Annotated in this window: 39 protein-coding genes and 1 other RNA gene (1 of these 40 running past the window's edge); 7 read left to right on the forward strand and 33 right to left on the reverse strand. The window is 72.2% G+C overall.

The genetic code is table 11. The annotated features are described in order from the left end of the window. Positions 1-31: 31 nt before the first annotated feature. The 14 genes from ABD366_RS02075 to ABD366_RS02140 all read right to left on the reverse strand — a co-directional run bounded on the left by ABD366_RS02075 (position 32) and on the right by ABD366_RS02140 (position 17,387). Positions 32-313 carry an HU family DNA-binding protein gene (locus tag ABD366_RS02075; protein WP_016645140.1) on the reverse strand — a complete coding sequence of 94 codons (282 nt, stop codon included), beginning with the start codon at positions 311-313 and terminating at the stop codon, positions 32-34. A 327-nt stretch (positions 314-640) separates the two neighbouring features. Next, entirely contained in the window at positions 641-2,074 is a 1,434-nt protein-coding gene (locus tag ABD366_RS02080; protein WP_324774154.1) for an NAD-dependent malic enzyme, read from the reverse strand. Positions 2,075-2,457: 383 nt separating this feature from the next. Then, positions 2,458-4,833 (reverse strand): HelD family protein, encoded by a 2,376-nt coding sequence (locus tag ABD366_RS02085; protein WP_324774156.1) that lies wholly within the window; start codon positions 4,831-4,833, stop codon positions 2,458-2,460. Positions 4,834-4,924: 91 nt separating this feature from the next. Further along, positions 4,925-5,734 (reverse strand): anti-sigma factor family protein, encoded by an 810-nt coding sequence (locus tag ABD366_RS02090; protein ID WP_324774158.1) that lies wholly within the window; start codon positions 5,732-5,734, stop codon positions 4,925-4,927. Next, complete coding sequence (locus ABD366_RS02095) at positions 5,731-6,306, reverse strand: sigma-70 family RNA polymerase sigma factor (protein ID WP_324774160.1); 576 nt, start codon at positions 6,304-6,306, stop codon at positions 5,731-5,733. Before ABD366_RS02095 ends, ABD366_RS02090 begins: the two co-directional genes overlap by 4 nt. Positions 6,307-6,424: 118 nt before the next feature. Further along, positions 6,425-7,024, reverse strand: coding sequence for a CGNR zinc finger domain-containing protein (locus ABD366_RS02100; protein WP_344440961.1), 600 nt, complete (start codon positions 7,022-7,024; stop codon positions 6,425-6,427). Between the two features lie 53 nt (positions 7,025-7,077). Beyond that, entirely contained in the window at positions 7,078-7,611 is a 534-nt protein-coding gene (locus ABD366_RS02105; protein WP_324767365.1) for a GNAT family N-acetyltransferase, read from the reverse strand. Positions 7,612-7,696: 85 nt separating this feature from the next. Continuing rightward, the gene (locus ABD366_RS02110) at positions 7,697-8,863 is read right to left on the reverse strand and encodes a uroporphyrinogen-III synthase (protein ID WP_324767368.1); all 1,167 of its coding nucleotides are present in this window, start codon (positions 8,861-8,863) and stop codon (positions 7,697-7,699) included. 143 nt (positions 8,864-9,006) lie between these two features. Then, on the reverse strand, positions 9,007-10,368 hold the full coding sequence (locus tag ABD366_RS02115; protein WP_324767364.1) for a nitrate/nitrite transporter: 1,362 nt from the start codon (positions 10,366-10,368) through the stop codon (positions 9,007-9,009). Positions 10,369-10,548: 180 nt separating this feature from the next. Further along, positions 10,549-11,583, reverse strand: coding sequence for a hypothetical protein (locus tag ABD366_RS02120; protein ID WP_324767362.1), 1,035 nt, complete (start codon positions 11,581-11,583; stop codon positions 10,549-10,551). A 129-nt stretch (positions 11,584-11,712) separates the two neighbouring features. Continuing rightward, entirely contained in the window at positions 11,713-13,086 is a 1,374-nt protein-coding gene (locus tag ABD366_RS02125; RefSeq protein ID WP_324767360.1) for an acyltransferase family protein, read from the reverse strand. After that, on the reverse strand, positions 13,083-15,269 hold the full coding sequence (locus ABD366_RS02130; RefSeq protein ID WP_324767359.1) for a bifunctional polysaccharide deacetylase/glycosyltransferase family 2 protein: 2,187 nt from the start codon (positions 15,267-15,269) through the stop codon (positions 13,083-13,085). Before ABD366_RS02130 ends, ABD366_RS02125 begins: the two co-directional genes overlap by 4 nt. Further along, complete coding sequence (locus tag ABD366_RS02135; protein ID WP_324767358.1) at positions 15,270-16,136, reverse strand: hypothetical protein; 867 nt, start codon at positions 16,134-16,136, stop codon at positions 15,270-15,272. It lies immediately after the preceding gene. A gap of 246 nt (positions 16,137-16,382) precedes the next feature. Beyond that, entirely contained in the window at positions 16,383-17,387 is a 1,005-nt protein-coding gene (locus ABD366_RS02140; RefSeq protein ID WP_324767357.1) for a LysR family transcriptional regulator, read from the reverse strand. Between the two features lie 83 nt (positions 17,388-17,470). Here ABD366_RS02140 and ABD366_RS02145 point away from each other — a divergent pair, with 83 nt between their 5' ends. Then, positions 17,471-18,784, forward strand: coding sequence for an MFS transporter (locus ABD366_RS02145; protein WP_324767356.1), 1,314 nt, complete (start codon positions 17,471-17,473; stop codon positions 18,782-18,784). Between the two features lie 4 nt (positions 18,785-18,788). Here ABD366_RS02145 and dacB read toward each other — a convergent pair whose 3' ends face one another. The 7 genes from dacB to ftsE all read right to left on the reverse strand — a co-directional run bounded on the left by dacB (position 18,789) and on the right by ftsE (position 25,542). Next, positions 18,789-20,402: a D-alanyl-D-alanine carboxypeptidase/D-alanyl-D-alanine endopeptidase gene (dacB, locus tag ABD366_RS02150; RefSeq protein ID WP_324767355.1), complete on the reverse strand. Its 1,614-nt coding sequence runs from the start codon at positions 20,400-20,402 to the stop codon at positions 18,789-18,791. Positions 20,403-20,431: 29 nt separating this feature from the next. Beyond that, positions 20,432-21,409, reverse strand: a complete 978-nt coding sequence (locus ABD366_RS02155; RefSeq protein ID WP_324767353.1) for an extracellular catalytic domain type 1 short-chain-length polyhydroxyalkanoate depolymerase — start codon at positions 21,407-21,409, stop codon at positions 20,432-20,434. Positions 21,410-21,512: 103 nt separating this feature from the next. Next, positions 21,513-21,900: a transfer-messenger RNA gene (ssrA, locus tag ABD366_RS02160) on the reverse strand. Positions 21,901-22,039: 139 nt separating this feature from the next. Beyond that, entirely contained in the window at positions 22,040-22,591 is a 552-nt protein-coding gene (gene smpB / locus ABD366_RS02165) for an SsrA-binding protein SmpB (protein WP_324767367.1), read from the reverse strand. A gap of 19 nt (positions 22,592-22,610) precedes the next feature. Continuing rightward, positions 22,611-23,783, reverse strand: coding sequence for a S41 family peptidase (locus tag ABD366_RS02170; protein ID WP_324767352.1), 1,173 nt, complete (start codon positions 23,781-23,783; stop codon positions 22,611-22,613). A 78-nt stretch (positions 23,784-23,861) separates the two neighbouring features. After that, positions 23,862-24,779 (reverse strand): permease-like cell division protein FtsX, encoded by a 918-nt coding sequence (ftsX, locus tag ABD366_RS02175; RefSeq protein ID WP_324767350.1) that lies wholly within the window; start codon positions 24,777-24,779, stop codon positions 23,862-23,864. Positions 24,780-24,852: 73 nt separating this feature from the next. Continuing rightward, entirely contained in the window at positions 24,853-25,542 is a 690-nt protein-coding gene (gene ftsE, locus ABD366_RS02180; protein ID WP_324767349.1) for a cell division ATP-binding protein FtsE, read from the reverse strand. A gap of 357 nt (positions 25,543-25,899) precedes the next feature. On the opposite strand from ftsE, the gene ABD366_RS02185 reads away from it, so the two are divergent. Continuing rightward, entirely contained in the window at positions 25,900-26,088 is a 189-nt protein-coding gene (locus ABD366_RS02185) for a hypothetical protein (protein WP_324767348.1), read from the forward strand. A 108-nt stretch (positions 26,089-26,196) separates the two neighbouring features. On the opposite strand, the gene ABD366_RS02190 is transcribed toward ABD366_RS02185, so the two are convergent. From ABD366_RS02190 to ABD366_RS02205, 4 genes are all read right to left on the reverse strand, one after another. Continuing rightward, positions 26,197-27,012 carry a hypothetical protein gene (locus tag ABD366_RS02190; protein WP_324767347.1) on the reverse strand — a complete coding sequence of 272 codons (816 nt, stop codon included), beginning with the start codon at positions 27,010-27,012 and terminating at the stop codon, positions 26,197-26,199. Positions 27,013-27,357: 345 nt separating this feature from the next. Then, a complete protein-coding gene (prfB, locus tag ABD366_RS02195; RefSeq protein ID WP_324767345.1) occupies positions 27,358-28,464 on the reverse strand; it encodes a peptide chain release factor 2 in 1,107 nt (368 codons plus the stop codon). A gap of 286 nt (positions 28,465-28,750) precedes the next feature. Next, positions 28,751-30,007: a protein kinase domain-containing protein gene (locus ABD366_RS02200; RefSeq protein ID WP_344440968.1), complete on the reverse strand. Its 1,257-nt coding sequence runs from the start codon at positions 30,005-30,007 to the stop codon at positions 28,751-28,753. A 132-nt stretch (positions 30,008-30,139) separates the two neighbouring features. After that, on the reverse strand, positions 30,140-31,837 hold the full coding sequence (locus tag ABD366_RS02205; RefSeq protein WP_324770501.1) for a serine/threonine-protein kinase: 1,698 nt from the start codon (positions 31,835-31,837) through the stop codon (positions 30,140-30,142). A 432-nt stretch (positions 31,838-32,269) separates the two neighbouring features. On the opposite strand from ABD366_RS02205, the gene ABD366_RS02210 reads away from it, so the two are divergent. The 4 genes from ABD366_RS02210 (at position 32,270) to ABD366_RS02225 (ending at position 39,606) form a co-directional block, all read left to right on the forward strand. Then, positions 32,270-35,395, forward strand: coding sequence for an FHA domain-containing protein (locus tag ABD366_RS02210; protein WP_344440971.1), 3,126 nt, complete (start codon positions 32,270-32,272; stop codon positions 35,393-35,395). A gap of 509 nt (positions 35,396-35,904) precedes the next feature. Next, complete coding sequence (locus tag ABD366_RS02215; RefSeq protein ID WP_324773290.1) at positions 35,905-37,272, forward strand: ABC transporter substrate-binding protein; 1,368 nt, start codon at positions 35,905-35,907, stop codon at positions 37,270-37,272. A 127-nt stretch (positions 37,273-37,399) separates the two neighbouring features. After that, complete coding sequence (locus ABD366_RS02220; protein WP_324773364.1) at positions 37,400-38,728, forward strand: carbohydrate ABC transporter permease; 1,329 nt, start codon at positions 37,400-37,402, stop codon at positions 38,726-38,728. Further along, positions 38,725-39,606 (forward strand): carbohydrate ABC transporter permease, encoded by an 882-nt coding sequence (locus ABD366_RS02225; RefSeq protein WP_324773292.1) that lies wholly within the window; start codon positions 38,725-38,727, stop codon positions 39,604-39,606. Before ABD366_RS02220 ends, ABD366_RS02225 begins: the two co-directional genes overlap by 4 nt. A 39-nt stretch (positions 39,607-39,645) precedes the next feature. Here ABD366_RS02225 and ABD366_RS02230 read toward each other — a convergent pair whose 3' ends face one another. The 8 genes from ABD366_RS02230 to ABD366_RS02265 all read right to left on the reverse strand — a co-directional run bounded on the left by ABD366_RS02230 (position 39,646) and on the right by ABD366_RS02265 (position 54,306). Continuing rightward, positions 39,646-40,791 (reverse strand): glycosyltransferase, encoded by a 1,146-nt coding sequence (locus tag ABD366_RS02230; RefSeq protein ID WP_324773294.1) that lies wholly within the window; start codon positions 40,789-40,791, stop codon positions 39,646-39,648. Beyond that, positions 40,788-43,535 carry a CDP-glycerol glycerophosphotransferase family protein gene (locus ABD366_RS02235; protein ID WP_324773296.1) on the reverse strand — a complete coding sequence of 916 codons (2,748 nt, stop codon included), beginning with the start codon at positions 43,533-43,535 and terminating at the stop codon, positions 40,788-40,790. The genes ABD366_RS02230 and ABD366_RS02235 overlap by 4 nt, the downstream gene beginning before the upstream one ends. Then, a complete protein-coding gene (locus tag ABD366_RS02240) occupies positions 43,532-47,020 on the reverse strand; it encodes a CDP-glycerol glycerophosphotransferase family protein (RefSeq protein ID WP_324773298.1) in 3,489 nt (1,162 codons plus the stop codon). Before ABD366_RS02240 ends, ABD366_RS02235 begins: the two co-directional genes overlap by 4 nt. A 165-nt stretch (positions 47,021-47,185) precedes the next feature. After that, on the reverse strand, positions 47,186-48,073 hold the full coding sequence (locus tag ABD366_RS02245) for a TylF/MycF/NovP-related O-methyltransferase (protein ID WP_324773300.1): 888 nt from the start codon (positions 48,071-48,073) through the stop codon (positions 47,186-47,188). Positions 48,074-48,100: 27 nt separating this feature from the next. After that, positions 48,101-49,234 (reverse strand): acyltransferase family protein, encoded by a 1,134-nt coding sequence (locus tag ABD366_RS02250; RefSeq protein WP_324773302.1) that lies wholly within the window; start codon positions 49,232-49,234, stop codon positions 48,101-48,103. Beyond that, positions 49,231-51,129 carry a hypothetical protein gene (locus ABD366_RS02255; protein ID WP_324773304.1) on the reverse strand — a complete coding sequence of 633 codons (1,899 nt, stop codon included), beginning with the start codon at positions 51,127-51,129 and terminating at the stop codon, positions 49,231-49,233. The genes ABD366_RS02250 and ABD366_RS02255 overlap by 4 nt, the downstream gene beginning before the upstream one ends. Positions 51,130-51,386: 257 nt before the next feature. Then, positions 51,387-52,091, reverse strand: coding sequence for a methyltransferase domain-containing protein (locus ABD366_RS02260; protein WP_324773306.1), 705 nt, complete (start codon positions 52,089-52,091; stop codon positions 51,387-51,389). Positions 52,092-52,200: 109 nt separating this feature from the next. After that, entirely contained in the window at positions 52,201-54,306 is a 2,106-nt protein-coding gene (locus ABD366_RS02265) for a bifunctional glycosyltransferase/CDP-glycerol:glycerophosphate glycerophosphotransferase (RefSeq protein WP_324773308.1), read from the reverse strand. Between the two features lie 122 nt (positions 54,307-54,428). Here ABD366_RS02265 and ABD366_RS02270 point away from each other — a divergent pair, with 122 nt between their 5' ends. Next, positions 54,429-57,671, forward strand: the 5' portion of a protein-coding gene (locus ABD366_RS02270) for a bifunctional glycosyltransferase/CDP-glycerol:glycerophosphate glycerophosphotransferase (protein WP_324773310.1). 240 nt of this gene lie beyond the right edge of the window; the window shows 3,243 of its 3,483 coding nt (coding positions 1-3,243); its start codon is at positions 54,429-54,431; the stop codon falls past the right edge of the window.

Consider the following 57,671-nt stretch of genomic DNA (forward strand, 5'->3'; position numbering starts at 1 on the left):
GGATGCCCGCCCGCCGAAAAAGGCCGAAGGTTTACTTGCCCTTGGCGGCTTCCTTGAGCTTCGAGCCCGCGGAGACCTTCACGCTGTAACCGGCCGGGATGTTGATCGGCTCGCCGGTCTGCGGGTTACGAGCGGTGCGAGCGGCACGGTGGGTGCGCTCGAAGGTCAGGAAGCCGGGGATGGTGACCTTCTCGTCGCCCTTGGCAACGATCTCGCCGACGGTCTCGGCGAAAGCGGCCAGCACGGCGTCGGCGTCCTTGCGAGTCACCTCGGCGCGGTCGGCCAGCGCGGCCACCAGCTCACTGCGGTTCATGTTTGTACTCCCGTGTTCTTCTTGCCGTTAGGCGTGCCATACGGCTGGGCCGCATGTTGGGCAACAGCGAAGCCGATGCTGCCAGGGTCTCGGTCAGGCCCAGGACCCGGGTCCGTTCTCCGGACCCCGGCGCCCTGTGGGGGGCGCCCCCTGGACGCAGTCCTTGGGGGAGCATCCTGCCCCCACCAGCGGCGGTAAAGCCAATCCGGCACCCGTGGGGGTCACACGGAAAGCCTTACCGCCCAGGGTCCGGGGGCGGGACGGGGGCCTGCTTCCCGGCCACCCTAAAGGCCCCGCCGGGCCCTGCATTCCGCGACGCGCCGGTCCTCAGGCGCTCGTGGTGCCTGTCACAACCACCCCGGCGGCCTTCGCGGCGTCGCGCACGGCACCGGCGACGGCACCCGCGACCTTGTCGTTGAAGACGCTGGGGATGATGTAGTTCGGGTTGAGCTCGTCCTCGCTCACCACGTCGGCCAGGGCCGTGGCGGCCGCCAGCATCATCTCCGTGTTGACCGTACGCGACTGGGCGTCGAGCAGGCCGCGGAAGACGCCGGGGAAGACCAGGACGTTGTTGATCTGGTTCGGGAAGTCGGAGCGGCCCGTGGCCACGACCGCCGCCGTCTCACGGGCGATCGCCGGGTCGACCTCCGGGTCCGGGTTCGCGAGCGCGAACACGATGGCGCGCTCGGCCATGGCCGCGACATCCTCGCCGTTCAGCACGTTCGGCGCGGAGACGCCGATGAAGACGTCCGCGCCCGCAACCGCTTCCTTGAGCGTGCCGGTCAGGCCCTCGGGGTTGGTGTTGTCGGCGATCCAGCGCAGCGGCGAGTCGCTGTCGGCCTTCACGAGGTCCTCACGGTCGGCGTGCACGACGCCGTGGATGTCGGCCACCACCGCGTTCTTCACACCCGCCGCCAGGAGCAGCTTGAGGATGGCGGTGCCGGCCGCGCCCGCGCCGGACATGACGACGCGGATGTCGCCCATGCCCTTGCCCGCGACGCGCAGCGCGTTCGTCAGGGCGGCGAGGACCACGATGGCGGTGCCGTGCTGGTCGTCGTGGAAGACGGGGATGTCCAGGGCCTCGCGCAGCCGGGCCTCGATCTCGAAGCAGCGGGGCGCGGAGATGTCCTCGAGGTTGATGCCGGCGAAGCCCGGGGCGATCGCCTTGACGATCTCGACGATGGCGTCGGTGTCCTGGGTGTCCAGGCAGATCGGCCAGGCGTCGATGTCGGCGAAGCGCTTGAAGAGGGCGGCCTTGCCCTCCATGACCGGCATGGCGGCCATCGGGCCGATGTTGCCGAGGCCGAGCACCGCGGAGCCGTCCGTCACGACCGCAACGGTGTTGCGCTTGATGGTCAGGCGCCGGGCGTCCTCGGGGTTCTCCGCGATCGCCATGCAGACGCGGGCGACACCCGGCGTGTAGACCATGGAGAGGTCGTCACGGTTGCGGATGGGGTGCTTGGACTGCATCTCGATCTTGCCGCCGAGGTGCATCAGGAACGTACGGTCGGAGACCTTCCCGAGCGTCACGCCCTCGATCTTGCGGAGCTCTTCGACGATCTCGTCCGCGTGGGACGTCGAGCTGGCCGCGATCGTGACGTCGATCCGGAGCTTCTCGTGGCCGGAGGCGGTGACGTCGAGGCCGGTCACCGAGCCGCCGGAGGACTCCACGGCAGTGGTGAGCTGCGAGACTGCCGTACCGCTCGCGGGCACCTCCAACCGGACCGTCATCGAGTAGGAGACGCTGGGCGCCGTTGCCATGGCCGACTTCCTCTGCTTTCACCGTGTAGCTGTTGCCGTCCGATGGTCGCACCTACCGCCGAGTACGTGGTAGCCGCATCGGATTGTGAACGTTACGTTCACCAAGCTTTTGGAAACTTGTTTCCACCATACGAGAAGTGGCGGAGAATGAACAGGAAGAGGCTCCAGGAACGAGAAGAGGCTCACGTCACTGGGTGACGTGAGCCTCTCTCTACGTTCATGACACCGACCCGCCATGCTCGCCTCGCGGCAAGTGGTCCCTCTGAGGGACGAAGGTTGGGCCCGGGGGCTTGGATCGGGCCGGTGCCGTCATCAACGGTACTGCATTCTCCGGGAACACCCCAGACCCCCGCTGCGCCTGCGGGCACAAGGGTCCGTCGAGGTCAGTCGCGCAGCAGGTCGGGCACCCCGTTCGCGTCGGGTTCGTCGCGCTCGGCGGAGACCACGGTGAGCTGCTGCGTGGCCCGGGTCAGGGCCACGTACAGGACCCGCAGGCCCGCCGGGGACTCGTCGGCGATCTCCGCCGGGGAGACCACCACCGTGGCGTCGTACTCCAGGCCCTTGGCCTCCAGCGAGCCGAGCGCGACCACGCGCTCGCCGAGCCCGTCTAGCCAGCGGGCCGCCTCCGCGCGGCGGTTCATCGCCACGACGACGCCGACCGTGCCGTCGACCCGGTCGAGCAGCCGCGCGGCCTCCTCCCGGACGGTGGAGCCCAGGCGGTCCCGTACGACGCTGAAGCGCGGCTCGACGCCGGTGGAGCGGACCGCGGACGGGGAGTCCGAGCCCGGCATCGCGAGCGCCAGGACCTTGGCGGCCAGCTCCGCGATCTCGGACGGGTTGCGGTAGTTCACGGTCAGGGTGAAGCGGCGGCGCGGGCGCGAGCCCAGCGCCTCGTCGCGGGCCGCGGCCGCCTCGTCCGGGTCGGACCAGGACGACTGGGCCGGGTCGCCGACCACGGTCCAGGTGGCGTGCCGGCCGCGGCGGCCGACCATGCGCCACTGCATCGGCGTGAGGTCCTGCGCCTCGTCGACGATGACGTGCGCGTACTCGGTCCGCTCCTGGGCCAGGCGCTCGGCGCGCTCGCGCTGGGTCTCCTCCCGCCCCGGCATCAGCTCCTCCAGGCCCGTGAGCTGGTCCAGCGGGTCGTACTCGCGCCTCTTCTTCGGGCGGGCCGGGGCGCCGAGGATGGCGGTCAGCTCGTCGAGCATGGCCACGTCGTGCACCGAGAGGGCCTCGCGGCGCAGGGACCGGGCGACCTTGCGGACCTCACCGGGGTTGAGGATGCGGCGGGCCCAGCGGCCCAGGCGCCGCTCGTCGGACATCGCGGACAGGACGGCACGGGGGGTCAGTTCCGGCCACCAGGCGTCCAGGAAGCGCAGGAAGTCGTCCTCGGTCGTGATGTCCTCGTCGAAGGAGGAGCGCAGCTCGGCGGCGAGCTCGGGGTCCGTGTGCCGGCCGCCCGCGCCCGACTGCTCCCACAGGGCGTCGAGCAGCAGCTTGCGGGCGCGCGGGCGCAGGTGGTTGACGGGCGCCGTGCCGCTGAGGGCGGCGTGGCGGATGCGGTTCAGCCGGCCGGCGTCCAGCTCCAGGCGGCGGCCGAAGGCGACGACGCGCAGGCGGGTGGGCGTACCGGCGGGGGCCTGGACCTCCTCGTCCGGCTCCTCGCCGAAGGCGAGCTGCTGCTGCTCGGCGGGCGCCGGGGCCGGGCGGCCCGACTCCAGTGCGCCGCGGGCCGCCTTGCGCAGCACCTTCAGCATCCGCGAGGAGCCCTTGACGCGGGCCACGGCCGGGCTGTCGTACTCGCTCGCCTCGGCCCCGTCGACCAGGGAGCCGACCGCGCGGATCGCGACCTGGCCCTCCTCGCCGAGCGAGGGAAGGACGCCCTCGGTGTAGGCGACGAGCAGCGGGGTGGGCGAGACGATCAGGATGCCGCCCGCGTACCGGCGGCGGTCCTGGTAGAGGAGGTAGGCCGCGCGGTGCAGCGCCACCGCCGTCTTACCCGTGCCGGGGCCGCCCTCGACGTACGTGACGGACGCGGCGGGCGCCCGGATCACCTGGTCCTGCTCGGCCTGGATGGAGGCGACGATGTCGCGCATCGAGTGGCTGCGGGCCTGGCCGAGCGCGGCCATCAGGGCGCCGTCGCCGACGGCCGGGAGCCGCGCGCCGTCCAGGTGGGCGGTCAGCTCGGGGCGCATCAGGTCGTCCTCGACGCCGAGCACCTTGCGGCCCTTGGAGCGGATGACGCGGCGGCGCACGACGCGGCCCGGGTCGACCGGCGTGGAGCGGTAGAACGGCGCGGCGGCCGGCGCCCGCCAGTCGATGACCAGCGGCGAGTAGTCCGCGTCCAGGACACCGATCCGCCCGATGTGCAGGGTCTCGGCGATGTCCGCGGTGTTGTCCGGGCGCACCGCGCCGTCGGCCGGTTCGATCGCCGTGTAGGCGCCGTCCGGGCCCTTCTTGCCGTCCTTGCCCTGGAGCAGGTCGATACGGCCGAAGAGGAAGTCCTCGAACTCGTTGTTGAGCCGGCTGAGGTGGACGCCCGCGCGGAAGACCTGGGCGTCCCGCTCGGCGAGCGCGCCGGGCGTGCCGACCTGCCCGCGCTTGGCGGCGTCGTCCATCAGGAACTCCGCCTCGTGGATCTTCTCTTCCAAGCGGCGGTAGACGGCGTCGAGGTGTTCCTGTTCGACGCCGATCTCGCGGTCACGAACGGAGTCCGTATCCGAGTCCACCGCTGGATCCTGCTGAGCCTGAGCGGCCACCGGGCCCCCTTCTGACGTGCTGGGCAGCCGTCAAAGGTACGCGACAGGGGGCCCCGGCGGCTACGTCCACGACGCTCGGCTCACCGGGAGGTCACGCGTTCACCTCCACGAGCCGCTTCCCGTCGAGGGTCTCCACCTCGAAGTGGTCGATCTGGTTCCGGTCGAAGGCGGCCCCTCCGTGCACGTACAGCGGGTATTTGGCGCTCTCGTGCGGGCTGGACTCGATGCCGTAGCCCCACTTCGGGACGGCCCACGTGGTGACCGTCTCGCGCTCGCCGTTCTTGCCGACCGCGACGAGTGAGCACTTCAGCGGGCCCTTGACGTTCTTCAGCTGGAGGACGGTGTGGGTGCCCCAGGCCTTCTTCTCCATGCCGATGGTCGCGCTGACCTTCGTCGTCGCGTCGGTGGCCTTCACCTTCTCGTCCATGTGGTGGAAGAAGGCGTCCTCGGCGGGGCTCGTGGGGTGCGGCTCCGCGACGCTGCCGGTGCCGCCGTCGTCGGTGGCCGCCATGACGGTGAGCGGGCCGCCGATGATCAGGGCCGCCGCGGCCGCCACCAGGTACAGGCCCCGGCGCCGCTTGCGTCCGCGCCTGCGCGCGACCTCGTCGACCAGGGACTCCGCGAGCCGCGGACTGGGCGTGGCCGCGAGGGACTCCCCGATGTGCCGCACCGTGGGCACGTCGCGGGCGGCCGGCAGGTCCGCGAGGGCCGCCAGCATCGGCTCCATCCCGGCGAACTCCTCCAGCTGCGCCGCGCACCCCTCGCACGTCGCCAAGTGGGCCTCGAACGCGCTCGCTTCGGCGTCGTCGAGGATCCCCAGCGCGTAGGCGCCGACCGTCTCGTGCACGTCACCCGCCGGTTCGTGACCGGACGGTCCGTACGCCCCGTACGCCGACGTCATGCCGTCACCCCCCGCTCCTCCAGCGCCAGCTTCATGGAACGCAGTGCGTAGAACACGCGGGAGCGCACCGTGCCGCTGGGGATACCGAGTGTCTCGGCCGCCTCATTGACCGTACGCCCTTTGAAGTACGTCTCCACGAGCACTTCCCGGTGTGCGGGGGTCAGGTCCTCCAGGGCATCGGAGAGTGTCATCAGCCACAGCGCCTTGTCGATCTCGTCCTCCGCGGGGATGACCTCCAGCGGCGACGCGTCGACCTCCTGTGGCCGGGCCTGCCGGCTGCGGTGGCCGTCGATGACGATCCGTCGGGCGACCGTCACCAGCCAGGGGCGTACCGAGCCGGTCGCCCGGTTGAGCTGACCGGCGTTCTTCCAGGCACGGATGAGCGTCTCCTGCACGACATCCTCGGCGCGCTGCCGGTCCCCCGCGACCAGCCGCAGCACATAGGCGAGCAGCGGCCGCGCGTGCTCCGCGTAGAGCGCGCGCATCAGCTCCTCGTCCGGCTCCGGCGGCCGGGGCGCGCGATGTCGGGCCCGGGGTGGGCGTTCATCGGCCACGGCGGAATCCTTGCGCACGCCTACCTCCGGTGTCCCCAGTTCGACGATCCGGCCGTCTCTTCTTCGGCTGGGCTCACGGGTGGGATACGTACGCGAACAGGCCTCTGTTCAACGGGAGTTCGAGCGTGTTTCCGGTTCAGGCCCGGGCGAGGGCCGCCCGGCGGCGGTGCCGGGCCACCCGCTCCCTGTTGCCGCACACCTCGCTGGAGCACCAGCGGCGTCTGCGCCCACGGGACGTGTCGAGGTAGATGATCGGGCAGTTGTCGCCCTCGCACTGGCGCAGACAGCCCCGGGCGGCGGGGTCCGTGAGCAGGTCGACGACGTCCCGGGCGACGGCCGCGAGCAAAGCCGGGCAGCCGGGCTCGTCGTGCAGCGCCCGGACGAGGGTGCCGTCGGCGGTGCGGACGGCGCGGGGGGCGGGCGGGGCGGCACGGGCGATCAGGTTGACGCGTTCGAGGGCGGCGGGCGCGGGGCGGCCGGCCAGCTCGCCGCGGACCAACCGGCCGATGTGGCCCCGCAGTTCACGGAAGGCGGCGAGCCAGGCCGCGGTGCACGCGGGCAGCGCGGCGGCGTCGGGGACGAGGCCGGCGCCGACGAGCCAGGCGCACAGCCGGTCCGTGGAGGCCAGACGTTCGTCGGGGTGTGCGGTGGCGACCAGATCCAGGCAGAGGCGTCCGGAGTCGAACCGCAACTCGTGGAGAGGGGGGTGGGAGGGCCCTGTGAGTACTGCTGCCATGTCCTCTACAGTGCCCGCCCCGGAGCGCCGCCGGAACCCCCGGTGACGCGGCCTTACTGGGAGAGGTGCGCGGGCGGGCCGTCGTGCAGCAGCCGCTGGAAGAGGACGTGGTCGCGCCACTCCCCCGCGATGTGCAGGAAGGCGGGGGCCGTCCCGTACTCGACGAAGCCGCACTTGGTGAGCACACGCTGCGACGCCTTGTTGTCCGTGAGGGCGCCCGCCTCGACGCGGTGCAGGCCGAGGTCGTCGCGGGCGGCGCGGCAGACCTCCTCGACGGCGGCGGTGACCAGGCCGCGGCCCGCGTAGTCGCCGTCGACCCAGTAGCCGAGGTTGGCGCTGCACAGGGGGCCGAGGGTGATGCCGGTGAGCATGAGGCGGCCCACGACCCGCTCCCCGTCGAACAGCAGCCACGTCGCGCTGTTCGGCTGGTCCAGCCGCTCGGCCTGGCCCGCGGCGGTGTAGAACTCCGGCTCCCGGTGGGGCTCGGTCGGCCCCAGGTGCTCCCGGTTACGCAGCTGGGCCTCGGCCAGGGCCTGGGCGTCGGCGCGGACGGCGAGGCGCAGATCGATGTCGGGGGTGATCAACATGCTCGTACGGTACGCGGGGCCCGAACGCGCATGACCATGGGTGGTTCGGGGCGGACCGCGGGCGCGTCCCCACTGGTCCGCGTCCTCACTCGTCCGCGTACTTCGCGTCCGCCGATGCCGGGTCAAGGGCCAGCCGGTACCCGCGCTTCACCACCGTCTGGATCAGCTTCGGTGTCCCTAGCGCCGACCTGAGCCGGGCCATCGCCGTCTCGACCGCGTGCTCGTCGCTGCCCGCGCCCGGCAGCGCGCGCAGCAGGTCCGCGCGGGACACCACCCAGCCAGGTCGCCGGGCCAGCGCCCGCAGCAGCGACATGCCGGCCGGTGGTACCGGGCGCAGCTCCCCGTCGACCAGGGTCGCGTGCCCGCGGATCTCCACGCTGTGCCCCGCGACCGGCAACGTCCGCGCGCGGGACGGCAGTTCGCGGCAGAGCAGCTGAACGAGCGGGCCGAGCCGGAAGCGCTCCGGCTGCACCGTGTCCACGCCGCGCGCCTGGAGCGGCAGCGCCGTCACCGGGCCCACGCACGCCGGGACCACGTCGTGCCGCATCGCGGCCAGCAGCTCCGGCAGCAGGCCACGCTCCTCGGCCCGGTTCAGCAGCGACGCGGCCGCCGGCGCCGAGGTGAAGGTCAGCGCGTCCACGCCCCGCGTCACCGTCGCGTCCAGGAGCCGGTCCACCGGCCCGATGTCCTCCGGCGGCATCCACCGGTACACCGGCACGCCCACCACCTCGGCGCCGGCCTCCCGCAGCGCCTCCACGAAACCGGGCAGCGGTTCGCCGTGCAGCTGGACCGCGACCCGCCGGCCCTGGACGCCCTCGGCGAGCAGCCGCTCGAGGACCTCGGCCATCGACTCCGACGACGGCGACCACTCCTCCGTCAGCCCCGCCGCACGGATCGCCCCCTTCACCTTCGGGCCGCGCGCGAGGACCTCGACCCCGCGCAGCCGGGCGATGAGGTCCTCCCCCAGGCCCCAGCCATCGGCCGCCTCGACCCAGCCGCGGAACCCGATGGCGGTCGTCGCGACCACGATGTCGGGGCCGTGGTCGATCAGCTCCTTGGTCGCGGACAGGAGTTCGCTGTCGTCGGAGAGCGGCACGATCCGCAGCGCCGGCGCGTGCAGCACGGTGGCACCGCGGCGCTTGAGCAGCGCGCCGAGCTCGTCGGCGCGGCGCGCGGCGGTCACGCCCACGGTGAAACCCGCGAGCGGGCCGTGCGGCTGCGCGGTCCCGGGGGCCTGCTGTTCGTCGTACATCTGGTTCTCGTCCCGCTCGACGGTCGTCCCGTGCACTGCTGTGCTGCTCTTCGCCTCTGCTGTCGCGCTGCTCCGCTGTCATGCCGAGGTCCGAGCCTGTCAACACAGCGTGACAGGCCCGGATCAGCATGATTGCGTACGTGTTACACCTCGACGTAGCTGAGCTGCGGCTTTGCCTCGGCGCTCGGTGCGGCCACGGTACGCGCGGCCGTCCGGCGAAGGTATACGGCCCAGGTCACCGCGAAGCACACCGCGTAGAAGGCGAGGAAGGAGACGAAGGCCCCGGTGCCGGTGCCCGCGCTCTGGAAGGACTGGCGGAACGCGAGGTTGATGCCGAGTCCGCCGAGCGCCCCGACCGCGCCGATCAGCCCCATGGAGGCGCCCGAGAGACGACGCCCGTACGCGGCCGCCTCCTCGCCCGTGAGCCCGAGGCCCCGCGCCTTGGCCAGGAAGATGCCGGGGATCATCTTGTACGTGGACCCGTTGCCGAGCCCGCTCAGGACGAACACGACGATGAACGCGACGGTGAACAGGGCCAGGGATGCGCGGACCGACGCAAGGATCACGACGGCCGTCGCGGCGGCCATCGCCACGAAGTTCCACAGCGTGATGCGCGCCCCGCCGAACCGGTCCGCGAGCCGCCCGCCGACCGGCCTGATCAGGGAGCCGAGCAGCGGCCCGATGAAGGTGACCCCGGCCGCCTGGAGCGGCGTACGCCCGAACTGGGTCTGCAGGACGAGTCCGAACGCGAACGAGTAGCCGATGAACGAGCCGAACGTGCCGACGTAGAGGAACGCCATGATCCAGGTGTGGGCGTCCTTGGCCGCGTCCCAGGCGGCGCCGGTGTCGTTCTTCACCGACGCCAGGTTGTCCATGAACAGGGCCGCGCAGAGCGCCGAGACGAGGATCAGCGGGATGTAGATGCCCAGCAGGACGCGCGGGCCGCCGCTCAGGCCGATGACGGCGAGGGCGACGAGCTGGATGACGGGGACGCCGATGTTGCCGCCACCCGCGTTCAGGCCGAGCGCCCATCCCTTCTTCCGCATCGGGAAGAAGGAGTTGATGTTCGTCATGGAGGAGGCGAAGTTGCCGCCGCCTACGCCGGTGAGCGCCGCGCACACCATGAACGTGCTGTACGAGGTACCCGGCTCCATCACAACGAACGCGACGACCGTCGGCACGAGCAGCATGCTCGCCGCGATGACCGTCCAGTTGCGGCCGCCGAACACGGCGACGGCGAAGGTGTAGGGCACGCGGGCGAAGGCGCCGACGAGCGTGGCCATCGAGACGAGGAAGAACTTCCCCGCCGGGTCGATGCCGTATTCGGGCCCCATGAACAGGACCATGACCGACCACAGGGTCCAGACGGAGAACCCGATGTGTTCGGAGAGGATGGAGAAGACGAGATTGCGCCGGGCGACCTTGGCGCCCGTCTCCTCCCAGAACGTCTCGTCCTCGGGGTCCCACCGCTCCACCCACTCACGGGTCCGGCTCCGGCCTGCCATTCACGCCTCCAGGGTCGCGGTTCGTGCTTGCTGCGACCGACGGTAGGGAGGCCGGATTTCCGGGCTGTGGCGGGCGATGACCCTTGGGGAACGTTGCTCTCACCCGGCCCGGCGGCGAGCGGTGAGGCTCGGCGCCGGTCGGGAGGGACCAAGCAGAGGATCAGGCGGGATCGGGCGGGATCAGGTGGAGCCCTCGCCGGACCAGGGCAGCTTCACCGAACCGCCCTTGTCCCATTTGAGGGTGACGACGTCGGAGGCCTGGGTGAGGTTCGCGGCGAACACCTCGTCGCCGGTGTCCTGGCCGACGCAGGACACGGCGATCCGGAAGCCCGTCCCGTTCTGCGTCTGGCCGATGCCGCTGCAGATGCCCTTACCGGCCGAGTCGATGTAGGAGACGCTGTACTTGCCCTTGGCGCTGCCCGACGCGATCTTGGCGCCGACGGTGAGGGTCTGCGCCTCCTCGTTCTGCCACTGCCCCTGGTAGCCGGTCGAACCGGCCGGGCGCTCGGCGGGCTCGTCGTCGGCGCCCGGGTCGTCGCTGGGCTCGTCGCCGTAGGGGTCGTCGGTCGGGGCGTCGGTCGGGGGCAGTACGGGGCTCGGAAGCTCCGACTCGCTCGGGTCCCCGCCGACGCTTCCCGTGGCGACGATGCTGCTCTGCTTGGCGGCCGGCTCGTCGCCGCCGTTGTCACCACTGGTGGCCAGCAGGATGCCGCCGCCGGCGAGCGCGGCGACGACCACGACCGCGACGGCGATCAGCACGGCCCGCTTCTTGCCACCGCCACCGGGGCCCTGGCCGGGCTGGGGCGGGAACGGGCCCTGCGGCGGCGGGAATTGCCCGTATTGCTGCTGCGACTGTCCGTATCCGGGCTGCTGCCCGTAGGCGGGCGGGGGCGGCTGCTGCCCGTAGGCGGGTGGAGGCGGCTGCTGCCCGTAGGCGGGTGGAGGCGGCTGCTGCCCGTAGGCGGGCGGGGGCGGCTGCTGCCCGTAGGCGGGCTGCGGTGTGGTGGGCGCGCTCGCGTACGGGTTGTCGGTGCCGTACGGGCCCTGGGGCTGCTGCGGGGTGCCGTAGGGGCCCGGTGCTCCGTAGGGCCCGGCGGGCGGCTGCTGTTGAGGCTGCTGCGGCTGCGGTTGCTGCGGCGGTTGTTGGGGTTGCTGCGGTTGCTGCGGCGGTCCGCCGTATCCGTATCCCTGGCCGTCCTGCGGCGGCTGCGTCATGACTGTCCCCGTCCCCGTGGTCCCCGTGGCTGCTCATGCCCACCATGCGGCCCACACCGCACAGTTCACACAAGTCAACCCGGAGGGGGCCTCCGGGCACAAGCCCCACCCGCACCAGGAGCCAGGGTCTCAGTGGCGCCGCTGTCTCTTCTTCTTCCCGCCGTCCGGCCACAGCCGCAGCGGGCGCTTGGCGGCAAGGTCCTCGATCCAGCCCACGCACACGATCGCGAGCGCGATCAGCGGAAACACGAGGACGAACGTCCAGAACTCGTAGGTCGTGTCGAGGGCGGAGCTCAGCCCTTCGTTCATGAACGGAAGCGAATAGACCCAGTCGACGACCGGGAACGTCGCCATGATCAGCAGGTTGTGCCAGAGGTAGATCGTGACGGCCCGGTTGTTGGCCAGCGTGATCGGCCTGTCCCAGCGGGCCAGGCGCCCCGGCAGCTCCTGCCAGGAAGGCGCGTACTGGAGCAGGATGACGACGAACCCGAGGGACCACGCGGCCTGCGCCATCGGGATCTCGTTCAGGTCCCAGCCGCCCTCGGCCAGATGCCCCGAGGCCCACCACAGGCCGAAGGCCATGACGAGCGCGGCGCCCGACACCGCCAGGTAGCGGGGCACCCTGGCGAGCACACCGTCATGGTGGGCGAAGCCGAGGATCCAGCAACTGCCGAAGATGGCGAAGTCGGTGATCGTGTCACCGGCCCGGCCCGGAATCTCGACCAGGCCCGTGCCGACGACGGCGGTGAGGGCGAGCGGCGCCAGCAGCGTCGCCCATGGCACCTTGCGGAACGCCCACAGGAGCAGCGGCGAGGCGATGACGAACCAGAGGTAGGCGCGCAGGTACCAGAGCGGGCCGATGCCCTGCTCGGCCCAGCTGCTCTCCAGGAAGCCCGGCGGGTTCGCGATCTCCCAGGGGAAGGAGGGGGCGCCGATGGGGATGACGTAGTCGACGATGCTGAGCCAGCCCCACAGGCCCCCGCTGTCGGGGTCCTTGCCGGGATTCCAGCCGCCGATCAGCAGCAGGGGCAGCGCGAGCGCGCTGAACGCCCAGAGCGGTGGCAGCAGTCGCCGCACGCGCGCGCGGATCACGCCGAGGGCGGGGCGGCTGAGGGAGCGGGCCATCAGCGACCCGGCGAGCGCGAACATCACGCCCATGGACGGGAACACCACGCTCAGCCAGGCCCACCCGAAGAGGTGGTAGAGGACGACGCGGAAGAGCGCGAGGGAACGCAGCAGGTCGAGGTAGCGGTCCCGGCCCGGCTTCCGGGGCGCGGCGGCCGGGGCTTGCTTCTGCTCCTGCTCTTGCTCCGGTGCGGGTGCTGCTGTCGGCGGCACCTGGGGCAGGCTCTCCGTCCGGTGCGGGACCTCGGTGACCCAGGCGGCGGCCTGCGTGGACGTCTGGGCCCGGGGCCAGGCCGACGTCCCCGGCCCGGTGGGCGCGGCCGGCCACGAGGCGCTGTCGGTCCGGGCGGCCTTGTTCTCTTCGTAGGGCTGCGTCATGCTACCGGCCTCCTGTCGTCGCCGGTGACCGAGGCGGCGCGCTGCTGCGGCAGGCCGCCCGGGGCGGAGCCCAGCGCGCCCGTGCGGCGCAGCTTCTGCCAGCGCAACCGGCCGCCGGTGAGGGCGGTGATCCAGGACTGGAGCAGAACGACGTACATGAGCTGCCGGTAGAGGATCTGCTGGAGCGGGAGGGAGATGAGGTGCGTCATGCGCTCCTTGTCGAGCCGGAAGGCGTACGCCGCGCAGACCGCCTGGATGGCGAGCACGCCGAGCCAGGCCACCACCGTCTTCTCGGTGGGGCCGAACACCACCCCGTACAGCAGGAAGACGTCGATCAGGGGCGCCAGGAGCGGGGCCAGGACCATGAAGAGGCTGACCAGGGGCAGTCCGACGCGGCCGAAGCGGCCGGACGGGCCGCGCTCGATCACGGCGCGGCGGTGCTTCCAGATGGCCTGCATGGTTCCGTACGACCAGCGGTAGCGCTGTGACCAGAGCTGCTGCACGGATTCGGGGGCCTCGGTCCACGCGCGGGCCTTCTCCGCGTAGACCACGCGCCAGCCGGCGCGGTGCAGCGCCATGGTGACGTCGGTGTCCTCGGCGAGCGTGTCGTCGCTCATGCCGCCGAAGGGTTCGAGCGCCGAGCGGCGGAAGGCGCCCACGGCCCCCGGGATCGTCGGCATGCAGCGCAGGACGTCGTACATGCGGCGGTCGAGGTTGAAGCCCATCACGTACTCGATGTGCTGCCAGGCGCCGATCAGCGAGTCCCTGTTGCCCACCTTCGCGTTGCCCGCGACGGCGCCCACGCGCGGGTCGCCGAACGGCTGGACCAGCTCGCGCACGGTCGCCGGCTCGAAGACGGTGTCACCGTCCATCATCACGACGAGGTCGTACCGGGCGTTGGCCAGGCCTCTGTTGAGTGCGGCCGGTTTGCCCGCGTTGTGCTGGCGCACGACCCGGACGTTCGGCAGCCGCAGGTTCTCCACGATGCGGGCCGTGCCGTCGGTGGAGCCGTCGTCGATGACTATCACCTCGACGGGGTGCTCGCTCGCCATCAGGGAACGGACGGTGTTCTCGATGCACTTGGCTTCGTTGTACGCCGGTACGAGCACCGTCACCGGTTCCGTGACGGGCGGGCCCCAGGCGAAGTCGCGGCGCCGGACCCGGCGGGCGTGCAGCGCGGAGAGCAGCAGCATGAGGCCGAAGCGGCCCATGACGAGGACGCCGATGACGGCGAGTCCGGCGACCATGACGCTCGTGATGTTCTCCGAGGCCTGGACGGCGTAGACCCACGCGCGGCCCTTCCACAGTTCGAGACCGCTCACGGGCGTGTGCGCGCTGGGCGTGCCGAGGGCCTCGGTGAGGTTCCTGAACTTGTATCCGTCGCCTTGGAGCGTCGGCAGGAAGCGGTCGAGCGCGGCGACCGTCTGTGCGCGGTTGCCGCCGGAGTCGTGCATCAGGACGATGGCGCCCTTGCCGTCGTGCGGCGTGGCGCGGCGGATGATCTCGTCGACGCCGGGCCGCTTCCAGTCCTCGCTGTCGGTGTTGTTGACGACCGTGATGTAGCCGCGCGAACCGATGTACTTGGTCACCGGCCACGACGCGTCGTCCATGGCGTCGGCGAACGAGGAGTAGGGCGGCCGGAACAGGGAGGTGCGGACGCCCGCCGCGCCTTCGAGCGCCAGCTGGCTCTGCGACAGCTCCCAGTCGATGCGCTTCGTCGACTGGTACGAGAGGTCGGGGTGGTTGAAGGTGTGCAGGCCCACCTCGTGGCCCTCGGCGACCATGCGCCGCACCAGGCCCGGGTGGCGCGAGGCCATGGTGCCGGTGACGAAGAAGACGGCGTGCGCGTGGTGCTTCTTCAGGACGTCGAGGACCTTGGGGGTCCACTCCGGGTCGGGCCCGTCGTCGAAGGTGAGGACGAGGTTGTGCCGGTCGACGGAGTGGCTGCTCTCCCGGCCGCCCCGGGTGTCGATGACGGGGCCGCCGTCGAGGATCTTGTCGGGGACGTGGCGGGTGCCCGCCTCGGGCCGGACGCGGTGGTCGGCGAGGATCTCGCTGTGGACGTAGCCGCGCAGCATGAGCATCACCATCACCGCCACGAGGAGCAGCGAGGGCAGCAGATAACGCAGGGGAAGGCGTCGCCTGCGGGTGCGGGGCCGCCGGGGACGTGAGCGGTCGGACATTTACAGGACGCTGCTTTCCGGGGACGCGACGCTTGTCAGAGACGCGAGGTTCTGCGGGAACGCGCCGCCTTGGAGGGGCGCGAGGTTGCTCAGGGACGTGACGTCTTGGAAGGGCGCCAGGTTTTCCAGGGACGTGACGCCTTGAAAGGACGCCAGGTTCTCCAGGGACGTGACGCCCTGGAAGGGCGCCAGGTTCTTCAGGGACGTGACGGTGCCGCCGAGGAGCGGCTCGACGGGCTTTCTCGACGCGGCGCCGGCGGCGGTGACGTCGGTGTCGCCGCCCACGGGGTCGGTGGACGGGACGCCGGACGGGTCGGCCGGCGGCGAGGTGGTGCCGGCGGGCGGGTCGGCCGGTGGGTCGGCCGGCTTCGTGTTGCTCCCCGGCGTGGACGGGTCGGCGGGCGTCGTCGGCCTGTCCGCGCCGGGAATGTCGGGCGCGGCGCTGCCGGTGCCGGTACCGGCGTCCTCGCCGGGCCGGCTGTCGTCCGCGCTGGTGCCCGGGGCGGGCGCCCCGCTCCCGCCCGGGGTCGCGCCGCTGCCGGGCGCGGTGTTGATGGCGCTCGGGTCCGGTGCGCCGCCCGGCGCGGTGGACGGCGGCGCGGAGTCTGCGGGCACCAGCGGTTTGGTGTCGACCTGCCCCGCCGGTGTGTCGGGCATGGGCAGCCAGGGCGCGCTCGAGTTCCCCGAGAGCATCGTGATCACGATGACGACCGCGTACACCGCGCAGGCGACGCCCACCAGCACGCCGGCCCGTCGGAAGGTGCGGCCGCGCCGCCCCGAGTCGTCGACGAAGACGGGTACTTCCTTGCCGCCGCCCGGCGCCGCCGGCTCGGCCGACGCACCTGCTCCGGCGAGCAGTCCGCTCAACAGGCGGCCTGCTCCGTCCAGTTGGACGGTTACCTCGTTCGGATCATGGGTATGCCCGGACCGGGCATCTTCTCGCCAGTTCTCCACCGTACGCACATCCCCCCAAGGACACGTTCATGAGTGCGCGCGCGACTACGAGGAGACTCGTCGGCCGGACCGGGCCCCCACCCGATCCGAGCGCCCCCCTTATCACACTGCACCCGGACCCTGAATGTAGCGCACGCCAGTGACGCTCATGTGCAGCAGTCAATCGCGGCTCATCATGATGAGTGCGTCCGTGGCCGGAATCCACCCGTTCGAGGGACGGCGGAGCCATCCGTTCTCCTCGGCGAGCTGAGCCGCCGCGGTTCTCAGTGCAGCAATTCCTGGATGTTTGCGCCCCTTTAGCCACACCAGTGACACGGGTGACAGAGGTACGGGGTCGACGAGCGGGCGCAGAACCGAGCCGGACATGGCCGGGAAATCGACACCCGCGAGGACCGGATTACGGTACTTCGCCATGATTCTCCGGAACTCCTCCTCGCCGATGGCGAGCGGCGCGGGCGGTGCGATCCCGATGCCCCGCCCGGCGAACAACCGCCGGGCCAGGTCGGTCCATTCGGGGGTCCGCGGATTGCCCGCGCCCGCGTAGATCGTCTCCCCCGCGAGCCGGTCCAGGGGTACGGCGTCGAGCCCGGCCAGCGGATGCTCCTCGGGCAGCACGACCGCCATCGGCTCGTACCGCATGGGCTGCTGGGCGAGCCGCTCCCGCACGGCCGGGTCGAGCCCCGCGAACCTGCCGAAGGAGGCGTCGATCCGCCCCGCGAGGAGTTCGGCGGCGGCGTGGGTCAGGCCGCTCTCGTAGCGGGCCATCAGTTCGCAGTCCGGGGCGAGTTCGCGGGCCCGCGCCAGGACGCGCTCGTGCACGAGGCCGGGGCTGTTGACGTCGACGAGCAGCGGCCGGGCCTCGGGGGTGGGCCGGGTGAACGCGGCGAGCAGCTCGTCCTGCGCCTCGATCGCGCGCCGCGCGTACGGCAGCAGCCGCGCGCCGTCCGCGGTGAGCGTGACCTGCCGCGTGGTGCGGCCGAACAGTTCGGCGCCCAGCTCCCGTTCCAGGCGCCGGATGTCCCGGCTGAGCGCCTGCTGGGCGACGTAGAGCCGGGCGGCGGCGCGCGTGAAGTGCAGTTCGTCGGCGACGGCGAGGAAGGCGCGCAGCAGACGCGGCTCGACGCTACGAGGGCCGGGAGAGGGGGTCGCAGAGGGGGGCGCCATCGGGGGAACTTACAACACCAGTGCGTGAATCGGCACCGAGTAGGTGTTGGACCGCGTGGGTGACCTGCGGCGACGCTCTCCGTATGCCTGACGTGACCCCGACACCGGCCTCTAGCGCGGCCACGCCCCCAGACACGCTCACCACCCCCAGCACTGCCCCGAGCACCGCCCCACCGCCGCCCTCCGGCGACGCCCCACAGAAGACCACCTACGCCCGGCTGTTCACCCTCCCCGGGGCGCGCGCCTTCACCCTCGGCAACCTGATAGCCCGCTTCCCGCAGGGGATGTTCAGCATCAGCGCGGTCATCATGATCTCCGGCACGCGGGGGTCGTACGCGCTCGCGGGCGCCGTCACCGCGACGGGCCTGGTCGCCAACGCGGTCGTCGGCCCCTGGACGGCCCGGCTCGTCGACCGGTACGGGCAGGCACGTGTCGCCGTCCCGGCCACGGTGATCTCCGCGTGCGGTTCGCTCGCCCTGCTGCTGTGCGTGCACTTCGGGGCACCGAACTGGACCCTGTTCGCCGCGTACCTGGCGTCGGCGGCCACGCCCAACACGGGTGGCATGTCCCGGGCCCGCTGGGCGCATCTCCTCAAGGGCGACGCGGACGCCCTGCACACCGCGAACTCCTTCGAGCAGGCGGCGGACGAGCTCTGCTACATGCTCGGCCCGGTGGTGGCCGCCTTCTTGTGCGGATCGCTGTTCCCGGAAGCGGGCACGCTGGTCAGCGTCGTACTCATGGTGACGGGCGTGCTGATCTTCGCCGCGCAACGCGCCACGGAACCCCCGCCCCACGCGCGTACAGAGGCGACGAAAACGCCGCTACGCGCGCGTGGCATGCCGCCGCTGCTGATCGCGTTCCTCGCCATGGGCGCGATCTTCGGCTCCCTGGAGGTCGTCACGGTCGCCTTCGCGGACGCGCAGGGCCACAAGGTGTGGGCGGGCGGCATCCTGGCGTTGCAGGCGGCGGGTTCGTGCGCGGCGGGCCTGGTCTACGGGGCGACGAAACCGTCGGGCGCGGCCGACCGGCGGCACCCGCTGTGTGTCGCGGCGATGTCCGTCCTGATGACGCTGCCGCTGCTCGCCGCCGCCCTCACCGGTTCGCTCGTCGCGCTCGGCGGGGCGCTCCTGATCGCCGGGATGGCGACGGCGCCGACGATGGTGACGGGCATGACGCTGGTCCAGCAGCGCACCCCCGCGGGCCAGTTGAACGAGGGCATGACGCTCGCGGTGACCGGGCTCCTCGGCGGTATCGCGTGCGGCTCGGCGACGGGCGGTGCCGCGGTGGAGCACTGGGGCCCCACCGCGGCGTACGCGGTGCCGGTCACCGCGGCGGCGACAGCGCTGCTGCTGTCGCTCTACGGATACGCGCGGCGGCCGGGGCATCCCCTGCCGTGAGCGCTCAGCACCTGGCCGGCTTGCGCCACGAGCACTCCAGGTCCCCGTCCCGTTCCGCGGCGGGTACGGCTCGCAGGGACTTCGGTGTGACGGCCACCGTCTCCCCCTCGGCACCGGACTTCGCGAGGGTCACGACGATCGCGTCCTCCAGCGGTTTCACGGAGGCGACGAGGTAGTTGTTCTGGACGACGCTGTAGACCAGCTCGCGCCCGTCGGCGTCCTTCACGTATCCGGACAGCGCGCTGGCCCCCGTCAACGAGCCGGTCTTGGCATGGGTGTTGAGGGCCGCCGGAGTGCCGCACATCCGCGTCCGCAGAGTCCCGCCGACGAACGGGTCCGGGTCGCAGGCCACCGGCAGCGACGCGTACCAGTCGGCGTACCAGGGCTCGTGCCGTACGGAGAGCAGCAGGTCGGCGATCTGCCGTGCGGCGAAGTTGTCCTTGCGCGACAGCCCCGACCCGTCGACCTGCCGGATCTTCCCGGTGTCGACCCCGGCGGCCTTCAGGTAGGAGGCGATGGCGGCGACCCCGTCACCCCAGTTGCCCGGCCTGCCGGTCGCCTTGTGCCCCATGGCCTTGGTGAGCGACTCGGCGTGCATGTTGTTGGACAGCTTCATGAAGGGGACGAGGAGGTCCTTGAGCGCCATGGAGTCGTGCGAGGCGAGCTGCCTGGCGCCGGCCGGGGTGGCACGGCCCGTCTTCGTGGCGCCGCTGACCCGCACGCCGTGCGCGGCGAGCGCGTCGCGGAAGACGGCGGCCGCGTAGCCGGTCGGCTCCCAGACGGTGACCCATTCCTTGGTGGTGTCCCCGCCCAGCGGCACGGTTCCGCTGACGGTGATGGTGTTGGTGCCGTGCTGCCGTTCGACGGCGACGGTGTCCTCGCCGCCGGCGGCCACGGTGCTCGCCCGCACGTCGAGGTGGACGTAGTGCGTCTTCGGCGTCACGCGGACGACGGGCCCGGCCCCCGCCTTCTTGCCCGGTGCGACCTCGACGATGACGGTGCCGGTGTCGTAGTCGGTGTCCGGTGCGACGCTCAGCGCGGAGATCTGGGCGGCGTAGTAGGAGGACTCGTCGTCGGCGCCCCAGGTGTCGCCCTGCCGGCGGTCGTCGAAGCGCGTGTCGTCGGCGACGAGCCGCCCGCCGACCCTTTTCACACCGGCGGCGGCGACCTCGGCGGCGAGCTTGTCGTAGTCGGCGGCGAGGGTCGTCGGATCGCCGGTCCCGCGCAGATACAGATCGCCGTCGAGCACCCCGCCGCGCACCCGGCCTGCGGCCAGTACGTCGGTGGTGAACCTGTGATCCGGGCCGAGGAGTTCCATGGCCGCGGCCGACGTGGCGAGCTTGGTGTTGGAGGCGGGCATGAGCCGCCCGGTCTGGTTGTGCTGGTAGAGGGTCTCGCCGGTCGCCGCGTCCGCGACGACGACACTGGCCGCGCCGCCCTCCATCCGTGGGTCACCGAGAATCGAGTCGATCGCCTCGGACAGCCCGCCGGGACTGGAGTCGGCCCCGGCGGGCGCACCCCACGTGAGGGTGGCGGCGGCCACACCGAGAACGGCGGGCCAGACCCATTTCCTGAACCCGGTGCGGGAGTTGACGCGCGGTACGTCAGATCTACTCATGCCACAGGAGCATCCCGGACGTCCGACGCTCAGCCAAGACCCCACGAGTGGCCGAGGACGTAGGCGGCGCACACATTCACATCAAGGATGTACGCGCCCGCGCTCCCGCACTGCGTGGCGCCGCTCCCGGGGTCGACGGGCTGCCCGTGCCCCATCCCCGTGATGCTGTACGTCTCCACGGCCACGCCTCCGGAGGCGTCTCGGAAGACCTGGTGCGGGAAGCCGCCGACGGTGTCGCTCGCATCGGCGACCTGGTCGGCGCCCCGCACGTCGGTCCACTGCTTCATCAGGTCCGTCATGTTGACGGGCTTCACGGTGTAGTCGGCGCTGCCCTGGAACACGGTCAGCCGCGGCCAGGGCCCGGTGTACCCGGGCCGCGCGGCCCGCACCCGGTCGCCCCACTGCTTCGCGCTCTGCGTGGCTCCCACGTACATGCAGACGTACGGCGATCCGGCGGCCTGCGCACACCCGTAGGGCAGCCCGGCGACGACACCGCCGGCGGCGAACTTCTCCGGGTACGCGGCCATCATCACGGCCGTCATTCCGCCACCGGCACTCAGCCCGGTCACGTACACGCGGGAGGCGTCCGCGCCCGCGTCGGCGACCTGCTTGTCGACCATCTGCGCCACGGATGCGGCCTCGCCCCGGCCGCGCTCGATGTCGCCGCTCTGGAACCAGTTGAGGCAGGAGTTGAGGTTGTTGCCGGAGGTCTGCTGCGGCAGCACGACGGAGAACCCCCACCGGTCGGCGAGCGTCGTCCAGCCGCTGCCGGTGCCGTACCCGGCGGCGTTCTGCGTACAGCCGTGCAGGGCGACGACGACGGGCCGCCCGCTCGGCAGCCCGTCGGGGACGTAGCGGAACATCCTCAGGGCGCCGGGGTTGGACCCGAAGCCGGTGACTTCCTGGACGCTCGGGGCGGCGGAGGCGTGGGGCACTGTCGGCAGGAAGAAGGCCAGCAGGGCCAGCAGGACGGTGGCTGCTCTGGTTCTGGTGCGGGAGGAGGTCATGAGCAGGGACCGTAGAACCGTCCCGCGACACCGGACATGTAGCGGGCCCACACAACGACAAAGGCCCGACTGTGTGAACAGCCGGGCCTGAATCGCATGGGATGAGTGGAGATGGCGGGAATCGAACCCGCGTCCAACGGTGCAGCAGCAGGGCTTCTCCGTGTGCAGTTCGCTGCGATTTTCTCGGCCCCGGCGATCACGCGAACAAGTCGCCGACGGGCCCAGTCACTGTTTGATTTCCCATCGAACCCCGCGACCGGGCTCGATGGTTTAGTTCCCTAGATTATGCCAGGATCCGGGTCGGGAACACTCCCGGGCTGACACCCTTTTAGGGTCCTTCAGTCGCTGTTATTAGGCAGCGAGGGCGAAGGACTGGGAATCGCTCTTGGAATTGGCGATTATTGGTTGCGACATATGGTTAACGAGATCATTGCCGCTTCCTCGACACGCTTCACCTGCTTCGACATCCGCTGTCGAAACCGATCATCCCCATGTTGGCTCTATTCAATTAGATACAGCTCAAGATGGACCTTGCGGTCCGCTGTCCCTGCAGTGAGGAACAGTGCCATCGTACGTGACCAACGCACGTCGGTGCCAGCGTATTCCCCGGCGCCCGCCGCGACGGCCCGGTCAGCGCTCCTGCGCCCGCTGGCGCCGCTTCGCCGCCGCGATGGCGCGGTCCGAGTCCCGCCGGTCCTGCTGCTCGCGCAGCGTCTGCCGCTTGTCGTACTCCTTCTTGCCCTTGGCGAGCGCGATCTCGGCCTTGGCGCGGCCGTCCTTGAAGTAGATCGCGAGGGTCACGATCGTGTGCCCTGACTCCTGCGACTTCGACTCCAGCTTGTCGATCTCGTCGCGGTGCAGGAGCAGCTTGCGCTTGCGGCGCACGGCGTGGTTGGTCCACGTGCCCTGGCTGTACTCGGGGATGTGGGCATTGTGCAGCCACGCCTCGCCCCCGTCGATCTGGACGAAGGCGTCGGCCAGGGAGGTCCGTCCCTGGCGCAGCGACTTGACCTCCGTGCCGGACAGCACGATGCCCGCCTCGTAGGTGTCGATGAGCGCGTAGTCGTGCCGCGCCTTCTTGTTCTGCGCGACGATCTTGCGCTTGCCGTCCTTCTTGCTGGACGCGTCCCCCTTGCCCTGCTTGGGCTGGGACTCCTTCGGTACGTACATTCCCTTGGCCATAGTGCTGGCCATTTTCGCACTACGAGGGGGACCCGAGGCCACTCAATACTGTCTCGGCCCGCTGCCGGGCGTCGTCGTCGGCCTCCAGGTCGGGGGTGATGCCGCGGCTGTCGACGCCCCGGCCGGAGGGGGTGCGGTAGTGCCCGACGGTCAGCTCCGCGACGGAACCGTCGGGCAGCCGGCTCGGCATCTGGACCGAGCCCTTGCCGAAGGTTCTGGTGCCCACGACGACCGCGCGGCCGCGGTCCTGGAGGGCGCCGGTGAGCAGTTCGGCCGCGCTCATCGTCCCGCTGTCGACGAGCACGACCACCGGTCTGGTGGTGTCACCGCCGCGCTCGGCGTGCAGGGCGCGCTGCTCGCCGCGGACGTCGTACGTGGCCACGAGGCCGCCGTCCAGGAACGCCGAGGCCGCGCTGACCGCCTCGGTGACCAGACCGCCGGAGTTGCCCCGCAGATCGAAGATGATGCCGGCGTGCGCGGGCGCCTCGCGCACCGCATTGCGCACCTGTGCGCCGGAGCCCTTGGTGAAGGCGCTGACCTTCACGAGCAGGGCACCCGAGGCGAGGCGGGTCGTGGAGACGGAGTCCGTCGACAGATTGGCGCGGCGCAGCGTCTCGCTCCACGCGCGCGTGCCGCGCTGTAAGCCGACGCGGACGGACGTGCCGGCGTGCTCGCCGCGCAGCAGGCCGAGTACCTCGGTGACGGGGCGGCCGGTGACCGGCCTGCCGTCGACGGCCGCGATGCGGTCGCCCTCACGGATGCCGGCGAGCTGCGCGGGCGAGTGGGAGCGGACCCGGGTCACCTGGACGTCGCCGTCGGCGGCCCGCCGTGCCCACAGGCCGACGCCGGTGTACTCGCCGTCCAGGGCCTGCTCGAACTCCTCGTACTCGCCCTGCGAGTAGACGCCGCCCCAGCGGTCGCCGCTGCGGCTGACGGCCTCTTCGGCGGCCAGCGTCGGGGACTTGCCGTCCTCCATCGCCTCCGCGGCCGCTTCGGTCGGGTCGTTGAGCGGCTTCCCGTGCGGTCGCTCGTGCGCGGCGGCCGTCCCGGCGGCGGATTTCCGGCCGTCGTCCGGCCAGGAGCCGGTCGCGGTGCCGGCGGCGAGGACGCTCGCGAAGAGCAATGTCAGGGCTGCCCCGCGGCCGATGCGGCGGGGCGAGGCGAGCGCGGAGAGCAGATCCGGGCCTGACATGTCGGTGAGTCTAGGACAACGCGGGGCGCCGTACGGGTGGTTGACCCGCTCGGCGCCCCGCGTTGCTGGGGACTTCCGTCACACCTTCAGGTACTTGCGCAACGCGACGAACGCGGCCAGCGCGGGCATCAGAACGCTCACGGCGAGGATGAGCGGCAGCTTGGTGAGCACCGCGTCCCAGCCGATGAAGTTGATGAGCTGGAGCTTGTCGGAGAGCGCCACTCCGTTGTCGATGACGAAGTACTGACCTGCGGCGAGGAACACGCAGGCGATGCCGCCGCCGATGAGTCCGGCGACCGCGGCCTCCATGATGAACGGCGCCTGGATGTAGAAGCCGGAGGCGCCGACCAGGCGCATGATGCCGGTCTCGCGGCGCCGGCTGAACGCGGACACCCGCACGGTGTTCACGATCAGCAGCAGGGCCACCACGAGCATGACGAGCATCACTGCCCCGGCCGCGTAGTTGAGGTAGCCGAGCAGCCGGAAGAGGTTGTCGAGCACGCCCTTCTGGTCCTGCACGGACTGCACGCCGGGCCGCCCGTTGAACGCGGTCGCGATGACCTCGTACTTCTCCGGGTCCTTCAGCTTGATCCGGTACGACTCCTGCAACTGGTCCGGCGTGAGGGAGCTGGCCAGCGGGGAGTCGCCGAACTGCTCCTTGTAGTGCTTGTACGCCTGGTCCTGGGACTCGTAGGCGACCTTCTGGACGACGTCCATCTTGCCGAGGTCGTCCTGGATCTGCTTCTTCTGCTCCGCGGTGACCGGGCCCTTGGCACAGTTCGGGTCGGACTCGGAATCCCCCTTGTTGCACAGGAAGATCGAGACGTTGACCTTGTCGTACCAGAAACCCTTCATCTGGTTGACCTGGTCGCTCATGAGCAGCGAGCCGCCGAACAGGGCGAGCGAAAGGGCCACCGAGATGATGACGGCGAAGGTCATCGTGAGATTGCGGCGGAGGCCGACACCGATCTCCGACAGAACGAATTGGGCACGCATAACGCTTACTGAGCCTTTCGCAGCTTCTCTCTCGGTACTTCTCGGTCCGGTACCTCGGTACCGTCGGTTTTTCTCAGTGCTGGTAGCCGTAGACGCCGCGTGCCTGGTCGCGGACGAGACGGCCCTTCTCCAGCTCGATGACGCGCTTGCGCATCTGGTCCACGATGTTCTGGTCGTGGGTGGCCATCACCACAGTGGTGCCGGTGCGGTTGATGCGGTCGAGCAGCTTCATGATGCCGACCGAGGTCTGCGGGTCGAGGTTGCCGGTGGGCTCGTCCGCGATCAGCAGCTTGGGCCGGTTCACGAACGCGCGCGCGATGGCCACGCGCTGCTGCTCACCGCCGGACAGCTCGCCCGGCATCCGCTCCTCCTTGCCGCCGAGGCCGACCAGGTCGAGGACCTGCGGTACGGCCTTGCGGATCTCGCCGCGGCCCTTGCCGATGACCTCCTGCGCGAACGCGACGTTCTCGCCGACGGTCTTGTTGGGCAGCAGGCGGAAGTCCTGGAAGACCGTGCCGAGCTGGCGGCGGATCTGCGGGACCTTCCAGTTGGAGACGCGGGCGAGGTCCTTGCCGAGGACGTGCACCTGGCCGTGGCTGCACCGCTCCTCGCGCAGGATCAGCCGCAGGAACGTCGATTTGCCGGAGCCGGACGAGCCGACCAGGAAGACGAACTCACCACGCTCGACCTCCAGGGAGACATCCCTGAGGGCGGGCCGGGTCTGCTTGGGGTAGACCTTGGAGACGTTGTCGAATCGGATCACGGGAGCGCCTCGGAGCGTCGGGTGTGTCGGGGCGGGGGCGCTGTGCGGGGCTTCCGAGACACCCCCTCGGTGAGCGTGACCATACGCGAACCGGCACACAGAGCGCAGGCGCCGTCCCCGCTTGTGCGTTTTGTCCCGGTGCGCGGTCACTGCCGGTGCCGTTTTTGTCCGGCCCGTGCCTGGTCAGGGATGGTCCTGTGTGCGGGCCGCGCCGAAAATACGGGAAGCTGGCACAGTGGAGGGGGAACGGTCGCGTTTCCCGGAGCGTTGAGCGGAGAGAACCGTTGAGCGGAGAGAACCAGTGGGAATCTGGCAGACGTTTCCTTCGGCTCCGCCGCGCGGGAGGAGGACGAGCGCATGACCTTTGACCGGTTGGTGTGCGCGAACTGCGCGGCGCCCGTGAGCGAGGGCCGCTGTCCGGTGTGCCGTGCGAACCGCGAGCGGCTCCAGCAGAACCCGTTCGCCGGGCTGAACCCGATGGCGCTGATCGCCCTCGTGGCCGTGCTGGTGGCTGCCGTGGCGCTGCTCGCCCATCAGACCGTCTAGCCCGGTCCAGCCCCGCCGAGTCCCGTCAGAACAGCGGGAAGGGCCCGGAGCGGTTGCTCCGGGCCCTTCCGCGTGTGCGCTGTGTCGCTCAGGCGTGACGCGCAGGCGTTACGCGGCGGCGCCGCGGTTGCCGGCGAGGCGCGGCAGGAACCGGAAGCCCACACCGCCCGCGATCATCGTCGCGGCGCCGATGAGCAGGACCGTGGTGCCGTCGGCACCGGTCTCGGCCAGTTCGCCGCCGTTGCCCTGGGCGTTGGCCTGCTCGGCCGCCGGCGTGGAGCCGGTGTCCTGCAGGCTGTCCTTGCCCTGACCCTGCTCGACGGGGTTGTTGTTGCCGTCGGGGTTGGTGTTGTCGCCACCGGTGGACGAGCCGCCACCGTTCTGGCTGCCACCGTTCTGGCTGCCACCGTTCTGGGAGCCGCCGTTCTGGCTGCCACCGTTCTGCGAGCCGCCGTTCTCGGAGCCACCGTTCTCGGAGCCACCGTTTTCGGAGCCACCGTTCTGGTTGCCACCGTTCTCGGAGCCACCGTTCTGGTTGCCACCATCGGTACCGGCGATCGCACCGCCATCAGCGCCACCGTCAGCACCGCCGTCGGCACCACCGTCGGCACCGCCATCGGCGCCACCGTCAGCACCGCCGTCAGCACCGGCGATCGCACCGCCGTCAGCGCCACCATCGGCACCGCCGTCAGCGCCACCATCGGCACCGCCGTCAGCACCGCCGTCAGCGCCACCGTCAGCACCGCCGTCGGCGCCACCGATCAGGTTGACACCCACGCCGTCCTCGTTGGCGCTCACGTTCGCCAGGCCGGGAACGTCGACCTCCAGGGCGGAAGCGGCACCCGCGGCGGTCAGCGACGCGCCGGCGGCGATCACCGCACCAGCGGCTATCCGCGCTACACGGATCCGCGTCTTCTTGGTCATATGTCTGCTACCCCCAGTAGCCAATCGTCATTGGAGCAGCGCCCGGGACCGCGTTCAGTCGGGGGCAGCAGGCATCGCGTTCAACCGGCCCCCGTTCACACGCGTCCCACTGATACGCATGCCGCGCGCCAGCCTTCCCAGTTTTCGGATCAACGTCAAGGTCGTTGCGCACGCGATGCCCCGTAATAAGCCGACTTGACCGCCGTACGGTCATGTGACTGTGACGTAAAACGCCGAAGGACCTTCACAGTTGGGAGTCCTCGCGGAATCGTCCCGGAAAACGCAAAGCAACTGCCGCTCCGTGCGCGGCAGTTGCCTTGTCGATAAATCCCGGTGGATCCCGGGCTACTTCTCCTGCTGCTTGCGCCAGCGAATACCCGCCTCGATGAAGCCGTCGATCTCGCCGTCGAGCACGGACTGCGGGTTGCCGACCTCGAACTCGGTGCGGAGGTCCTTGACCATCTGGTACGGGTGCAGGACGTAGGACCGCATCTGGTTGCCCCAGGAGCTGCCGCCGTCGCCCTTGAGGGCGTCCATCTTGGCCCGCTCCTCCTGGCGCTGCCGCTCGAGGAGCTTGGCCTGAAGGACGTTCATCGCCGTCGCCTTGTTCTGGATCTGCGAGCGCTCGTTCTGGCAGGAGACGACGATGCCGGTGGGGAGGTGGGTCAGACGGACCGCGGAGTCCGTCGTGTTGACGCCCTGGCCGCCGGGGCCAGAGGAGCGGTAGACGTCGACGCGCAGCTCGGACTCGTCGATCTCGACGTGGTCGGTCTGCTCGACGACGGGCAGCACCTCGACGCCGGCGAACGACGTCTGGCGGCGGCCCTGGTTGTCGAACGGGGAGATGCGCACGAGGCGGTGCGTGCCCTGCTCGACGGAGAGCGTGCCGTACGCGTACGGGACCTGGACGGCGAAGGTGGTCGACTTGATGCCGGCCTCTTCCGCGTACGACGTCTCGTAGACCTCGGTCTTGTAGTTGTGGCGCTCGGCCCAGCGCAGGTACATGCGCTGAAGCTGCTCGGCGAAGTCCGCGGCGTCGACGCCGCCGGCCTCCGCGCGGATGTTGACCAGGGCCTCGCGGGAGTCGTACTCGCCGGAGAGGAGGGTACGCACCTCCATCTCGTCGAGGGCCTTCTTCACGGAGGTCAGCTCGGTCTCGGCCTCGGCGCGGGTGTCCGGGTCGTCTTCCTCCTCGGCCATCTCGAAAAGGACGGAGAGGTCGTCGATACGACCGCGCAGCGCCTCGGCCTTGCGGACCTCCGCCTGGAGGTGGCTCAGCTTGCTGGTGATCTTCTGCGCCGCCTCCGGGTCGTCCCACAGGGACGGCGCGGCCGCCTGCTCCTCGAGCACGGCGATATCTGCCCTCAGCTTGTCGAGGTCCAGGACGGCCTCGATCGACTCCATGGTCGAGGAGAGGGACTTCAGCTCTTCGGAAACATCGACGACTGCCACGAGACCAGCCTAACGGCTCCGCCGGGCGGCGGTGCGAGGCGTACCCCGGGGCTCGGTGTACGCGGCTTCGCGCCGTGGGCCGAGCGGCTCGTGGCCGACTGCCGTCCGGTGGGGCCGGTCGCGCAGTTCCCCGCGCCCCTGGAGGCATGCGCTGCGCGCAGCCTTCTCCTGGGAGGCCTGCGGCTTCGCCGCGCCTCCCCCAGGAGATGCCGCACGAAGTGCGCATCGCAGGGGCGCGGGGAACTGCGCGAGAAGCCCCACGAGCCCGCGGCCGACGACAGTGGCCCTACGGCGCCGCCGGTGCCGAGTTGTTTCCGTCGGACGGGGGGCGCTCCTCGCCCCCGGAGGACGTCATGGCCCAGATGCCGCCGCCCAAGGCCACCGCGAGGACGAGGCCGGCCACGCCCAGGGTGATGCGGCGGCGGCGCGCCGGGTGGCGGTTGCGGGCCGAGCCGGGGCGGGGGGCGCCCGCGGCGCGCGGGGCGCGGGCCGTGCCGCGGGCGCCCCCGGCCAGCTCGTCCGGGGCCGGGACCCGCATCGAGGTGTGGGTGTCGCGGTTGGAGTCCGCGGAGGCGGCGCCGGGGACCAGGGAGACGGCGCCGCGGCGGGGCGCGGCGGGCTCGGCCGGCTCGGGCTCGGCCGGCCGCGACTGCTCGGAATCCTGATCCGCGGCGGAGTCGTCGCCGTCGTCGGGGTCGTCCACGTCCAGCGGGGCCATGCCCGCGAGGAGGGGGCCCAGCTCGCGCAGGCGCGCGGCCAGCTCCGACGCGCGCAGCCGGGACGCGGGGGCCTTCGCCAGGCATTGGATCAGGAGCTGCCAGAGCTCGTCGGGGATGCCGGGCAGCGGGACGACGGTCTCCGTGACGTGGCGGCGCAGGATGGCGCCCGGGTGACCGCCGCCGAAGGGGGTGAAGCCCGCGAGGAGTTCGTAGAGGACGGTCGCGAGGGCGTAGATGTCGACCGCGGCGCGGGGCGGCAGGCCCTCGATGATCTCGGGGGCCAGGTAGTCGGGCGTACCGATGATCTTCGTGGCGCGGGTGCGGCGCGGGGTGTCGATGAGCTTGGCGATGCCGAAGTCGGTGAGCAGTGCCGGGTGCGAGCCGCCGGGGCCGAGCGGGCCCTGCATGTCGAGCAGCACGTTCTCCGGCTTGACGTCGCGGTGCACGATGCCGGCGGCGTGCGCGGCGGCCAGTGCGTCGGCGACGTCCGCGGCGATGGCGACGGCGGCCTCGGGGGCCATGCGCCGCTCGCGCTCGAGGCGGGTGCGCAGATCGGTGCCGCGGATCAGGTCCATGACCAGTGCCAGGTCGTTCCCGTCGACCACGAGGTCGCGGACGCCGACCACGCGCGGGTGGTCGAGGCTCAGCAGGGCCGTGCGCTCCTGGACGAAGCGGCCGACCAGTTCCTGGTCGGAGGCGAGGTCCTCGCGCAGGAGTTTGATGGCGACGGGACCGTCCGGTCCCTCGCCCAGCCACACCGTGCCCGCACTGCCGCGCCCCAGGATCTGGTGTGCGGTGTACCGGCTGCCGATCTTGCGTGCCAAGACTGCTCCTACAGACGCGTGTTGGCGCCCAAGCTACGCGGCTCGGACGCCAACCAGCGCATCGGCGGGGGAAATCACCCGTCGGGTGTCGACAAATCTGCAAACTCGTTGTCAGTTACGGCGCAAGGGCGGTCAGTTGCCCGCATTGCCCAGGTCACCGATCCAGCCGGTCACCGTCGAGAACCAGTCGGACAGCTGGGCCCAGTACCCCTTGCCGGTGCCGATCCAGTCCTGGAGCGGGGTGAACTCCCAGACCAGCCAGCTCACCACGAAGAGGATCACGATCATGAACAGGCAGCCCTTGAGGCAGCCCAGACCGGGGATCTTCATCGGGTTGGAGCTGCGCCGGCGGGGCTCACGCGGCTCGCGCGGCTCCCGGGCGGGCGGCGCCTGGCGGGGCGGCTGCTGCGGCGGCGCGTACTGCTGGGGCTGCTGACGCTGCGGCGCGTACTGCTGGGGCTGGTGCGGCTGCTGCGGCTGAGGTGTCGAGCGGCGCGGCTGCTGGGGCGCGTACTGCTGCGGCCTGGGCTGCTGCTCGGGGCGCGACACCTGGCGCTGCGGGCGGCGGCGCAGGGGGTCCTCGTTCGGGTCGAGGTACTGGACCTGCGTCTGCTCGTTGCGGTCGCGGGCCGCACGCATCTGGTTCTGCCAGGGGTGCTGGTCGTCAGGGCCGCCGTCCTGCGGGTTCCGGCCAGGCTGTCCCGGCTGGTGCGGCGGGACCGGGGGCATGACGGCCGTCGGGTCGGCGGCGCCGCGGTTCGGCAGCACGGAGGTGGGGTCCGCGTCCGAGGTGCCGAAGCCCTGGCCGCCCTGCTGCTGCATGACGCTGGTCGCCGCGTTCGGGTCGTAGGACGCCGCGTTCGTGGGCAGTACCTGCGTCGGGTCGGCGGCGCCGGGGGCGCCCGGGACCTGCGCCGGATCGGGGTCCGGCGTCAGCAGGACGGCCACGCCCTCGGCCGCGGCGATCTGCGCGCTGTTGGCGTGCACACCGATGCCCTCGGCGACGGTACGCAGGGCGCGCGCGAGGTTCTCGGCGCTCGGCCGGTCGTCCGGGTTCTTGCGCAGGCAGCGCTCGATGACCGTCCACAGCGGGTCGGGGACCGTCGAGGGGCGGCGCGGTTCGGCGCTGAGGTGCTGGTGCAGGACCTCCAGGGCCGAGCCGCCCGCGAACGGGGGCCGGCCGGTGACCAGCTCGTACAGCAGGATGCCCGCGCCGTAGATGTCGACGGCACTGGTCTGCGGGCGGCCCTCGGCGGACTCCGGGGCCACGTACGCGGGCGTGCCGACGAATTCGTGGGTACGGGTCAGGCCCGGGGAGTCGGCGAGGCGCGCGATGCCGAAGTCGGTGAGCATCGGGTGCATGCCCGCGTCGTCCTGCTTGAGCAGCACGTTCGCGGGCTTCAGGTCGCGGTGCACGACGCCGTCGGCGTGGCTCGCGGCGAGCGCGTCGGCGATCTGCGCGGTCAGCAGCGCCGCGGCGACCGGCGAGAACGGCCCGTTCTCCCGCAGGTATCGGTGCAGGTCGGGGCCGTCGACCAGATCCATCACCAGGGCGAGCAGCTCGCCCTCGACGACGAGGTCGCGGGTGCGCACGATGTTCGGGTGGGTGAGGCGGAGCAGGACGGAGCGCTCGCGCAGGAAGCGCATCACCACGTCCGCGTCGTTCGCCAGCTCCTCCTTGAGGACCTTGATCGCGACGGTCTCGCCGGGCTGCCCGGCGACGGCCGCCTCGGCGCCCGCGGTCTCGCGCTGGCGGGCCCGCCAGACGGTGCCCGTGGCGCCGCGTCCGAGCGGCTCCTCGAGCAGGTACTTGCTGCCTACCGGCCGCACGTCATGCGCTCCCTGCATCGGTACTTGCTTGGTCTGCCCGGTCCCGGGTGTCGCGACCCACTCTAGTGGCGGCACCCGGGGTACCGGCTGTCGATCGGCCCGGCCTCCTGACCACTTCCCGACCGCTGTCCGTGCCCGCACTCCACGGCAAACCCGTGTTCGACGGAAAGACGCAGGTACGGCGTTCTTGGTTGCCGTACGACGACGTGAGTGATCTCAAGCGGCATCCAGGCGGCACGCAGCAGGCACTTTTGCGGGCAGAGCCGACCAATCAAGATCACTTACGGGTGGGGGGCGGGCGTGTTGTCGGTGGCAGGTGCGAGGATGCCTCCAGCACTGGCTGACGTGCCCGTAGCGATGGGGGAATCTGCGGTGGGGGGACCGCGGGCTGTTCCGTCCCGGGCGCCCGCGCAGAAGGGACCGCAGACGGCGATGCAGATCCGCCTTACCGTCGTAGACCCCCTGGGCACGCGCCCCGGCGCGGCCGCGCGGGAGGGAGCCGCGGGCCCCGCGGTGGACAGGGCCATGGACGTGCTGGTCACCGCGCCGGGCGGCACCGCGCTCGCCGCCGTCGCCTCCGGCCTCGCCGCGGCCGTCGCGGGTGGCGACGCCCCGTCGTCCGTCCTGTACGCGGGTGCCGAGCGGCTCGACGCGCAGCGCTGCCTGCTCGGTGACCCGCCGCTGACCGACGGGGCGGTGCTCTCGCTGGGCGCTCCCACGGACCCCGGGCCCGAGCCGGACAGTGCGGCGGCGCAGCTGCACGTGGTGGCCGGTCCGGACGCGGGCGGCGTCCATCTGCTGCACGGCGGGCAGATCCGCGTCGGCCGCTCCGCCGACGCGGATGTGCCCCTGGACGACCCGGACGTGTCCCGGCTGCACTGCGCGGTGACGCTCGCCGCCGATGGGCAGGTGTCGGTGGTGGACCTGGGGTCGACGAACGGCACGACGGTCGACGGCCGCCCCCTCGGCGACCGCCCCCTCCGCCTCTCCCCCGGCGCCCTGCTGCGCCTCGGCGAGTCGGCGCTGCGGGTCGCGGTCGCGGGCGACGCGGCCCGCCCGTCCCCGGCCCGCACGGCGCCCGACGGCGAGGGACATGTACGCGTCGTACTCGAGGGCGGTACGGAGGCCGCGGGGCCCGCCTGCGGCGAAGACGAACCCGGGGCCGGGCAGACGGACCCGGGTGAGACACGGCACGGGTTCGGGGACGCCTCCTGGGGCGCCGCCGGCGAGGGGGCCGGGCAGGGCGCCGAGGCCGTGGTCCCCGAGCAGGGTGGGCCGCCCGATGTGGAGCGGACGCGGCTCGGTACGCCGCCGCGCGGCACCGTGATGCCGCGCGCCCCGCGCCGCCGCGGCGGCCTGGGGCGGCTGCTGCGGCGCGGCCGCGACGAGCAGGACCAGCAGCACGAGATCCACGAGCCGTACACGCTGCGCACCCCCCACACCCCCGAGGCGCCCGAGGACGGGCCGGACCCCGCGCCGCTGCCCGGTCCCCCCGCCGCCCAGACCTGGCCGGACGCCGCCGCCCTGCTGCTCACCGCGCTCGGCCCGGGGCCCCGGCTGTGGGAGCGCGGGCCCGGGCACCCCGAGGCGCTGGCCGTGCGGCTCGGCACCGTGGACCGGACGGGGCCCGACGGCGCCGGGCTGCTGCCCGCGGTCCCGGTGACCGTGGGGCTCGGCGAGGCCGGCGCGCTCGGCCTGGCCGGTCCGCGGGCACGCCTCGCGGGGCTCGCCCGCTGTGTCCTCGCCCAGCTCGCCGCGTTGCACGCACCGGAGCGCCTGGAGATCGTGCTGATCGCCACCGACCGGGCCAGGACCGTGGAGCAGCGCGTCGCCGAGTGGTCCTGGCTCGGCTGGCTGCCGCATGTACGCCCCGCCCACGGTCAGGACTGCCGGCTGCTGCTCGCGTACGACCGTGACCAGGCGGCGGCCCGCACCGGTGAGCTGCTGCGGCGCCTGGACGATCACGCGGCGGGGTTCCGGCCCGGGCGCACCGGGCCGGACGCCGCCGACGAGGCCACCGTCGTCCCGACCGTCGTCGTCATCGACGGCGATCCCGGGTCGGCCACGCTGCGGGAGGCCGCCGCGCGGCTCGCCGCCGAGGGCGGCCCGGCCGGGATCCATGTGCTGTGCCTGGCCGAGGCGCCGGCCGCCTCACCCGCGTCGCCCGTGGCGGAGACGTACGAGGCGGCGTGCGCGATGAGCCCCGCGTTCCGGGCGTGCGGCGCCGCGGCCCTGCTCAGCGGGGACGTGGCGACGGCGCTTCGGCTGCACCGGGCGGCCGGCGGACAGCTCGTCGGGCACGGCACCGTCGCCACGGTGGACGCCGTCTCGCTCCCCTGGGCGGAGCGCTTCGCGCGGGCGCTCGCCCCGTTGCGTACGGATACGGCGGGCGGCTCCGGCGCCCGGCAGGCGCGGGTGTCGGCGCCGCTGCCGCAGACGGCGAGGCTGCTGGACGAGTTGGGGCTCGCGCGGGCCACCCCGGCTTCCCTGATGGCGCGGTGGGCCGCCGCCGCGGACGATCCGGGTTCGCTGGGCGGCCGGGTGTGGGCGGTGCTCGGGGCGGGGCCGCGCGGTCCGGTCGCCGTCGACCTGGCCGCCGACGGACCGAACCTGCTGATCGAGGGGCCCGCGGGCAGTGGCCGTACGGAGCTGCTGCGCTCGGTCACCGCGTCCCTCGCCGCCGCCGAGCGGCCCGACCGGCTCGGCGTCGTCCTCGTCGACGGGCAGGGCGGGGGCACGGGCGGTGAGCGCGGCCAGCGGCTTGACGGGCTGCGGGTGTGCACCGATCTGCCGCACGTCACCACGCATCTCGCCGCCAACGACCCGGTGCGCATGCGGGAGTTCGCCCAGTCGCTGACCACGGAGCTGAAGCGGCGGGCCGAGCTCATAGGGCGTACGCACTTCACGGAGTGGCACACCCAGCGGGCCGTCTCCGGGCGGATGATCGCCCAGCGCACCGCGCCGCCCTCCGCCGGCGGGGCCGGTGATCTGGAGGCGCCGCCGAGTTCCACGATCCGGCTGCGGCCCGGCGGGGCGCGGGAGAAGACGGAGGCCGGGCCTCCGCTGCCGCGGCTCGTGGTCGTCGTCGACGATCTGGACGCGCTGCTCGCGCCACCGCTCGGTTCGCCGGGGCGGCCCGCGGCCGGTTCCGTCGTACGGGCGTTGGAGGCGGTGGCCCGGGACGGGGAGCGGCTCGGGGTGCATCTGGTGGCGGCGTTCGCCTCCGGCGGGGGGCCGGGGTGGGCGGCGCGGCCGCTGGTGGTGCTGGACCCCGTCGGGTCCGGGGCGGAGGATCCCGCGCCGGGGCGGGGGCGGTTGCAGGGGGCCGATGGGCGGGATGTGGGGTTGCAGGCCGGGCGGGTGACCGGGCGGATTCCCCGGACGGCGACGCAGCGGCCCACGGTGGTCGGGCTCGACTGGGCGCGGATGGGGGATCCGCCGGATCGGCGGCCTGTACGGGAGTTGGGGAACGGGCCTACGGATTTGGCTCTGCTGGCCAGTGCGTTGGAGCGGGCCGCTCGGTCTGTGGCTGCGCGGGAGGTGCCCTCGCTTTTGTGAGGGGTTGGGCTGGGCCCGGGTGATGGCCGCCACTTGACGTGCTCGGCGCTCCCGTCCCGGACCGGGTATGGGCGGGGGCCGCCAGGAGAGCGCGCCCGGCGCTGGGGGCCGCCTCGGCCCGGGTTCTGGTGGGGCCGCCTCTAAGCACGCCCGGCGTTGGAGTACCACCCGGCCCGGGTATGGGCAGGGCCACCAATTAGCGCGCCCGGCGCTGGGGGGCCGCCTTGCCCACCCTGCCGCCCTGGGCGGCAGATTGCCCAAGACGGGCGGGGTAGCGGCGGCGGCAGATTGCTCAAGACGGGAGGCCCGGGCGGAACCCATGGTTCAGGCGAGTGTCCGTTGTCAACTCCTGCCCCCCGTAATGACGTTGACGCATCACGACCCCGTCACGATCACCGTCTTGACAGCACGGGCACTCTTGCCGGTTATCCCTGGTCGGGCGTAGACCAGTGCGGACGGGACAGCGCTCAGTACGTACGTTCAGCGTTCAGGACGAGAACGGGGCAGCGATGCGCAGCACTTTTCGTACACCCATATTCCGCCGAGCCCTCGTGGCCGTGGCCGTGGGGTCACTGGCCCTCGGGCTCACCTCGTGCGGGGACGACAACAAGGACGACAAGGCGAGTGGGGGCGAGAGCAAGTCGCCCTCCTCCGGGGTTCAACTGCCGAAGCTGGACGGTGAGTCGCTGGAGATCGCCGCGGTGTGGACCGGCGACGAGCAGAAGAACTTCAAGCAGGTCCTCGCGGAGTTCGAGAAGCGGACGGGCGCGAAGGTGACGTTCGTACCGGCCCAGGACCCGATCATCAACTTCCTGGGGTCGAAGGTGGCCGGCGGCGCTCCGCCGGACATCGCGATGCTGCCGCAGCCCGGCGCCATCAAGCAGGCCGTCGACAAGAAGTGGGCCAAGCCGCTCGGCAAGGACGCGCAGGCGCAGCTGACCAAGAACTACAGCCAGGGCTGGCAGGACCTGGGGAAGGTCGACGGGAAGCAGTACGCGGCGTACTACAAGGCGGCGAACAAGTCGCTGGTCTGGTACAACACCGCGGTGTTCGAGAACGCGGCGGCCAAGGAGCCCAAGACCTGGAAGGAGTTCCTGGCGACCGCGCAGACGATCTACGACTCGGGTGTGACGCCGATGTCGATCGGCGGGGCCGACGGCTGGCCGCTCACCGACTGGTTCGAGAACATCTATCTCTCCCAGGCGGGCCCGGAGAAGTACGACCAGCTGGCCAAGCACGAGATCAAGTGGACGGACCCGTCCGTCAAGGAGGCGCTGACCACGCTCGCGCAGCTGTGGGGCAAGAGCGACTTCATCGCGGGCGGCAACAAGGAGGCCGTGCAGACCGAGTTCACGAAGTCGGTCGAGCAGACCTTCACCGGTGGTGACCAGCCCAAGGGCGCCATGGTCTACGAGGGTGACTTCGCGCAGGTCAACATCCAGCAGACGAAGGCGAAGATCGGGTCGGACGCGAAGGTGTTCCCGTTCCCCGCGGTGGGTGCCGACGCGCCCGTGGTCAGTGGCGGTGACGCCGCGGTGATCCTGAAGGACTCGAAGGCGTCGCAGGCGCTGGTGACGTGGCTGGCCTCGCCGGACGCGGCGATGATCCAGGCCAAGCTGGGCGGCTATCTCTCCCCGAACAAGAACGTGGACCTGTCGGCGTACCCGAACGAGGTGCAGCGCACCATCGCGAAGGCCGTCATCGACGCGGGCGACGACTTCCGTTTCGACATGTCGGACCAGACGCCGCAGGCGTTCGGCGGCACGCCCGGCAAGGGCGAGTGGAAGGCGCTCCAGGACTTCCTGGTGAACCCGAAGGACATCGCGGGCACGCAGGCCACGCTGGAGGCCGAAGCGGCCAAGGCGTACAAGGAGTGACGCGGCGATGACTCCGGCCGCCGACGGCGGCGGCCCGGACCACACCGCCAAGTCACCGGACAACAGTGGTGACTTGGCGGTTCCGGCCGGGCCCGCCAGCAACAAGAAGAGTCCACGGTTCAAGAGCGTGACCGGTACCCGCAGAACGGTCGCGCTGCTGTTCCTGCTGCCCGCGCTCGTCCTGCTCGGCGCGCTGGTCGTGTACCCCATCGGGTACTCGGTGGTGCGCAGCTTCTTCGACGCGTCGGGCGGCTCGTTCATCGGGTTCGACAACTACGAGACGCTGTTCACGCGCGCCGACACCAAAGCGGCGATCAACAACAACATCTTCTGGGTGGTGCTCGCCCCGACGGTCGCCACGGCGCTCGGCCTGATCTTCGCCGTGCTCACCGAGCGGATCCGCTGGGGTACCGCGTTCAAGCTGGTCGTCTTCATGCCGATGGCGATCTCGATGCTGGCCGCGGGCATCATCTTCCGGCTCGTGTACGACCAGGACCCGGAGAAGGGCGCGGTGAACGCGGTCTGGGTCGGCATCCACGACACGTTCGCCGAGTCGTCCGCCTTCCCGAAGGCGCATCCGCGGCCGAACGGCGAACTCGCCGGCAAGAGCGGCGGCCCGTATCTCACGAAGGAGCCGGTGCGGGCCGGTCAGCCGGTGAAGCTGGCGCTCGTCGGGGTCGCCGCCGACCAGATGCCGAAGGACGCCGAGCCGGCGAAGGAACCGCGCAACGCGCGGGCCGAGGTCACCGGCACCGTCTGGCAGGACTTCACCCTCGGCAAGGGCGCCGGCGGTCTCAACGGCATCGACACCACCGAGCTCGGCTACCCGGGCATGCGGATCGAGGCCGTCAAGGACGGCAAGGTGGTGGCGTCGACGACGGCCGCGGCGGACGGCACGTTCAGCCTGCCCGCGAAGGCGGACGGCGCGAAACTGCGGCTGCCGCCGTCGAACTTCGAGGAGGCCTACAACGGCGTCGACTGGCTCGGCGACAAGAAGTTCTTCACGGTCCATCTGGGCGGCTTCGACCTCTACCTCAACATCGTGACCACCTCGATCATGGTCTCGTACGTGTGGATGTGGGCGGGCTTCGCGATGGTGCTGATCGGGGCCGGTCTCGCCAGCATCCCCAGGGAGCTGCTCGAGGCGGCCCGGGTCGACGGGGCCAACGAGTGGCAGGTGTTCCGGCGGGTCACGGTGCCGCTGCTCGCGCCGGTGCTCGCCGTCGTCCTGGTGACCTTGATGATCAACGTGTTGAAGATCTTCGACCTGATCTTCATCATCGCGCCGGGCTCCTCGCAGGACGATGCCAACGTGCTGGCGCTCCAGCTGTACCGGTCGGCGTTCAGCGAGGGCAACGAGGGCCTGGCCAGTGCCATCGCGGTCCTGCTGCTGCTCCTAGTGATCCCGGTGATGTGGTTCAACATGCGGCGGCTTCGGCGGGAGGGACGACGATGACCACCGTCGACGAGACAGTGAAGAAACCGCGGTCGTTCGCGAGCCGCGTCGTCGACAGGGTCGGCGGCGGGGTCCTGCAGTTCGTCCTCATCGTGGTGGGCGCGGTGTGGCTGGTGCCGACGGTGGGGCTGCTGCTGTCCTCGCTGCGCAGTCCGGAGGACATGGCGGCGAGCGGCTGGTGGGAGGTGTTCAGCAAGCCCTCGCAGCTCACCTTCGACAGCTACGCCAGCCTCCTGGAGAACGCCGACGTCACGAAGTCGCTGGTCAACACGGCTCTGATCACCATTCCCGCGACGCTGCTCGTCATCGTCATCGGCTCGCTCGCCGGGTACGCGTTCGCGTGGATGGAGTTCCCGGGCCGCGACTGGTGGTTCCTCATCGTGGTGGGTCTGCTGGTGGTGCCGGTGCAGCTCGCCCTGGTGCCGATCGCGAAGCTCTTCGGTGACATCGGGATCTTCGGCTCGATCTTCGGCGTGATCCTCTTCCACGTCGGGTTCGGGCTGCCGTTCGCGGTGTTTCTGCTGCGGAACTTCTTCGCGGAGATCCCGCGGGAGCTCCTGGAGGCCGCCCGGCTGGACGGCGCCGGGGAGTTGCGGCTGTTCGTCCGCGTCGTGATGCCGCTGGGCGGTCCGGCGATCGCCTCGCTCGGCATCTTCCAGTTCCTGTGGGTGTGGAACGACATGCTGGTCGCGCTGATCTTCACGGACACCGACAGCCAGCCGATCACGGTCGCGCTGCAGACCCAGGTCCGGCAGTTCGGCAACAACGTGGATGTGCTCGGCCCCGGGGCGTTCATCTCGATGGTCATCCCGCTGGCCGTGTTCTTCGCGTTCCAGCGCCAGTTCGTGTCCGGCGTCATGGCGGGCGCGGTGAAGTAGAGCGACAGCGCCGGGGGCGGGCACCGCCCGGCCCCGGTGTCACCGCTCCAGCAGTGCGAACAACTCCTCCCACAGCTCCAGGATCCGTTCCTCGGAGAAGCGCTGTACGTTGGCGCGCGCCCGTTCCCCCATGGTGTCGCGCAGCCGCGGGTTGCCGGTGAGGCGCAGCAGCCGGTCGGCGAGGGCGTCGAGGTCGCCGAGCGGGGCGAGGAGGCCGTCCTCGCCGTCGCGGACGATCTCGCGGACGCCGGGCGCGCAGTCGAACGCGGCGCACGGCACGGCGCTGGCCATCGCCTCCATGAGGGCCAGCGGGAAGCCCTCGCCGCGGGAGGACTGGACGAACACCGAGGAGTTGGCGAGGGCGCCGGGCACGTCGTCGGTGCGGCCGAGCCACCGCACGGACGTGTCGAGCCCCAACTCGGTGCACTGGCGGCGCAGTTGGGTTTCGTCCGCGCCCGCCCCGTACATGTGCAGCTGCCAGTCCGCGCGGAACGGCGCGACCTTCGCCCAGGTGTCGAGCAGCATGTCGACGCCCTTCTGGTCGGCGAGCCGGCCGATCGAGCAGACGGTCTTCTCGGTGCGCGGCGAGGGGACGGCGGGCAGGTGGGCGAGGGCGTTGGGCATGAAGTCCACGTTGTTCAGGCCCTCGGCCGTCCAGATGTCGGCGTCCTCCTGGGTGAGCGCCAGCCAGCGGTCGACGTGCGGGTAGTGCCGCTTGATCCAGCGGTAACGGTGGCAGGCGCGCGAGTACGCGAAGGATTCGTGGCTCATTCCGATGACCGTGAGGTGCGAGGTGTCCATCTCGCGCAGCCACTCCATCGGCCACACCTGCGTGACGACCACGACGGAACCGGGCCGGGCCGGGCCCAGGATCGACTCCAGGGCGGCGACGGCCCGCTTCTTCGCGGCGATCCTGCGGCTCTCGCGGCGGCGTGCGGGCACGCTGAGGCGGCGGGCGCCGCGCGGCGGGTCCGGGGTCGGCGGGTGCCGCTCGTAGAGGCTGGTCACGGGGTAGCCGGGGGCTTGCGGCACGGGCATCTTCAGGTCGGACTCGTGGACGCCGATGACGTGCACGCGGTGGCCGGCGCTCGTGAAGAGGCGGGCCATCTGGTGGGTCCAGGCGGTGACGCCGCCGAGTTCGTCGGTGCTGTTGGCGACGAGGAAGAGGTCGCGGGCCGCGGTCATGAGCCTGCCTTTCGGGTGAAGATCGCGTCGACGACGGCGCGGGCGGCCGAGCCGTCGTCGTAGGTGCCGAACTCGGCGGCGAACGCGCGCCGCGCCTCCTGCCAGTCGGCGTCGGCCTCCTTGATCCCGGAGAGGGTGCGGTGCAGCTCGTCCTGGGTCGCGACGACGGGGCCGCCGGCGCGGGCGCGCAGATCGAAGTAGCTGCCGCGTTCGGCGGTGTACGCGTCGAGGTCGGGCGCGAAGTGCACGATCGGGCGGTCCAGAAGCGCGTAGTCGAACATGATCGACGAGTAGTCGGTGACCAACACATCGGCGAGGCACAGGAGTTCACTGACGTCGTGGTGCGCGGAGACGTCGAGGACGGTGCCGGGCGGGGTGGCCGGCAGGGTCGCCGCTTCCATGTAGTGGGCGCGCACGAGCAGCACGTGTGTGTCCCCGAAGCGTTCGGCGAACGCACGTACGTCCAGCAGGAGTTGTGCTTGCTTGTTCTTCGGGGTGCCGCGGAACGTGGGCGCGTACAGGACGGTCGTCCGGTGGTCGGGGATGCCGAGTGCGACGGCGCGCTCGGGGCGGGGGAAGCGGCCCTCGCGTTCGTCGCGTTTCCTTGCCGCCACGAGCCGGTCGTTGCGCGGGTAGCCGACGCGCAGCAGGCGTTCCTCGGGGATGCGGTAGGCGCGGGCGAGAGTGTTCACGTCGTGCTCGGAGCGGACTAGGAAGTGGTCGAACCGGTCGACGGCGCGCGCCAGCTGCTCGCGCTGCGGGGCGTTCTGCGTCTTGTGCCGGATCTCGTCGAAGCCCATCCGCTTGTACGCGGAGCCGTGCCAGGTCTGCAGGTACGTGGTGTGCTTCGGCTTGGCGAGTGCGTGCGGGAAGCCCTGGTTGTCGACCCACCACTCGGCGCGGGCCAGCGCCCACAGATACCGCCAGGACCAGCGGCGCACGAGTGTGGCGTCCGCGGGGAAGCCGGCCGGGGACGTCGCGTAGGACCAGATGACGCGGGCCCCGCGGCGCCGGGCGACCAGCTCCTCGTGGAGGGCGCGCGGGCTGTCGCCGTAGGCCTTGCCCATGTGGCTCTCGAAGACGACGGTGCCGCGGCTGACGGGCAGGCGGCGCAGGTACCGGTTGTAGACGCGGGTCTTGAAGCGCTGCGCGTGCAGGGCCGCGTACGTCTTGCGGAGCTTCTTCCACAGCCGCGTGGCCGTGCGGGCGGGCCGGAAGTTCGTGAGGTACCGGGCGAGCGCGTCGGCCTTGCGGGCGGGCCGTTCGCGGGGCAGCAGGCACACGGCGAGGTGGTGCTTCGCGGTGACGTACGGCTGCCAGGTGTCGGCCGTGAGACGGGTCAGGCGGGGCCGGGCCGGGAGCGCCGCGGCCCTGCCGGGGACGGCGTCCTTCCCGGCGAACAGGGCGAGCGGGCGCAGCAGTTCGCCGTCGATGGCGAGGCGCAGGCAGGGGTCCCATACGCGGTCGCCGATGCCGCGGGGGCGCAGGGCGCGGGTGAGCGGCAGGGCGGCGCGCCAGGTGACGGTGGAGGCGTCCCGGAGGCGTACGTCGTCGACGGGCACGGTCACCGTCTTCTCGCCGGCGTCGCGCACCTTGAGGTCGAGGGTCGCGGTGAGGACGCGCGGGTGGGCGCCGCCGGTCATCCCGAACGGGACGACGACCTCGCCCTCCACGACGAGCCGCCCGTCCTCGAGCGCGCACCGGGTGACGCGGTTGAGGAGGGCGAGGTCGCGGGGCGCCCGGTACTGGTGGCCGAGTTCGGTGACGTCGTACGCGGTGCCGGTGTGGTCCGCGCTCCAGTGGACGCGGCCGTCGCGGCGGGTCAGGGCGGAGACGACGGTGCCGGGCGGCCGCTCCAGGGCGTACGCGGCGCTGTGCACGCCGTCCGCGTCCCCGTCGGCGAGCAGGCGGGCGGCGACCCTCTCCAGGGCCGGGAGCCGCCCGAGAGCGGCGGGGTCGAGCAGGCCGTCCAGCAACCGCCGTGCCTCAGACGCCAGTTGGACCCGGTGTTCGCGGTCGAGGCCGAGGAAGGCGCGGGCGCACGGCAGGACGTCGTCGGCGACGAACGCCTGCGCAGCGCGGGAGCGCAGTTCGGCATCGGCGATCAGGGTCAGGGTGTGCCGGTGCCGGGCGGCGGCGGCCGGGAGGTCGTGCGGCGGGTCCGGGGCGGCGCGGTGCGTGGTGATCAGGCTGGGCACGAGGGCGATGCGGCGGGCGACGACGGCGAGATCGAGACCAGACCGCGCGTCCGCAGCCGCGGCTTCGAGGAGCGTGCGCCGCACGCAGTACCCGGCGGTCAGCGCGGACCGGGTCAGCAGCTCCGGGGCCTCTGCCGCCGCGTCCAGCACCCGTGACCTCGCGTAGAGGCCGCTCTGCCACTCGGGGGCGTGTTCCTTCGCGCCGGAGCCGGTCCTGGTGCTGGTGCCGGGGCCGGTCAGCCGGGTCCAGCGGCCCGCGATCAGGTCGGCGCCGGTGCGCCGGGCGGCGGCGTAGAGGTTGCGGCAGGCGTTGCGCTCCAGGAGTTCGCCGGGGGCCAGCGGCAGGACGTAGGTGCCACGGGGGGCGCCGACGCGGACCCGGTCGGTGGCGGAGAGGGCCGGCCCGGGGTCGCCGGTGAGCGCGATCTCCGTACGGGCGAGGGTCTGGTCCAGGGCCGAGCGGACGGTGGCCCGCAGCCGCGCCGGGTCGGTGCCCGCCGGGCAGTCGACGAGGACGCTGATGTCGAAGGCGTCGGCGGCGCTCACCGGCGGCCCCCGGCCGTCCCGTGGGCCAGCATCGCGTCGGCGACCTGAGCGGCGGCGCTGCCGTCGTCGAGGTCGCAGAACGCCTCCCGGAACCGGGCGTAGGCGTCCCGGTGTCCGGCGACCGCGGCGTCCGGGTCGAGGAGCGCCGCGATCACCTCGTCGCTGGTGCGCAGCAGCGGTCCCGGCGCCTGCGCGGTGAAGTCGAAGTAGAAGCCGCGCAGGGAGTCCCGGTAGTGGTCGAGGTCGTAGGTGTGGAACAGCATCGGCCGGCCCGTCTGCGCGAAGTCGAACATCATCGAGGAGTAGTCCGTCACCAGCACGTCGGCGATGAGCAGGAGTTCGGCGGCGTCCGGGTGGCGGGTCACGTCGCGCACGAAGTCGCAGCCGGGCACGGCGCCGCCGACCAGGTAGTGGCGGCGGACCAGCAGGACGTGGTCGTCGCCGAGGGCCGCCCGCGCCGCCGCCAGGTCGAGCCGGAGGTCGAGGCCGTAGCGGCCGGAGCGGCGGGGCTGGTTCTCGCGCCAGGTCGGGGCGTAGAGGATGACGCGCTTGCCGTCGGGGATGCCGAGGCGTTCGCGCACGGAGGTGGCGAGCTTGTCGCGGTCGGGGGCGTGCAGCACGTCGTTGCGCGGATAGCCGGAGGCGAGGACCTCGCCGGTGTAGCCGAAGGCGCCGCGCAGGACCGGGGTGGAGAAGCTGTTCGGGGAGACGAGCAGCGACCACTGGTCGGCGCGGGCGGGCAGCGTGGCGATGTACTTCGCGTCGGCGGAGGCGATGCCCCGCAGGTCGCGGCCGATCCGCTTGAGGGGGGTGCCGTGCCAGGTCTGGACGACGTACTGGTCCTCGGCGCGCTCGAACCACTCGGGCAGGTGCGTGTTGGTGACGACGTAGCGGCAGCGGGCCAGCGCCTCGTGCCAGTCGGCGCTCCACAGGGCGACGGGCGTGGTCCCGGGCGGCAGCTCCACCTGCTGGTCGCGCACGGCCCACAGGTGCTCCAGGGCGGCGCCGCGGGCGACCAGTTCGTCGTACACGGCGCGCGGTGAGTCGGAGTGCTGGCGGCCGTCGAAGCTGATGTAGAGGACGGCGTCGCGGCGCGGCAGGGCGCGCTGTCGCACGTACGCGGCGCGCAGGGCCTGCTGGGCGCCGCGGCCGCGGTCCCACTCGGGCAGCGAGGTGCCGGAGGTGAGCAGGAGCTGGTCGTGGTGGCGGCGCTGTACGACGAAGTCGCGGCCGCCGAGGGCTTTGATGAGCGGCAGGTCGGGGTGGCGGGCGGGGGCGACGAGGACGGGTACGGCGGAGTCACTGTCGTAGAGGCCGTCGGCGCTCGGGTTGCTGTCGCCGCGTTCGCGCAGGAACAGGTACCAGTTGCCCTCGGCGAGCGGCAGCGTGCCGGCCGGGCCCGGGAGGGCGTGCGGGTGCAGCGACACCTCGAAGCGGCCGTCGGCGAGCACGACCGGGACGACGGCCTCCTCGTCGTGGCCGCTGTGCACGAGGACCAGTTCGCGGCGGACGGCGTCCGGGTAGCTGCCCGCGAGCAGCAGCCGGCCCGACTCCTCCCAGCGGACGGTGTCGACGACCGGGCGTACCGTCTGGTCGCGCAGCTCGGTGTTGCCGGACGGGTTGGCGAGCACCATCAGCTCGCGGCCGCCGTCGAGTCCGTAGCGGCCGGGGGCGATGTCGGGGCGCACGGCGAGCGAGGTCCAGCTGCCGTCCGCGTCGATCAGGCCGACGCCCCACGGGTCGGCGGGACCGTCCGTGCCGCCGAAGAGGGCCAGTGGCACGTCGGCCGTGAAGGTGCGCCCGTCGCAGATGACGGGCAGGTCGTGGGCCTCCTTGGTGCGCCAGTTCTCGACGCGCACGGCGGCCGGCGCTTCGTGCTTTCCGGGCTCGAACTCGCCTTGCAGGCGCACCCGTTCGCCGTCGCCGCTGTGTGCGGCGAGCCGGGCGGGCAGCCGCTCCACCCGCAGTCGCAGCCGGCCGCCCCGGAAGGTGGGCGTGACCCGCAGGAAGTCGTCGAGGTGGCGTACGGGCAGCGGACACGTGCCGCTCATCCGGACCGGCCCGGTACGCGGCAGCAGGCCGCCCGCGTACGCGCCGAGCTCCAGGTTCCAGGTGGTGCTGCGCCGCCCGGTGACCAGCTTCGCCGGGTCGACGGCCGTCTCGAACCCGGACCGGTCGTAGCTGTGCAGCCCCTGCTTCGAGGCGAGGGTCGCCTCGCGCGAGCGGACGGTGCGCAGCCACAGCGGCACGGCCCGGCGCTTTCCGGCGCGCAGCCAGGCGACGCGGACCCGGGCGCCGACCCGGCCGGCGGGCAGGTTGCGTACGTACGCGTAGCCCTTGAGCCGCAGTGTGCCGTCCTCGGCCCAGGCCGCGTGCGTGACGCGGGCCTCCAGGGGCAGCTCGGCCCGGGCGAGGCCGACGACCTTGCGGGGCAGCCGTGCGGCCAGGGCGGGAAACTCGGCGCGGCGGCCGCGCGGCCCGCGACGGGCCCGGAAGGCGCCCGGGTTCGCGTTCTCGTACGCCATGAAGGTGAGCAGTTCGGTGAGGCGGCGGTCGCGGATCAGCCGCCAGCGCACGCGCAGGCCGACCGGCAGTCCGTCGAGGACGGCCGGGTCGACGCTGTCGGCGAAGGAGTTGGCGTGGTCGAGGAACGCCTCGTGGTAGGCGGCGTCGCCGTCCGGAAGAGCCTCCATGAACATCCACAGGTCACCGGCGAGCACGGAGGCGTCGTAGCGCCGCTTGCCCTCCTGCCACTCGGGGCGTCCGGCGAGGAAGGCGCTGACGTGGGCGACGGCGGCGGTGCGGTCGTGGACGGCGCGCGGGATGGCGCGCCGGTTGGAGATCGAGCCGTCGCGGTCGCGCCACAGGTAGACGGTGTCCTGGAGGACGTCGACGGAGCGGGCCAGGAAGTGGGCTGGCAGGACGACGGGGATGTCCTCGAAGAGCACGCCTTCGGGGAAGGCGAGGGCGTGCTCGTCCCAGAAGGCGCGCCGGAACACCTTGTTGCAGGCGATCCGGTCGGCGAGCAGGTCCCAGTCGCGGGTGACGTGGGTGGCGGGGCGGGTGGCGGCCATCGCCTTGCGGAACATGGGCGACTGCTCGGTGGTGCCGTCGGCGCGCAGCCGGAAGACGTTGCCGGTGACGAAGTCCGAGCCGGACCCGGCGAGGGTGTCGAGCATCAGCTCGTACGCGCCCCGCGGGATCACGTCGTCGCTGTCCACGAACGCGAGGTGGGTGCCGGTGGCGTGCCGTACGCCGGTGTTGCGGGCGGCGCCGAGGCCCGCGTTGGCCTGCTCGACGAGCCGGAACCGGGAGTCCTCCGCGGCGAACGCCCGTGCGATCCCGCCGCTGCCGTCGGTGGAGCCGTCGTCGACCATGACCACTTCGAGGTCCGGCATGGATTGCGCCGACAGCGACTCCAGGCACGCGCCGAGGTAGTCCTCGACGTTGTGGATGGGGACGACGACGGTGAGACGGGGTGTCATGCGCTGCGCACATTCCTTCCGGCGAACGGCGATGGGCCTACTCGTGGACAACCGGTGCCGCTGTTCCCGGTCACCCGTCCTGGGCCATACGAGTGATCACATGTGCGGCCCCCGCAGCACGCGGCGCGGGGGCCGGACGTCCAGCACGTGCGGGGTGGGCGCGGTTCACGGCTTGACCGCGATGCGCCCCTCGTCCATGCGCAGCAGCAACAGCCGCTCGCCGGTCCGCTCCAGGAACTCGTCGACGGCCTGGCGGGAGCCCTGCCAGTAGCCGTAGTCGTCGATGAGCAGCACGCCGCCCGGCACCAACCGGTCGTAGAGGTGGTCGAGTTCGTGCTTGGTGGAGGCGTACCAGTCGGTGTCGAGCCGCAGGATCGCGATCTTCTCGGGCGCCTCGCCGGGCACGGTGTCCTCGACCTTGCCCTGTACGTAGTGGACGCGCTCGGCCGGGTAGGGCACCTGCTCGAAGCCGGACCTGACGTCGTCGAGGGTGGCGTACGCCCAGATCGCGTTCTCCTTGCCGTGCCGGGCGAGGATGTCGGCGGCCGGTGTGCCGTCGCGCCGCAGGTCCTCGTCGGTGGGCGGCGTCATGCCGTCGTACGTGTCGAAGAGGTACAGGTCGCGGTCGGCGACGCCGCAGCTGAGCAGCGTCTTCGCGCAGGCCTGCATCGAGCCGCCGCGCCACACCCCGCACTCGACGATGTCGCCCGGGATGCCGTGCTTGACGATGTGCCGGGTGGCGAGGATGAACGCGTTGAGCCGCTCCGGGGACGTCATGGTCCACGGCTTGACCGCGCGGATCGTCTCCTTGGCCTCGTCGTCGTAGTCGACGGGCAGGTGCAGCGCCTTGGGCTTGGCGGCCCTGCCGGGCCCGTCGGCATTCCCGGGCGCGGGTGGTGCGGGCTTCGGGGCCTGCGGGGTCTTCCGGGCCCCGGCGCGCGGAGCGGGCACCTGGGGTCGGGTCAACTGGTATCCGGTGAGCGTCCGGAGGGCGTCGTTGACAGCTTTCTTCCATGCCATGGGGCGGGACACTACGCCCAAATCACCCCTCATGTCACGCATCGTCAACTACCGGTCACTTTAGGTGCATTGGCGGCGTGTCCACCAGCGTCGGGCGGGTTCCTCGACGTAGGTGTACGCGGCCCAGGACAGGGCGACGACGACGGACGCGACGCCGAGCAGCGTGAACACGGACAGATCCGTGGGCGGCGTGCGGCCCCAATGGTTGAGGATCATCCGGTTCACGGTCTGGTGCAGCAGGTAGAAGGCGTACGACCAGGCGCCGAGCCGCACCATGACCGGCGTGCAGAGCCAGCCGCGCCGCCCGTCCCGTTCGCGCTGCACGTACGCGACGATCACGAGCACGGAGAACAGGGCCGCCAACGGGCGTACGGTGAAGCCGAGTTGAGCGGCTGCGGCCTCGCCGCACCAGGCGTTCCGGTGCACGTACACCACCGTGTACGCGGCGAAGAGGGCGGCCAGGACGCCGGGCTTCAGCGGGAGGCGCAGACCGCGGCCCACGGCGAGCGCAAGCGTGAGGCCGAGCGCGAACTCGGGCAGCCGGCCCAGCGGATGCCGCATCAGCCACTCGCAGTAGAACGGCGAAAGGTGCGTGGCAGCCCACCAGTTGACGGCCCACATGGCGACGAGCCCCGCCCCCGTGAGGCAGAGCAGGGTCCGCGTCCGCAGGCGGTAGGCGACCCGGATGACGAACGGGAACAGCAGATAGAAGAACGCCTCGACGCTGAGCGTCCACGACACCCCGTTGCCCGGGAACATCGGGACGACGCCGGGGAACCATGCCTGTACGAGCACCAGTGACGCCAGGAAACTCGGCAGGTCGAACGGCACGCCGCCCCACGCGTGGAACACCCAGATACAGGGCACGGTCGCGGCCAGGTGCAGCGGCAGGACGCGCCCCGCGCGACGCCGGTAGAAGTCCTTGGCGCCGGTCCCGGAGCGGTGCCCCCAGGCGAGCAGGAAGCCGGACAGGACGAAGAAGAAGTCGACGCCGTTGACGCCGATCGTCGTGTAGGGGAACAGCGCGGGCGCCTGGGCGACGCCACCGGTCGGGCTCGCGCCCGTGAAGTGGTGCGCGAACACGGCGAACGCGGCGAGGAACCGCAGCCCCGTGAGGGAGTCCAGGCGCTCGGCACGGACCGCGCGGGCGCGCCGCCGCAGGGGCGGCTGAGCGGGAACGAGCGTCGTGGTCATCCCGCCACCTCCCGGGCGATGGGTACGACAGGAGCGGCAGGCCGCACGGAGGCGAGCGGGATCGGCCGCACATCACGGTGCGGGGCTCCTCCGGGCGGGGCGTCCCCGGGCGGGGGCGGGGCCGGCAGGGCGGCCGGGGCGGGGCGCCGCGCTGGGCTGTCCGGCACGAGCCGGGCGCCGCAGTCGCCGAGCCGGCCGCCTTCGTGGTGCTTCTCGCGGTTCATCCGGTCGATACGGGGCCGCGCCCACTCCCGTACGGCGTCGACGCGGCGGGGGCCGCCGGGGACGGCGGCGGCGAGGACGTAGTCGCCGCCGTTGCCCTCCCGGTACAGCGGCACGTATCCGGCGGCGGTGAGGCGGGCGTCGGTGATGCCGGACTTCCCCGGCCAGGCACCGTGCGTGTGGACCAGCTCGGGGCGGACCTCGTTCAGCACATGGCGCGTGAGGGCGGCCTTGTCGTGGGCCGCGTACGCGTCGGCGACCGTACGGTCGGTGAGGCCCGCCACGTCGACGACCCGCAGACGGCTGGTGAGCAGCATGCCGCCGAGGTCGGGGAGCGCGGCGGTGGCACCGGGGCGCAGGCCGAGCCGGTCGGCGTACGCGTTGAAGGTGCGGCCGTAGCGGTCGGCGACCCAGCACATGGAGAGCGTCGGCTCGCGCCGGAACCCCTCGCCGCGCGCCTGCTGCCCGGCGATCGAGAGCACGAGGCCGCCCGTCACCGCGCAGCCGAGCAGCACCCGGCCCCGCAGCCCCGCGCCGCTCGCCACGGCGGTGACGGCGAGCGCGGCGACGGCCGAGCCGAGCACCCACACCGGGGTGGCGAACCGGTACAGCGGCATCCAGTCCCGGGCGAGCGCCCCGTACGCGAGGAGGGTGAGGGCCAGCGGCACGCACAGCACGCCGGTCACGCGCCGCGCGGGCCCGGGCCGCCCCAGGACGAGCCCGGCGCAGGCCACGCAGACGAGGACCAGCGCCCAGCCGGCGTAGCCGAGCAGCTCGCCGACCTTCGCCAAGTCGGCCGGTCCGGGCGGCTGTTGGGACTTGGCGACGGCCGTGTTGGGCACCCAGCGCCCGAACTCCGCGTGGCGCCACAGCAGGAAGGCGCCGTACCCCGCCCCGAACACCACGCAGTTGACCAGCGCCGCCCGCGGGGCGCCCCGGCGCCGCAGCAGCAGCACGGTCAGGGGGTACGCGGCGGCGAGCACGGCGCCGTCGGGGCGGGTGAGCGCGGCCGCCAGGGCGAGAGCGGCGGCCCCGCACGCGACGCCGAGCGCGGTCCCATCGCGCAGGGGGTTCGGTACAAGCAGGCCGCGTACGAGAAGGAGGGCCAGGGCGGCGGCGAGCAGCCCGTACAGGGAGTTCTCCAGGCCGGAGAAGCACCAGACGACGTAGGACTCGTTCACGGCGAGCAGCCCGCCCGTGCCGAGCACGACGAGCCAGGCCCGCGCGGGCAGCGCCGCCCGGGCCGCTCCCCCGACGCACGCCAGCGTCCCGGCGACGCACGCGAGGGCGAGGGCCTTGGGGAACAGGGCGAGGTCGCTCACCCCGGACCAGGCGCCGTGGTCGAAGAGGCCGAGGACCCGCCCGGCGAGCAGCAGGGCGAGCCATGCCGGGTTGGAGTACCCCTCGACGGCCGGGGCGCCCGCCTGCTGCACCGGGCCGAGACCGTCGCCGATGCTGCGTACGTAGGCGAAGGTGACGGCGGCGTCGTCGACGATCCACTGCCCGAGCCCGGCGGCGCGGACGGCGACGAGGACGGTGCCGCCGAGCACGGCGAGGGGCATGGCCCAGGAGCGGGCCCAGGAGCGGGCGCGGGTGCCGGGCGGGGTGCCGGCCCTGCGGGCGGCGGGGACGGCGGGGCGGGCCGGGGCAGCGGGCCGGTTCAGAATTTCCATCAGGAGACCAACCCCCGCGGGCCCATGCGGTCACTTGCTCTGGGCCACCCGGGTGACCCGGGCCGGCCGGCGGCGCGCTGCCCGGCCATGGGTCTGCCGTGGACGAGGCCGTCATGGACGAGGTCGTCACGGACGAGGTCGTCACGGACGAGGTCGTCACCAACAGGACCGGGCCGAAGCAGAGAAAGGGACATAGTAGGCAAATTACCCAAGCGGCCCAAGGCGCCCGCCGCCCGACACGGCACGCGGGCCGTCCGCTAACTCACCTGCGCGGGCACCCCCTGCGGCCCCGCGCACAGCTCGCGTCCGTCGACCGGCTCGGGGACCGGGACCGCGTCGACGCCGCCGACCCGGTTGGCCCACCAGCGGGACACTCCGCGCACGACGCCCATCCGCAGCGCCGGGTACGCCGGTGGCCGCCGGAAGACGCCGACCGTGTCGCCCCAGTAGGCGTTCTTGGCGTCGATGGCCTGGTAATCGTGGCGAATTCCCTTGAAGGGCGGGAAGTCCGTGTGCACCTCGACCAGTTCGAGCCCGGTGTACGCGGCGAGCGCCCGCATGCCGTCCGGGTAGTAGCGCCAGCAGTCCTGCTCGTCGTGCACATGGCCGCGCGAGGGCGCGGTGACGAAGGCGGTGCCGCCGGGCCTGAGCACCCGGGCGATCTCCAGCATCGTCACCCAGAAGAACGGGATGTGCTCGAAGGCCTGTCCCGAGAGGACGAGGTCGGCGCTGGTCGACTTCACGGGGACGCGGTACGGCTCGGTCATCACCCGGTCCACGTTGCGCCCGTCGAGCACGTCCACGCCGATGTAGTCGATGTCGTACCCGGCCAGCAGCGAGCGGTGCGTCCTGGTCTGCTTGTCGGAGACGCGCGCACCCAGGTCGACGACGCGGTGGCGGCCCTCGGCGGGCAGGTACCGCTCGACGCAGAGTTTCATGTGGGCGTAGGCGGAGGGGTGCATGGTCCGGTTCCTCTCGGCTCGGAGCGGCGGCGGAGCACCGCTCGGGACGGCGGCGGGGCGCCGCCGGGGCCCCTTCAACCGGCGGGCGGCCCGCAGGGACACGCGCCGGTCAATGCGCCGCCGCCCCGTCGAGGAACAGCTTGCGCACCACCCGCTCGGCCGCGCCTCCGTCGTCGTAGGCGCAGAACCGGTCGCGGAACGCGGCGCGCAGCCGGGTCGTCGCTGCGGTGTCCGCGGCGCCGTCCCGGAAGAGGGCGAGCAGTTCGTCCTCGGTCGTGGCGACGGCGCCGGGGGTGTCGCCGGGCCGGCCGGACAGGAGGTCGAAGTAGGTGCCGCGGGCCAGCCGGTAGGCCTGCCAGTCGGGGGCGTAGACGACGATCGGGCGGTCCAGGCACGCGTAGTCGAACATCACGGAGGAGTAGTCGGTGACGAGCGCGTCGGCGGCGAGGCACAGGTCCTCGACGCGGGGGTGCCCGGTGACGTCGATCAGCCGGGGGTGGGCGTCGACGAGGCCGGCCTCGTCGCCGTAGAAGTAGTGGGCGCGGACCAGGACGACGTGGTCGTCGCCGAGCGCGTCGGCGAACCGGGCGAGGTCGAGCCGGGGCAGGAAGCCCTTCTGGTAGTCGCGGTGCGTGGGCGCGTAGAGAACCGCCCGCTGCCCGTCGGCGATTCCCAACTGCCCTTTCAGCGCACGGACTTCGTCCTCGCCGGTCGTGTAGTAGACGTCGTTGCGGGGGTAGCCGAGCTCCAGCGGGGCGTACGCCGCCGAGGGGTACACCCGCTCCCACACCTGCGTGGAGTGCGGGTTCGCGGAGAGGCTGTAGTCCCACTGGTCGGTGTGGGCGAGGACCTTGGCGAAGCTGATGCCGTGCGTGCCCGCCGGGTAGCGGCGCTGGTCCAGACCCATCTTCTTCAGCGGGGTGCCGTGGTGGGTCTGGAGGTAGACCTGGCCGGGCCGCTTGGTGAAGCCGCCGGGGAAGGACGAGTTGTTGATCAGGTACGTCGCCGTGGCCATGGTCTGCCAGTAGCGGCGCGACCCCTCGATGACGTACGGGACTCCTTCGGGCACGCGCTCCTGGTGGCGGGAGGAGACGACGAAGACGCCCTTGATGTGGGGGGCGGTCCGGCGGGCGGCGGCGTGGATGGCGGCCGGATTGCAGCTGACGCCGCGGTTCCAGTACGCGCCGTAGACCGCGAGGTCCGGGTCGAGGCGGGCGGTGCGCAGATCGGTGCGGTAGGCGGCCTTCATGACGTGGGTACGCAGCTTCTTCTTGTGCCGCTTCAGCGCCGAACCCACCGACTTCTTCAGCCCTTCGGCCCTCTCCTGCTTCTGGTACGCGGTCCAGGACCCGGCGGCCAGCGCCTGTTCCCGCGCGTCCGCCGGGGTGTGCCCCCCGGGCCGGTGGGCGCGGTGCAGCGCGGCGGCGAGGCGGAACAGCTCGGGGCGGTCGGCGGGTGCGGTGCGGGTGGCGTCGTCGAGCACGTCGAGGACACGGCCGACGGCGGCCGGGAAGAGGCGGCGGGCGTCGACGGTCCCGGCGAGCACCTCGGCGTAGCGGTCCACGACGGTGAAGTGCCGGCGCCCCGGGGTTCCGGCCAGGCCGCCCGCGCGGCGCCTGCGCCAGCGCACGCAGGGGCGGGGCAGCGTCGCGAGGGTCTCCGCCTCCAGGACCGCACGATGGGCGGGGACGACGTCCTCGTAGGGCCCCTCTGCGGCGAAGGCGAGACCGCGCCCGGTCCAGAAGTCGCGGCGCACGGCGCGGTTCCAGGCGGCGGGGGTGACGGCCAGCGGGTCGGCGTCCGGGCCGAGGTCGTCGCCGCTCTCCCGGATCCTGTCCCACCAGTCGGTGCGGTCGTGGTCGTAGAGCAGGACGTCGGGGTCACCGGCCCCGGTCAGCGCGGTGTCGATCGCGGCGAGGGCGCCGGGCAGCAGGACGTCGTCGGCGTCGAGGAAGAGGAGGTAGCCCCCGGTGGCCGCGCGCACCCCCGCGGCGCGGGCGGCTCCGACGCCCTCACGGGCGGGCAGCGTGACGGCCCGCACCCGGGGATCGCGCTGCGCGTACTCCGCGGCGATCGCGCCCGAGGCGTCCGGCGAGGCGTCGTCGACGACGATCAGCTGCCAGTCGGTGTGACTCTGGCCGAGCACGGAGGCCAGGCACTCACGGAGATAGCCCTGGACGCGATAGGCGGGGACAATAACGGAGAATCGGGACATAGGGCAGGACGGTACCTCCGTCTGCCACGCCTGGAGAGAGCCTCCGGCCGGGAGGCCGCGGCCGGTTGACCCACACGGGCGAGCGCGCGAAAACTGATGACACAATCGGGCAAATACTGTGAATGTCACAAAAGCCTCGCGGCCCGCGCCTCAGCGTCGTCGTTCCCGTCTTCAACGTCGAGGACTACCTGGCCGAGTGCCTGGAGTCGATCGCCGCCCAGACCCTCACCGACCTCGAGGTGATCCTCGTGGACGACGGGTCCACGGACGCCGGCCCGGGCATCGCCCGCGCCTTCGCGGCCCGCGACCCGCGCTTCCGCTACGTACGGCAGGACAACGCCGGCCTGAGCGCCGCCCGCAACACCGGAGTGCGGCACGCCGACCCCGGCGCCGAGTTCCTCACGTTCGCCGACAGCGACGACGTCCTGCCCCGCGACGCGTACGAGCGGATGACGGCGAGCCTGGACCGCACCGGATCCGACTTCGCGACCGGCAACGTGTGGCGGCTGAACGAGCGCGGCCGGCAGCAGGCCTGGCAGTACAAATGGCTCACCCGGCGCCGCGAACGCACCCACATCACCCGCGACCCGCAGCTCCTCTCCGACCGGGTCGCCTGGAACAAGGTGTTCCGTCGCGCGTTCTGGGACCGGCACCAATTCACCTTTCCCGAGGGGAAGTTGTACGAGGACACGCCGGTCATGATCCCGGCGCACTTCCTCGCCGGGTCCGTGGACGTGCTCGACGACCACGTCTACTACTGGCGGGTGCGCGAGGGCTCCATCACCCGGCGCCGCACGGACGTGAAGGGGGTCCGCGACCGGATCGCCGCCTGCGACCACGTCAGCCGCTTCCTCGCCGAGCGCTGTCCGGACCGGCCCGAGCTGAAGAAGACGTACGACACGTCCTGCCTGCGCGACGACTTCGTGTACTTCATGGACGGGCTGCCGATGGGCGGGCCCGAGTACCGGCAGGCGTTCTGCGACGACACGGCCGCGTTCCTGCGCCGCGCCGATCCGGCGGTCGCCGACGGCCTCCCCCTCGACCTGCGCGTGAAGTGGCATCTCGTCCGCGAGCGCCGCGTCGACGACCTCGTACGCCTGCTCTCCTTCGAACGCCGCAACGGCACCGCCTTCCGGGTCCGCGGGGCGTTGCGGCGCAGCGCCGCCTATCCGGGCCTGGCCCGGCTGCCCGAGCACCTCGTCAAGGTCGGCCGTCGCGAGCTGCCGGTGGTGGCGCGGGTGCGCGAGACGGCGTGGGGCGCCGACGGAAAGCTCCGGATCAGCGGATACGCGTACGTGAAGAACCTGCCCGCCGGGCGCCCCGGGCAGTCGGTGCGCGCCGGCCTGCTCAGGGCGGCGGGCAGCCGCACGCAGCTGCGCCGGGTGCCGACCCGCACCGTCCCCGACCCGCTGGCCACCGCCCACTCCGGGCAGGAACTGCACAGCTACGACCACTCCGGGTTCACCATGACGATCGACCCGGAGAAACTGAAGGTGAAGGGGCGCCGGCGGCCCGGCACCTGGAACCTGGGCGTCGTCGTCGCCGGACCCGGTCAGCTGCGCCGGGCGGCGCTGCGCGCGCTCGACGGTTCGACGCGGCAGCACCTGGTGCGCGAATTCGGCGACGGGACCCGGCTCGTCCTCGGCCACTCCAAGGGGCGGCTCGTCCTGAAGGTCGTGGCGTACGCGGCGCTCGCCGACGACCATCACGCCGAGGACGGCAGCATGGTCCTCGCGGGGCGCCTGCTCGGCGGCATCGAGCCGCGGGCGCTGCGCCTCACGCACAAGCACTCGGGTGCGGAGTTCGACTATCCGGTGACGTGCGCGGGCGGCCGGTTCCTGGTGCGGGTGCCGTTCGCGGACCTGGCCGCGGTGGAGCAGCCGCCGCACCACGCGCCGAAGGAGGTCGAGCCGCCGCACGGCGACCGCTGGCAGGTCAACTTCCGTCTGCCGGACGGGAGTTCCCGGTCGGTGGCGGCGGCGCTCGACCTGCCGCCCGGCCGGTACCCGGCCGAGGGCCGCGAGCTGTGCGCGACCGCCGACGACCAGGGCCGGCTCGTCGTCGAACTGACCCGGCAGCCGGTCGCCGACCAGGTCGACTGGGCGGACGACGGCTCGGCCGTCGTGGCGGGCACGGCCTCCGCCCAGGGCTGGCGCCACCCGGAGTTCGTCCTGCGGCACAGCTCCACCGGCGAGGAGATCACCGCGGCCACCGCACACGCGGACGGCCGTTTCCGTACGGCCGTCACCGCCTCGGGCCTCTGGGAGGGCCGCTGGTACGCGTTCCTGCGCGAAGCCGACGACCGTCACGGCGACGGCGTCCCGATCCGCGTCCTGACCTCCGTCAGCACGGGGCTGCCGCGTCACCGGGGTACACCTGGTCAGCAGCCCGCCCAGGTCCGGGAGTTCACGCTCGACCGGCGTTTCGGGGACCGGCTGCTCGTCGAGGTGGGGCCGGTCCTGGCGCCGGCCGAGCGCGGCCCCTACCGTCGCCACCTGCTGCGGACCGTGCACTATCCGGCCCAGCGGCGCCTCCCCCTGCGGGACGCGGTCCTCTACGTCGACGGGGACTCGCCGCGCGCCGTCCACGCGGAGCTGGTGCGGCGCGGCGCCGACGTCGAGCACCTGTGGGTGACCCGGGACGGCCGCACACAGGTGCCCCCGGCCGCGCGCGGCGTCGAGGAGCACTCGGCCGAGTGGTACGCCGCCCTGGCCCGCTGCCGCCGTGTCGTCACCGCCCACCAGCTGCCCGACTTCTTCGAGCGCCGTGCGGGCCAGACCGTCGTACAGACCTGGGACGGCACCCCGCTGAAGCGGATCGGCGCCGACCTCACCGACACCCTGTACGCCGACCACGACCACCTCGCGCTGCTGCCGAAGCTGGCCCGCCAGTGGGACGTCCTGGTCGCCCCGTCCCGCTGGTCGGCCCCGCATCTGTCGCGCGCCCTCGGCTACGACGGCGAGGTCCTCCAGGCGGGATCGCCGCGCAACGACATCCTGTTCGGCACACCGGACGACCGCCGCGAACGGGCCGCGCGGCTGCGCCGCGACCTCGCCATCGACCCGGACAAGCGGATCGTGCTCTACGCGCCCACCTACCGCGACCACCTCGCGCACTCCCCCGGCCGCTTCCGCCACGAGCCGGCGTTCGACTTCGCCGCCGCCGAACACGAACTGGCCGCGGACCATGTGCTGCTGGTCCGCAAACACCCCCGGGCGACGGGCCGCCTGACCGGCGCACGCGCCCCGTTCGTCCGGGACGTCACGGGCCATCCCAGCGCGGCCGACCTCCTGCTCCTCGCCGATGTACTGGTGACGGACTACTCGTCGCTGATGTTCGACTTCGCGCACACCGGCCGCCCGATG

The organism is Streptomyces kunmingensis (assembly GCF_039533535.1).
Taxonomy (GTDB): domain Bacteria; phylum Actinomycetota; class Actinomycetes; order Streptomycetales; family Streptomycetaceae; genus Streptomyces; species Streptomyces kunmingensis.

Bases quoted from the DNA above. Each gene is read 5' to 3' on its own strand.
- ABD366_RS02075 (WP_016645140.1), bottom strand. From the start codon at position 313: ATGAACCGCAGTGAGCTGGTGGCCGCGCTGGCCGACCGCGCCGAGGTG.
- smpB (WP_324767367.1), bottom strand. From the start codon at position 22,591: ATGGCCAAGGGAATGTACGTACCGAAGGAGTCCCAGCCCAAGCAGGGC.
- ABD366_RS02185 (WP_324767348.1), top strand. From the start codon at position 25,900: ATGACCTTTGACCGGTTGGTGTGCGCGAACTGCGCGGCGCCCGTGAGC.
- ABD366_RS02190 (WP_324767347.1), bottom strand. From the start codon at position 27,012: ATGACCAAGAAGACGCGGATCCGTGTAGCGCGGATAGCCGCTGGTGCG.
- ABD366_RS02130 (WP_324767359.1), bottom strand. From the start codon at position 15,269: ATGTCCGACCGCTCACGTCCCCGGCGGCCCCGCACCCGCAGGCGACGC.
- ABD366_RS02255 (WP_324773304.1), bottom strand. From the start codon at position 51,129: ATGGAAATTCTGAACCGGCCCGCTGCCCCGGCCCGCCCCGCCGTCCCC.
- ABD366_RS02105 (WP_324767365.1), bottom strand. From the start codon at position 7,611: ATGTTGATCACCCCCGACATCGATCTGCGCCTCGCCGTCCGCGCCGAC.
- ABD366_RS02110 (WP_324767368.1), bottom strand. From the start codon at position 8,863: ATGTACGACGAACAGCAGGCCCCCGGGACCGCGCAGCCGCACGGCCCG.
- ABD366_RS02100 (WP_344440961.1), bottom strand. From the start codon at position 7,024: ATGGCAGCAGTACTCACAGGGCCCTCCCACCCCCCTCTCCACGAGTTG.
- ABD366_RS02215 (WP_324773290.1), top strand. From the start codon at position 35,905: ATGCGCAGCACTTTTCGTACACCCATATTCCGCCGAGCCCTCGTGGCC.
- ABD366_RS02170 (WP_324767352.1), bottom strand. From the start codon at position 23,783: ATGTCAGGCCCGGATCTGCTCTCCGCGCTCGCCTCGCCCCGCCGCATC.
- ABD366_RS02090 (WP_324774158.1), bottom strand. From the start codon at position 5,734: ATGACGTCGGCGTACGGGGCGTACGGACCGTCCGGTCACGAACCGGCG.
- ABD366_RS02120 (WP_324767362.1), bottom strand. From the start codon at position 11,583: ATGACGCAGCCGCCGCAGGACGGCCAGGGATACGGATACGGCGGACCG.
- ABD366_RS02225 (WP_324773292.1), top strand. From the start codon at position 38,725: ATGACCACCGTCGACGAGACAGTGAAGAAACCGCGGTCGTTCGCGAGC.
- ABD366_RS02080 (WP_324774154.1), bottom strand. From the start codon at position 2,074: ATGGCAACGGCGCCCAGCGTCTCCTACTCGATGACGGTCCGGTTGGAG.
- ABD366_RS02245 (WP_324773300.1), bottom strand. From the start codon at position 48,073: ATGAGGGGTGATTTGGGCGTAGTGTCCCGCCCCATGGCATGGAAGAAA.
- ABD366_RS02125 (WP_324767360.1), bottom strand. From the start codon at position 13,086: ATGACGCAGCCCTACGAAGAGAACAAGGCCGCCCGGACCGACAGCGCC.
- ABD366_RS02265 (WP_324773308.1), bottom strand. From the start codon at position 54,306: ATGTCCCGATTCTCCGTTATTGTCCCCGCCTATCGCGTCCAGGGCTAT.
- dacB (WP_324767355.1), bottom strand. From the start codon at position 20,402: ATGAGTAGATCTGACGTACCGCGCGTCAACTCCCGCACCGGGTTCAGG.
- ABD366_RS02155 (WP_324767353.1), bottom strand. From the start codon at position 21,409: ATGACCTCCTCCCGCACCAGAACCAGAGCAGCCACCGTCCTGCTGGCC.
- ABD366_RS02140 (WP_324767357.1), bottom strand. From the start codon at position 17,387: ATGGCGCCCCCCTCTGCGACCCCCTCTCCCGGCCCTCGTAGCGTCGAG.
- ABD366_RS02250 (WP_324773302.1), bottom strand. From the start codon at position 49,234: ATGACCACGACGCTCGTTCCCGCTCAGCCGCCCCTGCGGCGGCGCGCC.
- ABD366_RS02260 (WP_324773306.1), bottom strand. From the start codon at position 52,091: ATGCACCCCTCCGCCTACGCCCACATGAAACTCTGCGTCGAGCGGTAC.
- ftsX (WP_324767350.1), bottom strand. From the start codon at position 24,779: ATGCGTGCCCAATTCGTTCTGTCGGAGATCGGTGTCGGCCTCCGCCGC.
- ABD366_RS02210 (WP_344440971.1), top strand. From the start codon at position 32,270: ATGCAGATCCGCCTTACCGTCGTAGACCCCCTGGGCACGCGCCCCGGC.
- ABD366_RS02230 (WP_324773294.1), bottom strand. From the start codon at position 40,791: ATGACCGCGGCCCGCGACCTCTTCCTCGTCGCCAACAGCACCGACGAA.
- ABD366_RS02240 (WP_324773298.1), bottom strand. From the start codon at position 47,020: ATGACACCCCGTCTCACCGTCGTCGTCCCCATCCACAACGTCGAGGAC.
- ABD366_RS02115 (WP_324767364.1), bottom strand. From the start codon at position 10,368: ATGGCAGGCCGGAGCCGGACCCGTGAGTGGGTGGAGCGGTGGGACCCC.
- ABD366_RS02145 (WP_324767356.1), top strand. From the start codon at position 17,471: ATGCCTGACGTGACCCCGACACCGGCCTCTAGCGCGGCCACGCCCCCA.